The 57,671-nt window shown below is 41.3% G+C and carries 57 protein-coding genes and 1 pseudogene (2 of these 58 cut by a window edge); 26 read left to right on the top strand and 32 right to left on the bottom strand.

Annotation, left to right across the window (positions count from 1 at the left end):
* On the top strand, nt 1–1,110 hold the 3' portion of the coding sequence (locus tag ABLA76_RS07595) for a sulfatase-like hydrolase/transferase (protein ID WP_348987467.1). 540 nt of this gene lie to the left of the window's left edge; only the last 1,110 of its 1,650 coding nucleotides appear in the window; its start codon lies off the left edge, out of view; the stop codon is at nt 1,108–1,110.
* 93 nt (nt 1,111–1,203) lie between these two features.
* Here ABLA76_RS07595 and ABLA76_RS07590 read toward each other — a convergent pair whose 3' ends face one another.
* Nucleotides 1,204–1,863, bottom strand: a complete 660-nt coding sequence (locus tag ABLA76_RS07590; protein ID WP_348987466.1) for a metalloregulator ArsR/SmtB family transcription factor — start codon at nt 1,861–1,863, stop codon at nt 1,204–1,206.
* Between the two features lie 94 nt (nt 1,864–1,957).
* Between ABLA76_RS07590 and ABLA76_RS07585 the strand changes: the two genes are divergently transcribed.
* Both ABLA76_RS07585 and ABLA76_RS07580 read left to right on the top strand, forming a co-directional pair.
* Nucleotides 1,958–3,370 carry an MFS transporter gene (locus ABLA76_RS07585; protein ID WP_348987465.1) on the top strand — a complete coding sequence of 471 codons (1,413 nt, stop codon included), beginning with the start codon at nt 1,958–1,960 and terminating at the stop codon, nt 3,368–3,370.
* Nucleotides 3,371–3,485: 115 nt separating this feature from the next.
* Nucleotides 3,486–4,514: a TPM domain-containing protein gene (locus ABLA76_RS07580; protein WP_348987464.1), complete on the top strand. Its 1,029-nt coding sequence runs from the start codon at nt 3,486–3,488 to the stop codon at nt 4,512–4,514.
* 226 nt (nt 4,515–4,740) lie between these two features.
* On the opposite strand, the gene cml is transcribed toward ABLA76_RS07580, so the two are convergent.
* From cml to ABLA76_RS07505, 15 genes are all read right to left on the bottom strand, one after another.
* On the bottom strand, nt 4,741–5,955 hold the full coding sequence (gene cml, locus ABLA76_RS07575; RefSeq protein ID WP_348987463.1) for a CmlA/FloR family chloramphenicol efflux MFS transporter: 1,215 nt from the start codon (nt 5,953–5,955) through the stop codon (nt 4,741–4,743).
* 348 nt (nt 5,956–6,303) lie between these two features.
* Nucleotides 6,304–7,446, bottom strand: coding sequence for a Fic family protein (locus ABLA76_RS07570; RefSeq protein ID WP_348987462.1), 1,143 nt, complete (start codon nt 7,444–7,446; stop codon nt 6,304–6,306).
* Nucleotides 7,447–7,983: 537 nt separating this feature from the next.
* The gene (locus ABLA76_RS07565) at nt 7,984–8,535 is read right to left on the bottom strand and encodes a hypothetical protein (protein ID WP_348987461.1); all 552 of its coding nucleotides are present in this window, start codon (nt 8,533–8,535) and stop codon (nt 7,984–7,986) included.
* Nucleotides 8,536–8,688: 153 nt separating this feature from the next.
* Nucleotides 8,689–8,910: a type II toxin-antitoxin system prevent-host-death family antitoxin gene (locus ABLA76_RS07560; RefSeq protein ID WP_348987460.1), complete on the bottom strand. Its 222-nt coding sequence runs from the start codon at nt 8,908–8,910 to the stop codon at nt 8,689–8,691.
* A 613-nt stretch (nt 8,911–9,523) separates the two neighbouring features.
* A complete protein-coding gene (locus tag ABLA76_RS07555; protein WP_348987459.1) occupies nt 9,524–9,736 on the bottom strand; it encodes an ogr/Delta-like zinc finger family protein in 213 nt (70 codons plus the stop codon).
* A gap of 291 nt (nt 9,737–10,027) precedes the next feature.
* Complete coding sequence (locus tag ABLA76_RS07550; RefSeq protein ID WP_348987458.1) at nt 10,028–12,742, bottom strand: DUF927 domain-containing protein; 2,715 nt, start codon at nt 12,740–12,742, stop codon at nt 10,028–10,030.
* Entirely contained in the window at nt 12,742–12,960 is a 219-nt protein-coding gene (locus ABLA76_RS07545) for a hypothetical protein (protein ID WP_348987457.1), read from the bottom strand. The genes ABLA76_RS07550 and ABLA76_RS07545 overlap by 1 nt, the downstream gene beginning before the upstream one ends.
* 2 nt (nt 12,961–12,962) lie before the next feature.
* Entirely contained in the window at nt 12,963–13,472 is a 510-nt protein-coding gene (locus ABLA76_RS07540) for a host cell division inhibitor Icd-like protein (RefSeq protein ID WP_348987456.1), read from the bottom strand.
* A gap of 72 nt (nt 13,473–13,544) precedes the next feature.
* The gene (locus ABLA76_RS07535) at nt 13,545–14,066 is read right to left on the bottom strand and encodes a GPO family capsid scaffolding protein (RefSeq protein WP_348987455.1); all 522 of its coding nucleotides are present in this window, start codon (nt 14,064–14,066) and stop codon (nt 13,545–13,547) included.
* Nucleotides 14,063–15,082, bottom strand: coding sequence for a P2 family phage major capsid protein (locus tag ABLA76_RS07530; protein WP_348987454.1), 1,020 nt, complete (start codon nt 15,080–15,082; stop codon nt 14,063–14,065). The genes ABLA76_RS07535 and ABLA76_RS07530 overlap by 4 nt, the downstream gene beginning before the upstream one ends.
* 23 nt (nt 15,083–15,105) lie before the next feature.
* The gene (locus ABLA76_RS07525; protein ID WP_348987453.1) at nt 15,106–15,945 is read right to left on the bottom strand and encodes a hypothetical protein; all 840 of its coding nucleotides are present in this window, start codon (nt 15,943–15,945) and stop codon (nt 15,106–15,108) included.
* A gap of 139 nt (nt 15,946–16,084) precedes the next feature.
* A complete protein-coding gene (locus tag ABLA76_RS07520; RefSeq protein ID WP_348987452.1) occupies nt 16,085–16,321 on the bottom strand; it encodes an AlpA family phage regulatory protein in 237 nt (78 codons plus the stop codon).
* Between the two features lie 504 nt (nt 16,322–16,825).
* Nucleotides 16,826–17,524 (bottom strand): hypothetical protein, encoded by a 699-nt coding sequence (locus ABLA76_RS07515; RefSeq protein WP_348987451.1) that lies wholly within the window; start codon nt 17,522–17,524, stop codon nt 16,826–16,828.
* Nucleotides 17,521–18,792: an integrase arm-type DNA-binding domain-containing protein gene (locus tag ABLA76_RS07510; RefSeq protein WP_348987450.1), complete on the bottom strand. Its 1,272-nt coding sequence runs from the start codon at nt 18,790–18,792 to the stop codon at nt 17,521–17,523. Before ABLA76_RS07510 ends, ABLA76_RS07515 begins: the two co-directional genes overlap by 4 nt.
* A 188-nt stretch (nt 18,793–18,980) precedes the next feature.
* Nucleotides 18,981–19,844: a YicC/YloC family endoribonuclease gene (locus tag ABLA76_RS07505; protein ID WP_285808968.1), complete on the bottom strand. Its 864-nt coding sequence runs from the start codon at nt 19,842–19,844 to the stop codon at nt 18,981–18,983.
* A gap of 124 nt (nt 19,845–19,968) precedes the next feature.
* Here ABLA76_RS07505 and rph point away from each other — a divergent pair, with 124 nt between their 5' ends.
* On the top strand, nt 19,969–20,712 hold the full coding sequence (rph, locus tag ABLA76_RS07500; protein ID WP_285808966.1) for a ribonuclease PH: 744 nt from the start codon (nt 19,969–19,971) through the stop codon (nt 20,710–20,712).
* Nucleotides 20,713–20,830: 118 nt separating this feature from the next.
* A complete protein-coding gene (pyrE, locus tag ABLA76_RS07495; RefSeq protein ID WP_348987449.1) occupies nt 20,831–21,472 on the top strand; it encodes an orotate phosphoribosyltransferase in 642 nt (213 codons plus the stop codon).
* Nucleotides 21,473–21,746: 274 nt separating this feature from the next.
* Here the strand turns inward: pyrE and slmA are convergent, their stop codons facing one another.
* The 3 genes from slmA to coaBC form a co-directional block, all read right to left on the bottom strand.
* Nucleotides 21,747–22,346 carry a nucleoid occlusion factor SlmA gene (gene slmA / locus ABLA76_RS07490; protein WP_348987474.1) on the bottom strand — a complete coding sequence of 200 codons (600 nt, stop codon included), beginning with the start codon at nt 22,344–22,346 and terminating at the stop codon, nt 21,747–21,749.
* Between the two features lie 160 nt (nt 22,347–22,506).
* Nucleotides 22,507–22,965 carry a dUTP diphosphatase gene (dut, locus tag ABLA76_RS07485; RefSeq protein ID WP_047771552.1) on the bottom strand — a complete coding sequence of 153 codons (459 nt, stop codon included), beginning with the start codon at nt 22,963–22,965 and terminating at the stop codon, nt 22,507–22,509.
* Entirely contained in the window at nt 22,943–24,202 is a 1,260-nt protein-coding gene (coaBC, locus tag ABLA76_RS07480) for a bifunctional phosphopantothenoylcysteine decarboxylase/phosphopantothenate--cysteine ligase CoaBC (protein ID WP_348987448.1), read from the bottom strand. Before coaBC ends, dut begins: the two co-directional genes overlap by 23 nt.
* Nucleotides 24,203–24,508: 306 nt before the next feature.
* Between coaBC and radC the strand changes: the two genes are divergently transcribed.
* The 8 genes from radC (at nt 24,509) to mutM (ending at nt 31,584) form a co-directional block, all read left to right on the top strand.
* Entirely contained in the window at nt 24,509–25,201 is a 693-nt protein-coding gene (radC, locus tag ABLA76_RS07475; RefSeq protein ID WP_047771596.1) for a DNA repair protein RadC, read from the top strand.
* 276 nt (nt 25,202–25,477) lie between these two features.
* The gene (gene rpmB, locus ABLA76_RS07470) at nt 25,478–25,714 is read left to right on the top strand and encodes a 50S ribosomal protein L28 (RefSeq protein WP_038239873.1); all 237 of its coding nucleotides are present in this window, start codon (nt 25,478–25,480) and stop codon (nt 25,712–25,714) included.
* Nucleotides 25,715–25,725: 11 nt separating this feature from the next.
* Nucleotides 25,726–25,893, top strand: a complete 168-nt coding sequence (gene rpmG / locus ABLA76_RS07465; protein ID WP_010847629.1) for a 50S ribosomal protein L33 — start codon at nt 25,726–25,728, stop codon at nt 25,891–25,893.
* Nucleotides 25,894–26,053: 160 nt separating this feature from the next.
* Nucleotides 26,054–27,172, top strand: coding sequence for a glycosyltransferase family 4 protein (locus ABLA76_RS07460; RefSeq protein ID WP_348987447.1), 1,119 nt, complete (start codon nt 26,054–26,056; stop codon nt 27,170–27,172).
* A 191-nt stretch (nt 27,173–27,363) separates the two neighbouring features.
* Nucleotides 27,364–28,353 (top strand): glycosyltransferase family 9 protein, encoded by a 990-nt coding sequence (locus ABLA76_RS07455; RefSeq protein WP_285808957.1) that lies wholly within the window; start codon nt 27,364–27,366, stop codon nt 28,351–28,353.
* A gap of 16 nt (nt 28,354–28,369) precedes the next feature.
* Nucleotides 28,370–29,491 (top strand): glycosyltransferase family 4 protein, encoded by a 1,122-nt coding sequence (locus tag ABLA76_RS07450; RefSeq protein ID WP_348987446.1) that lies wholly within the window; start codon nt 28,370–28,372, stop codon nt 29,489–29,491.
* Nucleotides 29,472–30,650, top strand: coding sequence for a glycosyltransferase family 4 protein (locus ABLA76_RS07445; protein WP_047771562.1), 1,179 nt, complete (start codon nt 29,472–29,474; stop codon nt 30,648–30,650). Before ABLA76_RS07450 ends, ABLA76_RS07445 begins: the two co-directional genes overlap by 20 nt.
* 124 nt (nt 30,651–30,774) lie before the next feature.
* Nucleotides 30,775–31,584, top strand: coding sequence for a bifunctional DNA-formamidopyrimidine glycosylase/DNA-(apurinic or apyrimidinic site) lyase (mutM, locus tag ABLA76_RS07440; RefSeq protein ID WP_047771563.1), 810 nt, complete (start codon nt 30,775–30,777; stop codon nt 31,582–31,584).
* Nucleotides 31,585–31,622: 38 nt separating this feature from the next.
* Here the strand turns inward: mutM and coaD are convergent, their stop codons facing one another.
* From coaD to waaA, 3 genes are read right to left on the bottom strand one after another with little or no spacing between them, the layout of a single operon-like run.
* Complete coding sequence (gene coaD, locus ABLA76_RS07435; protein WP_348987445.1) at nt 31,623–32,105, bottom strand: pantetheine-phosphate adenylyltransferase; 483 nt, start codon at nt 32,103–32,105, stop codon at nt 31,623–31,625.
* Complete coding sequence (locus tag ABLA76_RS07430) at nt 32,102–32,881, bottom strand: glycosyltransferase family 2 protein (RefSeq protein ID WP_348987444.1); 780 nt, start codon at nt 32,879–32,881, stop codon at nt 32,102–32,104. The genes coaD and ABLA76_RS07430 overlap by 4 nt, the downstream gene beginning before the upstream one ends.
* Nucleotides 32,881–34,158, bottom strand: a complete 1,278-nt coding sequence (gene waaA, locus ABLA76_RS07425) for a lipid IV(A) 3-deoxy-D-manno-octulosonic acid transferase (RefSeq protein ID WP_348987443.1) — start codon at nt 34,156–34,158, stop codon at nt 32,881–32,883. The genes ABLA76_RS07430 and waaA overlap by 1 nt, the downstream gene beginning before the upstream one ends.
* A gap of 184 nt (nt 34,159–34,342) precedes the next feature.
* Here waaA and rfaQ point away from each other — a divergent pair, with 184 nt between their 5' ends.
* The 7 genes from rfaQ (at nt 34,343) to ABLA76_RS07390 (ending at nt 42,032) form a co-directional block, all read left to right on the top strand.
* A complete protein-coding gene (gene rfaQ / locus ABLA76_RS07420) occupies nt 34,343–35,407 on the top strand; it encodes a putative lipopolysaccharide heptosyltransferase III (protein WP_348987442.1) in 1,065 nt (354 codons plus the stop codon).
* Nucleotides 35,404–36,534 (top strand): glycosyltransferase family 4 protein, encoded by a 1,131-nt coding sequence (locus ABLA76_RS07415; RefSeq protein ID WP_348987441.1) that lies wholly within the window; start codon nt 35,404–35,406, stop codon nt 36,532–36,534. Before rfaQ ends, ABLA76_RS07415 begins: the two co-directional genes overlap by 4 nt.
* Nucleotides 36,531–37,634 carry a glycosyltransferase gene (locus ABLA76_RS07410; protein ID WP_348987440.1) on the top strand — a complete coding sequence of 368 codons (1,104 nt, stop codon included), beginning with the start codon at nt 36,531–36,533 and terminating at the stop codon, nt 37,632–37,634. Before ABLA76_RS07415 ends, ABLA76_RS07410 begins: the two co-directional genes overlap by 4 nt.
* Nucleotides 37,635–37,666: 32 nt before the next feature.
* The gene (locus ABLA76_RS07405; RefSeq protein WP_348987439.1) at nt 37,667–38,767 is read left to right on the top strand and encodes a glycosyltransferase family 9 protein; all 1,101 of its coding nucleotides are present in this window, start codon (nt 37,667–37,669) and stop codon (nt 38,765–38,767) included.
* A complete protein-coding gene (locus ABLA76_RS07400; RefSeq protein ID WP_348987438.1) occupies nt 38,764–39,720 on the top strand; it encodes a polysaccharide deacetylase family protein in 957 nt (318 codons plus the stop codon). Before ABLA76_RS07405 ends, ABLA76_RS07400 begins: the two co-directional genes overlap by 4 nt.
* Before the next feature lie 219 nt (nt 39,721–39,939).
* Nucleotides 39,940–41,022 carry a glycosyltransferase gene (locus tag ABLA76_RS07395; protein ID WP_348987437.1) on the top strand — a complete coding sequence of 361 codons (1,083 nt, stop codon included), beginning with the start codon at nt 39,940–39,942 and terminating at the stop codon, nt 41,020–41,022.
* A gap of 122 nt (nt 41,023–41,144) precedes the next feature.
* On the top strand, nt 41,145–42,032 hold the full coding sequence (locus ABLA76_RS07390) for a GNAT family N-acetyltransferase (protein WP_348987436.1): 888 nt from the start codon (nt 41,145–41,147) through the stop codon (nt 42,030–42,032).
* On the opposite strand, the gene rfaC is transcribed toward ABLA76_RS07390, so the two are convergent.
* From rfaC to rfaD, 3 genes are read right to left on the bottom strand one after another with little or no spacing between them, the layout of a single operon-like run.
* Complete coding sequence (gene rfaC / locus ABLA76_RS07385) at nt 42,012–42,989, bottom strand: lipopolysaccharide heptosyltransferase RfaC (protein ID WP_348987435.1); 978 nt, start codon at nt 42,987–42,989, stop codon at nt 42,012–42,014. The genes ABLA76_RS07390 and rfaC overlap by 21 nt on opposite strands.
* Nucleotides 42,989–44,041: an ADP-heptose--LPS heptosyltransferase RfaF gene (gene rfaF / locus ABLA76_RS07380; RefSeq protein WP_348987434.1), complete on the bottom strand. Its 1,053-nt coding sequence runs from the start codon at nt 44,039–44,041 to the stop codon at nt 42,989–42,991. The genes rfaC and rfaF overlap by 1 nt, the downstream gene beginning before the upstream one ends.
* A gap of 9 nt (nt 44,042–44,050) precedes the next feature.
* On the bottom strand, nt 44,051–44,989 hold the full coding sequence (gene rfaD / locus ABLA76_RS07375; protein ID WP_348987433.1) for an ADP-glyceromanno-heptose 6-epimerase: 939 nt from the start codon (nt 44,987–44,989) through the stop codon (nt 44,051–44,053).
* A gap of 295 nt (nt 44,990–45,284) precedes the next feature.
* Between rfaD and kbl the strand changes: the two genes are divergently transcribed.
* Nucleotides 45,285–46,481, top strand: a complete 1,197-nt coding sequence (kbl, locus tag ABLA76_RS07370) for a glycine C-acetyltransferase (protein ID WP_348987432.1) — start codon at nt 45,285–45,287, stop codon at nt 46,479–46,481.
* A 9-nt stretch (nt 46,482–46,490) separates the two neighbouring features.
* Nucleotides 46,491–47,516: an L-threonine 3-dehydrogenase gene (gene tdh, locus ABLA76_RS07365; protein ID WP_348987431.1), complete on the top strand. Its 1,026-nt coding sequence runs from the start codon at nt 46,491–46,493 to the stop codon at nt 47,514–47,516.
* A gap of 128 nt (nt 47,517–47,644) precedes the next feature.
* Here tdh and ABLA76_RS07360 read toward each other — a convergent pair.
* Both ABLA76_RS07360 and envC read right to left on the bottom strand, forming a co-directional pair.
* Nucleotides 47,645–47,871 (bottom strand): annotated as a pseudogene (locus tag ABLA76_RS07360) (divergent polysaccharide deacetylase family protein); the annotation flags it as partial.
* A gap of 15 nt (nt 47,872–47,886) precedes the next feature.
* The gene (envC, locus tag ABLA76_RS07355) at nt 47,887–49,200 is read right to left on the bottom strand and encodes a murein hydrolase activator EnvC (RefSeq protein WP_348987430.1); all 1,314 of its coding nucleotides are present in this window, start codon (nt 49,198–49,200) and stop codon (nt 47,887–47,889) included.
* Nucleotides 49,201–49,529: 329 nt separating this feature from the next.
* Here envC and ABLA76_RS07350 point away from each other — a divergent pair, with 329 nt between their 5' ends.
* From ABLA76_RS07350 to cysE, 4 genes are all read left to right on the top strand, one after another.
* Nucleotides 49,530–49,967 carry a rhodanese-like domain-containing protein gene (locus tag ABLA76_RS07350; RefSeq protein ID WP_348987429.1) on the top strand — a complete coding sequence of 146 codons (438 nt, stop codon included), beginning with the start codon at nt 49,530–49,532 and terminating at the stop codon, nt 49,965–49,967.
* Nucleotides 49,968–50,040: 73 nt separating this feature from the next.
* Nucleotides 50,041–50,511: a protein-export chaperone SecB gene (gene secB / locus ABLA76_RS07345; RefSeq protein WP_047771586.1), complete on the top strand. Its 471-nt coding sequence runs from the start codon at nt 50,041–50,043 to the stop codon at nt 50,509–50,511.
* A complete protein-coding gene (gene gpsA / locus ABLA76_RS07340) occupies nt 50,511–51,530 on the top strand; it encodes an NAD(P)H-dependent glycerol-3-phosphate dehydrogenase (RefSeq protein ID WP_348987428.1) in 1,020 nt (339 codons plus the stop codon). The genes secB and gpsA overlap by 1 nt, the downstream gene beginning before the upstream one ends.
* 18 nt (nt 51,531–51,548) lie before the next feature.
* The gene (gene cysE, locus ABLA76_RS07335) at nt 51,549–52,370 is read left to right on the top strand and encodes a serine O-acetyltransferase (RefSeq protein ID WP_047771589.1); all 822 of its coding nucleotides are present in this window, start codon (nt 51,549–51,551) and stop codon (nt 52,368–52,370) included.
* Between the two features lie 75 nt (nt 52,371–52,445).
* Here the strand turns inward: cysE and trmL are convergent, their stop codons facing one another.
* The 5 genes from trmL to ABLA76_RS07310 all read right to left on the bottom strand — a co-directional run.
* Nucleotides 52,446–52,949: a tRNA (uridine(34)/cytosine(34)/5-carboxymethylaminomethyluridine(34)-2'-O)-methyltransferase TrmL gene (gene trmL, locus ABLA76_RS07330; protein WP_348987427.1), complete on the bottom strand. Its 504-nt coding sequence runs from the start codon at nt 52,947–52,949 to the stop codon at nt 52,446–52,448.
* A gap of 107 nt (nt 52,950–53,056) precedes the next feature.
* The gene (locus tag ABLA76_RS07325; RefSeq protein WP_348987426.1) at nt 53,057–54,931 is read right to left on the bottom strand and encodes a nucleoside-diphosphate sugar epimerase/dehydratase; all 1,875 of its coding nucleotides are present in this window, start codon (nt 54,929–54,931) and stop codon (nt 53,057–53,059) included.
* Nucleotides 54,932–54,936: 5 nt separating this feature from the next.
* Complete coding sequence (locus ABLA76_RS07320; RefSeq protein WP_348987425.1) at nt 54,937–55,548, bottom strand: sugar transferase; 612 nt, start codon at nt 55,546–55,548, stop codon at nt 54,937–54,939.
* Complete coding sequence (locus ABLA76_RS07315) at nt 55,549–56,706, bottom strand: DegT/DnrJ/EryC1/StrS aminotransferase family protein (RefSeq protein WP_348987424.1); 1,158 nt, start codon at nt 56,704–56,706, stop codon at nt 55,549–55,551. It lies immediately after the preceding gene.
* On the bottom strand, nt 56,703–57,671 hold the 3' portion of the coding sequence (locus ABLA76_RS07310; protein WP_348987423.1) for a glycosyltransferase family 4 protein. Its footprint extends 267 nt past the window's final position; 969 of the gene's 1,236 nt are visible here — the last part of the coding sequence; its start codon lies off the right edge, out of view — the gene reads right to left on this strand; the stop codon is at nt 56,703–56,705. The genes ABLA76_RS07315 and ABLA76_RS07310 overlap by 4 nt, the downstream gene beginning before the upstream one ends.

Here is a 57,671-nt window from a genome sequence, read left to right as displayed (position 1 = left end):
GATGCGCAATATCAGCCACCGAAATTTGGCTCATCTGCTGATTATTTCTTGCAACAGGCGAAACCAGTGATACTGCCTGAACCTCAGTCAGAGGTGAAACCCGATGTGGTCGTATTGCTGCAAGAGTCTACTGTCAATCCCCATATTTACCAATTACCTGCCAATGTGCAGTTGCCCGATCTTTACATGTTCCGGCGTGATGCAGGTGTCAGTGCCCAAAGTCCGCTCAGGGTACAAACCTTTGGTGGCGGAACCTGGTTATCTGAATTCTCCGTTTTAACCGGATTGAATACGGATGATTTTGGTTCACGTAAAAATGCGGTGTTTTATTTTGTCGTTGATCACCTGAAAAACAGCCTGTTCCGTGCAATGAAAGACAACGGCTATTACACTGTTGTTCTGACACCGTTCAATAAGTCTGCTTACCATGCGGGACATGCTTACAAGACACTGGGTGTTGATCGCATTATCCAACCACAGGAGTTAGGTTATCCCGCTGATATGGATGAAAATTTGTGGAAAATCCCGACACAAGATATGTTGTCTTATGTGAAAACCCTCCTGGCTAAGGAAACAGACAAGCCGATTTTTATTTTCTCTCTCACCATGTATGAACATGGTCCTTATGAAGAGAGCCATCATGATGATTATGGCTTGGCTGGCAACGTTGACTCTGCAACAGCGACAGGTAAGTTTAGCCATTACATGGAAAAAATCGTGGCCTCTGATCCTGCCATCAGGGATTTCAGTGAATTCGTTGCCAAGCGCGACAAGCCTACCGTTTTCCTCTATTTTGGTGATCATCAACCAAACATCAATTTTGATCATTATACTTCTCCGCTACCTGATCCAGCACATGTGACTCAGTTTACGTTGCGGGATAACCTGAAACAGGGAGCGTCAATAACAACGGGTAAACTGACGGATATCTCCTTCCTCGGCGGAATCATTCTGGAACGTACCCGTCTGTCAGCGCCCGCGTTTTACCAAGCAAATATGATCATGCGTCATTTATGTCATGGTGCTTTGAATGATTGTCAGGATAGTGCACTGGTAGAGAGTTATAAGCATTATATTTATCAGCAGTTGGAAGCAGCAGGTAAGGAATAATGTTATCCCTTCTGTCGGTGATGTCGCTGACAGAAGGGATGTGTTATCGATATACTGCGACGATATGGGCGCTATTCGTGAAGCCTCCGTTTATTAAGAATGGGCGGCGGTGATGCGATAAGCACAGCGTCGGTGGCCACTAAGGATATATTCGGTTCTTTCCACATTGGCTTGCAGGATCTCCCGAAACAGTTTCAGCTCTGTCCGACAAAAACCCTGACACAACTTGGCAGCGGCACAAATTGGGCAATGGTTTTCAAAAAACAAAATAGCGCCATTTTCTTCAACAGAATAATGAGCCATATAACCTTCTTGGCAGCGAATCGAGACCAGACGCTCAACCTTCTCCTGTAACCCTGTGGCACCCTCCATCGCCTTTTTATAGTTGGAAAAAACCTCTTTTTCACGGGCGCTGATAATCAAATCCATCGCATCTTCACCCAACTGATTACGGATAATCGAGATCAGTTGCGTTGTTAACTCTGCGTGAGCATCAGGAAATTTGGCATGACCTTTCTCTGTGATATGCCAGAGCTGTACTGGACGCCCAACTCCTCTCGTTTCTGATTTTGCTTCAACTAATCCCTCTTTAGCCATTTTCACAAACTGTTGGCGGGCGGCTTCTCCAGTCGTTCCCAATAATTTGCCGGCATCAGAGGCTTGTAAGGCACCTTGAGTTTTTAACAGCATTAATAGCTTATCACTCACGGTTTGCCCTACGATTGTACTATTTTCCAAGTCATCGCTTGACATATTGTTGATCCCGACATTAATTTATTCCAAGATTTATCTTGTTTAATTTAGCGTAAGACATTTCACAACTCAACCTGTGTTCAGGGCAAAAATTATGATAATGACTGAGGAAAACCGCTGGAGAGATCTGTTTTCCAGCAAAAATGCGCCAAGTGCGATAGCACTTTCACTGGGCGTGGTATTGATGGCAATGAATACCTTAATTGCGATTACTATTCTGCCTTCTGTCGTCAATGATATTGGCGGATTGAACCTCTATGCCTGGAATACGACATTGTTTGTCGTGGCATCGATTATTGGTTCCGTTCTTTCTGCGAGATTGTTGAGTATCTTGGGTGCAAGAAATGCTTATCTGGTTGCATCACTGGTTTTTTTTATCGGCAGCTTACTCTGTACTCTTGCACCGACAATGGACGTAATGCTGGTTGGCAGAACTATTCAGGGCCTGGGCGGGGGATTTTTGTTTGCCCTTTCCTATTTGATGATTAATCTTGTATTTGCTCAATCACTTTGGCCGCGAGCTATAGCGTTGGTTTCGGGGATGTGGGGAATTGCGACTTTAATCGGGCCAGCCATTGGCGGTGTTTTTGCTGAAATGGATGCATGGCGTTACGCATTTGGCATTATGCTTCCCATTACTCTATGTTATGCCGTATTTACCTACCTTATTTTACCTAAAACAGAGGTACAGAATAAAACCAAAACAGCATTGCCCATTGTGCAATTGATCCTATTGTCAGCGGCGGTACTGGTGGTTTCTTCAGGCAGTTTGTCACCGGATATTCGGTTCAACATTTTCGGCATTGTTGCGGCTGTAATCTTAATCTTTTTATTGATCATCTATGAGCGCCGAACCTCAGTCAGGTTATTGCCTGAAAATTCCCTAAGTTTACGTTCTCCTCATTTGGTTTTATTCACTACCCTATTTCTATTGATAGTGGGTTTATCGGGGGATGTTTTTATTCCCTATTTTTTGCAAATTCTGCATGGGCAATCCCCTTTGGCTTCTGGTTACATGGTTGCTTCTGCGGCAATGGGTTGGACTATAGGAGAAATGCTCAGTGCTAGCTGGCAAGGGACAAAGATGCGGTTTGCAATTGTCAGTGGTCCAGTCTTTATGTTGGTTGGCATGTTGGTGTTGCTTGTGTTGTTGCCATCTCAGTCGGCAGGGGAGTGGCAGATTATACTACCGATAATCCTGGGATTGGGGGTGTTTGGCTTCGGGGTTGGATTCGGCTGGCCTCATCTTTTGACTCTCATTTTACAGGCTTCCCGTGATGCGGATAAAAACATCGCCGGTTCATCCATTACCACTATACAGTTATTTGCCTCTGCTTTTGGTTCTGCATTGGGAGGAATGACCGTCAATTTATTCGGATTTTATCAGCCCGGTGGTGTGGAGGGCGCTGCTGCTGCTTCCTATTGGTTATTTCTGCTCTTCTCTATCGCACCCGTATTGGCATTATTGACCGCGTATAAATCAGCAAAAATTAAAATCGGGGAATAAATTTATTATCAACGGCATTATCGAAAAAATAATGCCGTTTTTTTCATGATGTGCAATGGAGGATATTCATATAATAGTGATGATTGATTCCATAAATAAGAGCTAAGGATATTTGATGTTAGTTATTTCCCCTATGCCGAAGGATGGTTGTCGTACCCGAATGATAGAGCCGAAACGCAGTTATTCATTGATAATGAAACAATTTTTTATACTGTTTTTATTGCTCATCGGGATGGGCAACGTATCAGCCAGAGAGATAAAACAAGAAACAACAACTGTTGATATTCCTGCATTAAGCAAGCGTGTGACAGATATATCTAAAGTTCTAACGAAAGAAGAGCGTCAGGGCCTGACCCGCCAACTGAAAAAACTGCAATCGGAAGAAAAAGTACAGATGGCAGTCCTGATTATCCCGACGACGGGAAGTGATACTGTTGAGGAATTTACTTCCCGTGTATTTGATAAATGGAAGTTAGGTAGTAAAGAACGCAATGATGGCATCTTGTTTGTGATCGCTTCTGATGACCATAAAATGCGTATTGCAGTTGGCTCGGGTTTAGATCGTAAATTATCCGATGGCAAGGTTACACTCATTTTGTTGCAGAATGTGAAACCGGCTTTCAAAGAAGATGATTATTATCAGTGGATTAGCAAGGCAATTGATTCAATTGGTACATGGCTGAAAAAATCCGAACAAGCGGAAGCACAGAAAGAAACGGCGAAGATTGTTCAGGCTTTTGAAGAAGGCGATGGCGCATTCAACAAGATATCCGGTAAAGACATCTTTATGCTACTGGGTTTTTGGTTGGTGAGTATAATCTTACTGCCACTAAAAGTTTTTCGCACAGGGCATTGGTTTAAGCGTTTTCTCAAGAGTGCCCTGACTATCGCTGTAGGAACCTATGTACTGAACTTTATTGGGTTATTTTCTACCATTCCGGCAGAGTTTTATCTGCTTATTATCCTGTTACCCGTGATTCTGGTATTTTTTCTGATCTCGTCCGTGGTGTCATTATTGAAAAGCCTATTCGGCAGCCTTTTTGGTGGCTTGTTTGGTGGCTGTAGTTCTGATCGTAACGATGATGATAATTTTTCCGGTGGTGGCGGCGGCAGTAGCGGTGGTGGAGCTTCAGGCGATTGGTAATTGTTTTTTAATATCAATAAATTCATTGTTATCAATAATAATGAAATTGAATTATTTTGTATTTTGGGAATATAACTGATTACCCAGAATTAAATATTGCGGGCGGATTAATAAAAATACCAAGTGGAAATTACAGATAGTCTATTTTAGAATAATCCGCGACACGAATCTTCAGAAAGAAGTAATTCGTGTCGCGGTTTTTCAGATATGGCCCCAAACAATAGCGTTAGTCATGCTCTTCACTGCTAATATGGTGTCTGCCGGGATTAAAGCAGGACAGACAAATCACAGCTATTGCCAGGATCAGGCAATAAGCGATAATTGGCCAGGTAGTAGCGTTGGATAAAAGTGTAATAGTGAGCGTTCCAATCCCTCCTAACAGTAAGCCCCCTAAGCAGAAGTAGACTGCTGTAACCGTTCCTGCTATATGATCGAAACCTTGGAGTGCACCATTAGGGGCCACAGAAACCGCAATAGAGATACCAACACCGACAAGCCACATTGGGGCAATGAAGCCCAATACCGAATTAGGTATGAGTATTTCCCCAACAGCCAGCAATAGTGCTCCTGCCATCAGGCAGTACATTCCCGCCCGTAACGTATTTAGGATTCCCCATCGGGTAATCAAACTTCCCACACTTCGCGCAGTCACCATCATTGCGATAGCCACAGTTGCAAATAGCAAGCTGAAAGTAATTTGTGATAATCCTTGTCGGCTCATCATTACCCAAGGGGCCGTTGAAAGAAAGACGAAAAAGCTACCCATCCCTGCGCTGTGGCAGAGCGTGTACAGCCAGAAATGCAGGTGTCTCACAGGAAGAAGTAGCTGCGACCACTGTAAGCTTGCCGTCCCTTGCCGCCGGGTTTCTGGACAGAATTTCCAGGCTGCAATAACAGCAACTACCATTGCACATCCTAATAAACCAAAGATTGCGCGCCACCCCAGCCAAGTGTCAATCAGCGCTCCGAGCAAAGGACCTACTGCCGGAACTATAGCAAGCATAGAACCGAGCAAGCCATAGATGACGTTGATTTCTTTACGGCCCGAATAGATGTCGCGTACAGCCGCAAACATGGCTACGAGACATGCCGAAGCCCCACAGGCTTGAATAACCCGGAAGCCCAAAAAAACTTCTGGTGATGAAGTTATGGCAAGGCCGAATGAAGCAACTGTGTAAGCAATCCCACCGCTGAGTAAAACAGGACGGCGACCGAACCGATCTGACAGTGGGCCAAATAGAAGCTGACCAGCTCCTAACAGAATCAGGTATACAGTCAATGTTAGCTGGATCGTCCCTGTTCCGGCATTAAGTACATCGGCCATGAGAGGAACGACGGGCAGATACATATCCATACCCAGTGATGCCAGTAAATCGAATGGTGATAACAATAATATTGTGGCGGTAAGAGAATATTGCCAGGAAAAATCTTTTGAGTGCACGAATCCATCTCCTAAAGTTAAGGAATTGGCGGCGTGCTCATAGAATTGAGAGGTTCTTGAGGACGCCGCAACAACCGAAAAAAACTATGGTTGCTGCGGCTTATCTCTCTGCTCTGTGCTCGTTGAGAATACTCATATGTAGGTTATCCTGTAGTGAATTCGTACCGTAAACATCTCCATGCTGAGATGCAAGGCGCCTTAAATTACGGATGGTACTTTATAGATAATTGTTCATTTTTTCTAAGACATGGAGCAAATAAGCTACGCTTGCTTTATTAGCTACTCCTTTTAGCCATTCGCGTTGTCCCCGCCCTTTTGCCAAGCTTAATATTGATAGGGTATTGGTAGCTATAAGCTAGGAACGAACCCTTCATTTCTCAATGATTGAATTACACCTCTTATCAGATATGAATGAGATATATCAATTGTGTAGCTTCTGGCGTTATCTGATATTGGCTCTAATAATTTCTGTTCTACTAGTTTAGATATTTGGTATGTTATTTGCGCTGGCTTCAGTTCAGGTAAAACCTCTTTCAAGTCTCCTGCCTTAATGATGCCCGTTGTAACCGCTTTTCTCAGTATTTTTGCTTCAATATCGCTTAGCACACCTTTTTCTAAAGCAAAGGTTATTGCTGGAAATAAAATTTTCTGACTCAAAAATTGTAGATTAGTTAGCTGATCAACCTTTTTTAGCTCGGTAGAAATACCACCTAATACATAAATACACCATTCTTCAAGTCCTTCATTAGTTCCAAGATCTGCTTTCGATAACATTTCATAATATTTGTTTCTATCGTTGCAAAACACTGCTGTAGGGTTGAGAACTCTACCGCCAACTTGAACGTTAAATCCATACTTGATAAGTAATGCGTAAGTTAACAATCTTACCGTCCGACCGTTTCCGTTTCCGAAAGGGTGAATCCAGCCAAAGCGATGATGGGCAAGAGCTATCTTCATTAAATCATATTTAGGGTTGTCTGCACGGTTAATGAAAGAGGTTAATTCATTCATATAGCTAGGCACTTGTATACTATCGGGGGGAAGGTGCTCTGATTGTCCAATGCTCACACCATAATGACGATATTGACCAGGTGTTTTGTCTCCTTCGCGTTGTAAGTTATTAACAGCAAGCGAATGTAACCCTCTTATAAAATGCTCTGTTATATCCTCACCACTTTTAAAATGCCCATCTATAAAACTCATTGCTTTTTCAATATTTTCAATTTCTTTCAACTGGTCATCTTGGCTCTGAGTTCCTGCAATTTTACTTTCAACATAGTCAGCAAGGGTTGTATGGTTGCCTTCAATTCTGGCTGAACCAAGACTTTCAAGCATATGAAAGATCTCTTTTAATTGACTAAAAATTGATGGATGCACATCAGTTACTAGGCGTAAATGTCTCAATAACTCTAGCTCAGTAATGACATCTACAAGAGGAGAGTCAAAACTAGGATTTAATAATTCGAGTTCAAAGTGATTAAATGTAGCCATATCTTAAAGTTATCTCAAAAATCATGTTTTCAATATCTCGAAAATAAAGAAAAAAATTGATTATTTATGGTACGTTATGAACAATAGTGACTCACTATTATCTCAAAAGCAAGGTTATGAAGATCTCAAATATAGCTATGCTGCTATCTCAAAAAATCGGTACACGCTAATACATGCGCTACTGTGATTCACTCTGTAATGCCCTGATAGTAAAAAAACCAGCTATAACATGTACATGCTGGCTTTATGATTTTCTCTAAAATGTTATGAAGCGTTAGAATCTATTCATTGAGTAGAGGGCTTAAACCCGCATGAATGCTGGATTGGTGTTATTCGATATTTTTTAGGGATACACCCTTGTGTACCCGCTAAATCGAGGTGTACCCCCTGAATTGATAAAAATGTGTTCTCTGGTAGATTTGCCATCCAAGAATAATACCAAGTTGTAAGCTATCTACGCTTTTACCCCTGACGGTCAAACTAACCGAGAGCAACCGTAAAATATTTTTCACTTGATAAGCTAACTTCTTAAAGAAGTTAGCTTGGTACTCTCATTTCTTCTAGTTGAGAAAAAAGACGGTAAAATCTAACTGCATCAGACTTGATAGCTATAAACGATTTCTCTTCATTTTCTAGGTTGTTATCTTCAGTATCACGTAAATAATCATAATGATAATAAAAAATATGATTCCAATAGGTTAGCACCTTTTTAAGAATATAATTGTTACTGTCATACCATTGATGGACTAGCTCAGACAAAGTACAACTTTGTGAGTCTGCATCCGTAGCGTTAGCAATACGTAAAAAATCTAGCTTGATTAAACAAAAAAGTGATTGTTCTAGATTTACATCGTCTGAATCAAGTTCTTCACAAAGAAGATTGAAATAGTGCTTTACCTCATGTGATTCAACCTTCTTATCTAATGAGAATGACGCAAGAATATAAGCATTATTACTATCATAGCCTGACACAATTAGAGCTTCTGCCCAATCAATTGTTAATTTGTTGACCTCAATAGTTAAGATATAGTGCTCAACAAGATAGCGGAGGCATTTTACTTCATGTAATGAAAGGCTTTGATATGGCATGTTTCACCGCGTTCTGTTTTTTGCCTTAAAAATGATGTGAGTTTGGTGATTGTGTCCAGTAATTACCGATTCATTATCGCCTCGGTGCTGGATCGGGAAGCCGTTGCAATATACGGTCATGAAAAGCGATAACTTCCTGTGCGCTGATCCATATTATCGGTTTGTTAGCGCCTCTACCGTATGCCAGTGACGTTGCATAATCGAATCGTACTCTGCATCCAGTTTAGCATTTTGCCAAGCATCGAATTCTGCTTTACTGATAACGACTGCTGAGCTGCCATCTCGACGAATAATCTCAACAGGTTCGCCGTGAGCTACTGTATCCAGTACTTCCTCGATATTAGCACCGGCTTGAGTTGAAGTGTATGTACGCATAATTTACCTCCGAATATGTCCATAGTTTGTACATTTCATTCAGTGTAATCAACAAAAGAGATCTCGGTACAGCTCACCTTTAACCGTGGTCTTTTTTACGTCCTCATACAACGCAACCAATCGCACTCTAAGCTACGCAGATATAATTTTGCGGTCTAGATGGGTTCATTTGGATCACTTCACCACATCACGCCCACGCCACGTAATCCCCACGAAATAAACGTAAACCCCACGTAAAACGGACTACACCGCACCCGCCTGCACGTTTTGGATCAAAAAGTTTTTTCAGTTTTAAAATTCTACAAAAGGAATCGCCATACCGCACCCGTACTGGCGTTGTGAGAAAAATATCAAACTGAAATGAGTGAAAAGAATTTCAGAAAATTTCAGTTTCTTATCCAGCTCCACTTTGGGGAGTGGTTTGTATTTATTTGAAATAAAATAATTTTTCTATTTTACGTGAGATTTTTACTTGGTAGGAAACCCAACATAAAAACTAAAAAGTCAGTGTTTATGCGGGGTAGGAGGAAATGTAAACTGAAATTGTGTGAAAAATTTATTTGCACTGTTAGCGTTCTGCTCCAGACAATTATTGATGCTATTTCTCAGGTGACTACAACTTCAATACATGATTACTTGGATCTTGTACCAACTTACTAGGGCGTAAAGAATGTGAAAAACTCAGGGTTAAAACGTATGTATGACCACATTCAACATCATTACAACAACAGTAAATCTCCGGTATGTTATCCAATCCTTCCATTTTAATTTTTTTGATTGTTGCCTGCTCGCTGCACTCTGGGCAATAAACTTTTAATACTCTCATTGTCGATAACCCTCACATCAATTGCCTGCCAGAATAAAGCCAATTTAATACATACCTTTCTATTTTCAGTGGTAACACTGGTAACACTGGTAACAGCGTTGATTTAAAAGAGATTAATGCGTTACCACTCCAAAAAACGCACTGGTAACAAGTGGTAACAGCCTATTTTTGTTACCAGTTGTTGCCACTCCTAAAAATTGACTGGTAACAGCGGTAAGCCTTGGTATAACTGGTTGTTACCAGTGTTACCACTGTTACACATTAAATATAAGACAGTCAGTTTTATCCCGATTATTCGGCAGAGCCTAAGACGTCACTGTTAAATAAATAAACCCTTTTAAGCCCTATTTCTGGTAGGCGAATACTCGTTTGGATCCTGCCGTCTTTACCTGCTTCTAACCAACCCTTTTCAACACACAAACGGGCAACTTTGCGCGAATCAAAGCCCTTGCATATCTCTTTCCATGCGGAGGATAAAACATAAAATTGAACAGTGGGATCTTGACTGCCAGTGCCTTTTTCAACGCGACGAAAGCCCATCATATTGATAGGACGACTATTCTCATCGTACCAATCCGCAAAGCGGCTGAATTGGTTACGTGAGATAAAATCGGTCACTTGCTCCAACGCGGTAATGTCTTCCTGATTTGCGGTGTGTCCGCGTTCTTTCATCCATGCCGCTAAACACTTTTCAGCCGCTGCATACGCTTCCCCATGTTGCCAGCCTGTAATCCCTGCCCTTGTTGCGATTTCTCCTGCCATAGCAACAAGGGCAAAACGAGTAATTGCGCGACCAACTTGGTTACCTGCATTCTCTGGCATCATTTTTGCGGTGTATTCTTTCAATAAAGCCTTAGCCGTTCCTGAAATAAACGTCAGGTCATTAGTGAGGTATTTCAGCCAATCGCGGAACGGCGAGCCATGATATTTGGTCACGGCGTGTTCAAGATACTCAGCCAGTGATTTACCGCTGGTAAACTGGTGCAATTCTTCAAATACACCGTGTTTACCGGAATCACTCGGAATTTGTATCATACGAACTTCAACACCGGCATAAGTGCGTTCACCCGCATTTGCTGCATGTTCAACTAAAGAGAGTTCCCCTGTTGATAAGAAAAGTAAATTCCAGCGGTTGGTTTCTCTGACACTTCCATCAGTTTTCGTTCTGGCTTTACCCTGACCATTTGCCAGCATATAGGCAATGTTACCTGCCTCACGCCCATCAACTTCTCTGATTTCGTCTAGCATTAATGTTGCATCATTACGGCGGCAGGCTGTACCTTCAAGTGCATTGCCGGTTGCTCGCCAGGTATACCAGTAATCTGTTCCGCCACAGACAGACGCCGCCACTTTCATTGTGGTTGTCTTACCATCCGTGGATTCACCTTTTAAGTGATAGCCACCGCCACCTACACCGACTAATTTCAGCAATGATGAGGCAAAGGCTAAACTCACGGAAAAGGCCAGCCTTGCGTTTCCTATGCAATATTTGCCTATATGTTCTCTCCATTCTTCACTTGTGCCTGATACTCTAAAGTCTTTCCCCTGGACACTGGAAGTTTGAAGAATAACGGAATCCGCGCCGGTGCCGACAACTTCATCTTGCAAAACATATACATTACTGTGCCACCCGGTTTTATTGACACAAGTGACCTTTCTCTCTGGACGGCATAGCGAAATATATTCCATCAAGTGCGCCCGCGCCTGTCCTGAGATATTGATATAGGATAGTCCGTTGACCAAAAGCACCCGGCGTAATTCCTCGCCGCTGCCGCTTAACATTTCCATCGGCATAGCCCACTTACGGCAATTACCGTAAGTATCTTCCCATTCTAATAAACGTCCGTAATTGCTACTGTCCGCATCACAGGTAATTGCTGTCACTTTTATCGGGCTACTAATTTTAATGTTCCTGACTTCGGTATCACCATCCGATTTATTGACGAGCTTGTCATACCATAAATATTCTTGAGTCAGTCGGAAACCTTGCGGTAAATAGGTTTTATCTTTTCCGCAGTAGGTCATTTCTTCAAAGAAAGCCTCTTTTACCTTGTTATCACTGTTTTCTTGTCGGTAATCATCCCAATCCGCTTTATAGTGAGTCGGTGGCAATGTGACCCAGCCATCTACCGCCTTAGCCGCTTTTTCTGCCCAGAGCTTGCCCGTATTTTCCTTGCCATCAATAAAATCGTTGTCACCGGCAATAATGATTTTTGCCTGTGGCCACCGTTCTCTCAACTGTTGCGCTACTTTGACCAGATTAGTGGCAGCCACAGCCGCCACGATGAAAGCGTCAATCACTTTTGACAGGCTTAACCCTGTGGCAAAACCCTCTGTAATCACAACCTGTTCAATATTTGTATCCGTCTCATCAGCGACAACAATAAATGAGCCTGAAAGCGCAGAACCGGATAACAGGCTCTTTTCCCCTTTCGGGCTGATTAATTGTCCGCCTTTAATTGAAACTTGGTTATCAACTAATGGCAATAAAAGTGATCCAATTGGAAAAATCATTTCGCCTTGTGTATATTGTTGCTGAGTAATTAAATATTGATGATTGGTTAAGCCTTTATTTGAGAGATATTGGCTTTCCCCTGAAAGACATAAACCTTTCAGTTTTTCAAATAACTCGATACCTTTTTGTGCGCTAGCCTTTTTTATTCTGGCTGGCGTTATTTTTTTAAATTCAGGCAGGAGGAGTATTTTATTGATTTCAAAACATGCTGTTTTAATATCCTGACCTGTCACCAATTTAATTAAATCGAGTCCGTCACCGCTACCACAGTGATTGCAAAACCACGTTCCTTTACCGTTTTTATCATCAAACCGAAAGCGATCTTTGCCCCCACATTTAGGGCAAGCACCGTGCCTATGATTTTCGGGTACAGATACGCCTAAATTGCTTAAAATATAATACCAACGCCCGTTGGCTGCCTTAACGATATCCGTCACAGTAGGTATGCTTGTTGGCATCGTTGATGCGTCTGGATAGTTTTGATTATTCATTATTTAATATCCCTATTCATTAAGCTACTTTCCTCAATAATGAGTTCAACTTTTTCCGATAAACACTCCATGACTGCTGCCATACCTTCGCTTGAAATACACTTACCAGCGCCGTTATTTAATAATTCAGCGAGGCATTCTGTCATTAGCGCCACTCTTAATAGCTGTTTTTCAGCGTTAGCTGAAATGACGGTATTTTTATGGATAGTACTTTTCATGATCAATCCTCTCTCTTTGGTTGCATAGGTATGCGACCTGCAAACGAGAGAACAAAATCATGAATGAGCAGCATTCTTGCGTTGTGTTCATTGAGCGCGGTAGCCTCAATACGGCAGGGTTTAGCGGTAATATCAGAACGTTTTACGCACAGGAATAGAAATTTAAATTGAGTTTGGGTCGGGACTGCCATCATAAAGATGATCTCCGTTAGATGATTGAAACAATCACCGCCAGAGTTTCCACGCTCAATAGGGGCGGTGACGTTATCAGAGGTGGAAATACTGGCTCTAACGGATACCAGCCACCTTTTCAGGTGCTCCGACAACGCCACCATTGAATTCAGATAGGCATAACTCGCCATCAGGTAGGCATTTACGACACAAAAAAAGACGTATTGGGCGTCTACTGTCGCCGCTAGAATATTCAGGTTTCCACGCCTGACGTTAGATTTTGCTAACGTTTTTCCAATATAGCTCAACCGTTCAGACGGATGCAACCTTTTTATTTTCATGATTAAAATCGGCTTAAACTGCGAAGTTGATAGGGATAAGAAAAATAGCCCAGCCTAAACTGGGCAAAAGCGTTAACCTGCGGAGATTGCGGTAAACCAACGATTCTTCGTATTTTTAAGTCCAGCCGAAAGATTAAAGGCTATCGGAGAACTAATCGAAAACTTACTTTTCTTGCGGGAAAAGTGAGAACGGTTAATACTGAATTTTAATCTATCGGTTCCGACACTCGCAGGACTGTCTGTAACAGCAAGACCAAATAAATAAAAGATACCCTTACCTTGAAAATCCTCTTCAACTTCGATAGAGCAAAATAATTTTTGCCCTTGCCTGTTATATTCCATGAGCTTTAGATTCGGTCTTAATCGCACGTAGAGCCGTGCTTTTCCATCAATGACATCTGTCCGAGCGGCGAGCACTTCCCCTAAATTATCAAGGTCGCGGTTATGCTCTTCCCAGATTAACGCGGTGTAATAATTGGTATCGTAGGTTTCTGCAATTTCTGTCAGCCATTGTGCTTCGATAACACGCCTATCGACGGTTTGCCCCTCAGTTGCAACACAAATCCAAGTGGTCATTAAATGCGATTCACTCATAGCGAAAATACTCCCTCTTCAATGTGGATCGCATTTTCATCAACAGCCGCATAAAGGTTGGTATCTCCTAAGCCATAGCCCTCATAACGCAAGTAGCTGTGCTCATAGACTTTTCTGTCATCAACAAATTCAGCGCGGAAACGTCGACTGTTTTTTAACGTATAAATATGCAAATTATCTAGCGTAGTCACAACCAATCGACGACCTGGCATAAACGGAGGAATGAGTGCAAAGCGTCCCGCAATGGTACTGAGTGCCATTTGACTGGCTTGAATATCTGCCGCCTTATCTGAAGCACTAAATAACTTTTCCCGATAGAGCGCCGCCAGTTCTGAACCGACTAATACCACTAAGCGAGGATCTTCGCGGAACTCTTCAGGAATTTTCTTGGTGATAAGATAATTTGCAATAGCATCTAAATTAGGGAAGTTTCCATTTTTTCCTAAGACGATTTTATCAGTGATCACTTGTGAACCCTGATTAAATTCTTTCGCTATTGCGTGCCAACCCCGATTAACATCTTGCCCGCGTTTATATACATCGGGCTGTGTCGGATACGCACAGAATTCACCATTAAAGCCAACTCTAATCATGTCTAACGATACTGTTTTAGAAAACAAATCAGACATTATTTGAGTAAAATGTTCATCATCACCACTGCCACTGTTGGCAATCAGTGACATTTGTTCATAAGAAATTGCAGCGCAGGTATCTGTTTCTTCTAAAGCATAAGGCGTACTTTCCATGTTGGCGCGTTTATGGAATCGTCCGTCAAGGATTCTTCCCGTATGGAGGGTATTATCACCTAAACTAATTGTGTCGCCATTTTCTTGGGTAGCATCCGCTAACGTTAATTTATTTAAAAACCAATTTGAATCTGAAATAGCTACGCGTAATAAATTTTCAGATGTTGGAGAAATATAAAAAGTATCACTATTGCTAGAGGAATACTCAGCCCCACGGGTAAAATTGGCATGAAAAGTTTTAGCCACGTCTGGAATGGCAGTTATATACATGGTTATTTCCTTATATTTTATAATTACATGAAGCTTATTTTATATTGAACTCTTTCTTTAGCATTAACCATAGCATGAACGTATTCATCAGCAGTTAATGCAATCTTTAAGTTATCGTTATCATTGCTATAATAATTTTTATAGTAATCAGCTATATAAGCTGGGGTACGCTTTAATTCATATTTATCTGTTGGGATAGTACATTTCCCAATAACTTTATTAACACAACTCTCTAACTTATCCATCTCTGATATAATTAATTTACATGCCCGACTATGTTCCCAATCTATTCCTGACAATAACGAATTCAAATACACTGATTCTCTGGGAATGGTCTCTAATAGTTCTTTTTTAAATCCCTTTGTATTTTCAGAAAACAACCATTCAATAACCGGATATAACAAACCATAGAGACCATTCATTTTCGCTATTTTGTCTTTATCACTCTTAATAGAGTCTTCTTTTCTTTCTACTTCGCGATGCATGTCAGTAACCCAAACTCGGGTACTGAGATGATAACCAGCAGGTTTGCTTATTTTACCATTTTGAGCGTTATTTAATATATCAATCAACCTTTTCAGTTCAGCTTCCTCTTTTTCGGGAAACTTTGAATAACTCGATACAACACTTCGCCCTCTTTTAATGAGGAGTGTTATTTCCTCTACAGAGGGAATAATATTGTCAAATTCAAATCCGGTTAGCTCAGTGAATTTTTTAATTGAATGTTTCATCTTTGCCAGTTTATATAATTCGATAGTTCGAATCATAAACCCAGTATCCTTGCCGTTCTCTTCAAACGGTATGAACTTGTAATTAAATATATATGATAGATTTTCATCTTTGTAGAATGATACTTCATTCATAACCTGTATCCTTTTTCGGTTATATATAGGCGTATAAATTCAACATCTATTTTATTTAATTGATGTTTTTTGGTTTGTTATTTATTTGAGATGGAATTTAATTTATCATTAAAATAAATCTATAACTAAATTTATATAGCTATATTGATTCTCTGCATGATTTTTTATTTTCTACCCATTTACGTATTTCCGCTGCATCAAAGACAAAGAAACCATCCTCTAACTCAAAAGGCTGCGGTATCTTTTTATCTTTAACCCAACGGTGCAACGTTGAGTCAGATATACCCAGAAAATCAGCCGTATGGCGTTTACGTGCATTGCCAATCTCAGGGTATGGGCTTGTATTTTTCATGCGTGGATTTTTCTGCTTCGTCATGCTGCCTCTAGCCTCCCTATGTTATGCCTATCTCTTCTGTGACGTGTTGAGAGCATTCTAGAGGCTGAGAATCACTATATCCACTAAGAATGTAATCCATTAAAAGAATGATAAAATCCACTAAAACTTTTTTTAATCCATTGAAAAATTAGGCTAATAATTGAATTTCAAAGATCATAGCTAAAATAAAAATAATATATAAATATCAATATGTTATTGAGTTTTTTATAATGATAGTGAGTAGAGTTGGCAAATAATGACAATCCCATGTCATACTTTGGCTAAGACTGCATAAAACCAAATAAAACCAAATAAAACCAAATAAAACCAAATAAAACCAAATAAAACCAAATAAAACTGAGCAATATTTATCGTTATTGCCCGTTATTGCCCGTTATTGCCCATCACTATTCATCATCATTCGTCATTATTGCTTACTTTGTAAGCAATAATATTCTCATGCAGGTTTATGATGATTTAACCGCTTATTGTTTAGTAAGCTAACTATTCATCTTGTCCATTTAAATAGTAATCAGCATCGCTTAGTTTATTAAAGAATGTGGTTCTCCCAACACCCACTAAAAAATCAGGCTTTTTCATATTCTTAACTAACTCTTTGATGTCATTGTAGATGTGTTGTTTAATGGGATCGCCTATTGCGCCGTAATGGTCTGATGGCTGACAGCCGTTTATGCTTTTTTCCTGAAGCAGTAATACAAGCAGCCCGATTAATTTGGAAGTTCCTTTTTGCTCATCATTTTTTCGGTATTGTCCCTGGCCTTTTTTATTCTGTAGTGCAATTTTTTCAACTAATGCTCGTCCACCAAAGATCTTGATGTATTCTTCCCATCCACCATTTTTTTTGTGCTCTTTGTATATATTGTCTACAGCTTGCTCTATTCTTGACGCAATGGCCTCTGGGATATTTTCTATTAAGCTCAGGCATTGATATGCAGCACCAAACACAATATCCGAATCAATGACAGTATTTGTATGAGTTTTTTTTTCTCGGAACAAGCTGAGGGCGTTCAAATTACTTAAGATAGCACCTCTTACATTACGAACATTTTTTAAATACTCCTCTGGTATGTTTGTCATTGATGTATAAGGGTCTAAACCATAGATTGAAAGGGCTACAGCATTAGGGGTAGCAGTTCCTTGTGAGGCAAATAATTTTAATACATCAATTTCAGGTACTGTCATACAAATTTCCTTTTAATTTGTTTTATTGGAGTAATGTTGTAGTCCTCGCCTTTCTCCAGTGCTACCAGAAAATCACACCATTGAGCTAACGCGGCTTTGCGTTCATCAAAGTAATCATGTCTGTTATAGATGCCCTCAACGCCTTTTATTCGATGATTTAGGCAACGTTCAGCCACAAACGGATCAACACCTAACGCGGCTAAGTGGGTTCTGGCGGTTCGTCTAAAGTCGTGAATAGTGAAGTTAGGTATATCAGGTGGCAGTTCTCGTCTTACTTTGGCAAGCGCAACGGGTAGAGTGCTTTCCTGAATATGTGGGATCATGCGATGTTGCATTTTCCTAGCTGGCAGAACGTATTGACTACCACAAGCCATAGCCTTTAATTCCATAAACCAATCGATAACTTGTGGACATAGAGGAATATCTACCGCATCACCGTTTTTACTACGCTCTGCTGGGAAATACCAAACACCATTAGCAAAATCGAATTCCTCCCAACGAGCAGCGCATAGCTCCATTTTGCGCAAACATAGAGCAAGCAGTATTTTAAAACTGATTTCATTCTGGCGGCTGATTGTGGATGTTCTGAACGTTCTGAGCAAAATGATCAATTCTTCTCTGGTTAGCCACCTATCGCGTGATACTTCTTTCCCGCCAGCGTCCGCAACCTCAAATGCTGAACAGGGGTTTACATCAATGAGCTGACGCCTAATACCATAATCAAATATGCGCCTAATCCACCGTAGAACATCTGTTGCTATAGTAGGTGCGCCTCTATCTACAATACTCTTGAGCATTTCATCAATATGACGGGGTTTCACATCCTCGATCTTCATATTGCCGATACGAGGATTAATATCTTTGTCTATTCGTCTGCGGAGTATGTCGGGGTGTTTCCAGCGTGGTAGTATCTGGCGCTCGAAGTATTCTGCTGCTAAGTCTGATACCTTTATAGCGTTCTTTTCGGCATCAATCTTTGCCAGTGCTTCGGCCTTGCGTTCCTGTTTCTCCATAGCAACGTCATAACCCAAAGAAACACGCGCTGATAGCTCTCTGGTTAGCTCCCTTGCTTTTGATAGTGATAGGTCAATGTATGAGCCTATCAGGACGGCACGACGTTTCCCTGCAAATTTATATCTAAATCGCCAAACAGGGTGCTGATAGTTTTCTCTATAGCATAAATATAAGCCGTTACCGTCCGCTTTCCCTTCGAACCGTTCACCTGACTTTATCCATGCTCTTATTTGTTTATCTGTGAGCTTTGGCATTGTGCAATTTCCAATATAAAAATGGGTGGGTACACCTAAAGCACATTCGTAATAGCTAGGTGTACACCTAGGTGTACCCGATAATCATGCGCTATTGTGATTCGTTCTGCAATGCTCTGATAGTAAAAAAGCCAGTCAATACAAGGTATCTTCTGGCTTTGTGATATGTTGTGAATCGTTAAGAAATACTATTCAATATTTTGAATCTGCTCGCGCATCTGTTCAATCAGTACCTTCAGCTCAATCGCTGAATTCGTCACATCTGCATTAATTGATTTTGAAGCCAATGTATTCGATTCGCGGTTAAATTCCTGCATCATAAAATCCAGTCGGCGGCCGACGGCTTCTTTTTTCTTCAGGATATTACGCGTTTCTTTGACATGGGCATCCAGACGATCCAACTCTTCTGCTACATCAGTACGCTGGGCTAATAAAATTAGCTCCTGGTCAAGGCGGTTATTATCTAACTGAATTTGTGCTTCTTCCAGCTTGGACTGTAAGCGCTCGCGCTGCCATTGTAGGATTGCCGGCATTTGTTCTCGAACTTTAGCCACTTCTACAATTACCGCATCTAAACGTTGTTCAATCAGTGTCTTGAGCGCTTGTCCTTCGCTCTCACGGCTCTGGATAAAAGAATCCAGCGTCAGATCTAATTCCGCCAGCAATTGTGTACTGATGGCATCTAAATCCTGCTCTTCGGCAGACATCACGCCCGGCCAGCGCAGGATATCCACCGGATTAATTTCACCTTCATTATTCTGCTGTTTAACCCAGTTTGCTGCTTCAACCAGTTGTTTTGCCAGATTTTCATTCAGAATCAAAGAACCCTGGGTAAGGGTATCCAGCTCAAAACGCAGGTTACATTCCACTTTGCCGCGCGTCAGGCGGGAACGGATGCGCTCACGGATGACAGGTTCAAGGCTTCTGAATTGCTCTGGCAGGCGAATATAGGTTTCTAAGTAACGTTGATTGACAGAACGCAGTTCCCACGCTGCATTACCCCAATCTCCCCTGATATCTCTCCGTGCAAAAGCAGTCATACTACGGATCATAATTCGTTCCCAATTTATAAAATGATGCGCGGATTATAGCGCTCCGTGTAGATGCAGGATAGGCATTCGCCGCTTTAGGCCGTATAATGCGCCCCTAAAATGTACGAACAACGGAGATCACACTATGAGCTTAGTAGGAAAGCGTCCAGCGGGAAGGTCAGCAGGGCAGGTGCGTCCTATTAAAATGACCCGTCATTACACCAAACATGCGGAAGGCTCTGTTCTGGTGGAATTTGGGGATACCAAAGTGTTATGCAATGCCTCCGTTGAAGAAGGAATTCCCCGTTTCCTGAAAGGCCAGGGGCAAGGCTGGATCACCGCTGAATACGGCATGTTGCCACGGGCAACCAATAGCCGTAATGCACGCGAGGCTGCCAAAGGCAAGCAAACAGGCCGCACGATGGAAATCCAACGCCTGATTGCTCGTTCATTACGTGCTGCCATCGACTTAAAAAAACTGGGTGAATTCACGATTACGCTGGATTGTGATGTGATCCAAGCGGATGGCGGTACTCGTACTGCGGCTATTTCTGGCGCTTGTGTGGCACTGGTCGATGCCCTAAATAAGCTGGTTGCGCAGGGCAAACTGAAAGAAAGCCCACTAAAAGCAATGGTTGCGGCAGTGTCTGTTGGTATTGTTGAGGGTGAAGGACGTTGTGATCTGGAATATGTCGAAGACTCTGCGGCTGAAACTGATATGAATATCGTCATGATGGATGATGGCAGAATGATTGAAGTGCAGGGTACGGCAGAAGGTGAACCGTTCAGCCATGATGAATTGCTCTCACTGCTCTCATTGGCCAAAGAGGGATTGGATACGATTTTCAAAGCGCAGCGAGATGTGTTAGAACAAGATCCATTAAAATAATAAATAAATCAGGCGGCTGAAGAGTCGCCTTTTTTATATCTGCAATAAATTTACCTGTAATAAGTTTACCTGTAATAAATAGTAATGAATGACAAGAGATCAAAGAGGAGAAACGCCAATGAAAGCCTATCAGCGCGAATTTATTGAGCTGGCACTGGAAAAACAGGTGCTGAAATTTGGCGAATTTACGCTGAAATCGGGTCGCAAAAGCCCATACTTTTTTAATGCGGGCCTGTTTAATACCGGACGTGACTTGGCGTTGATTGGTCGTTTCTATGCAGCTGCGTTGCTAGATAGCGGAATTCAGTGCGATTTGCTGTTTGGACCGGCTTATAAAGGCATCCCGATTGCAACCACTACCGCAGTGGCATTGGCTGAACATCATGATATTGATATGCCTTATTGCTTTAATCGCAAGGAAGCTAAAGATCATGGCGAAGGTGGATCATTGGTTGGTAGCCCTCTGCAAGGTAATGTTGTGGTGGTGGATGATGTCATTACCGCAGGTACGGCGATTCGTGAGTCGATGGAAATCATTAAACAACATGGCGCAACGTTATCCGGTGTGATTTTGTGTCTGGATCGTCAGGAACGTGGGCGTGAAACGCTTTCGGCGATTCAAGAAGTTGAGCATGACTACCATTGTCAGGTCTTCTCTATTATTACTTTAAGTGATTTGGTGAGTTATTTACGCGAAAATCCAGAGATGCAATCCCATTTGGAAGCGGTGGAAGCTTATCGCAAAGAATACGGTATTTGATGGCTGGAAAATGTGGCTCGTTAGTAACCTATAACCTATGAATTGGGTTGAGCGAAAAAAATCCCTCGCCCAAGGATGGGCGGGGTGAGTAGTAGAAATGGCATCTATCTATATGGTAAGGATTGTGACAATGATGCCATTATTAAGTCACTTAGTAGTGAACTCAATGAGCTGGAACATATTAACACAACCCGATAAAAAATCCGCACGTTATCATTCACTGTATAAGGATATGAACTTACGATACTGCGATAAGCTATTGTAGTGGATTAGATTATTGCAGTTGGGTCAATATCAATGGCCAGCGTACTTCAAATTCAGTTGTCGGGCGATAGCGAAATTCAGAGCGAACAAAACGGGAAAGCATCCCTTCACAAAACGCCAGTAACTGTGATGCCAACACAGATTCTTCATAAGCAAATCCCCGCCCATCACGGATTTTTCTCTCTTTTAAAATTTGGCGAAGTTGCATTTCAATTCGCTCAAATAGCTGGTTGATGCGATTTTGCAATCTGTCTTGTTCGAACATTAGGGCATGACCGGTCATAATACGGGTCAGCCCCGGATTCCTTTCTGCAAAACCCAAAAGCAGGATGAGAATTAACCGAATACGTGTGATGGTGTCCTTTTCGTCTTGCAGGATCAGATTGATACGTGAAATTAAGGAATCTTCAATAAACTCAATCAAGCTGTCAAACATCCGGGTTTTGCTCGGAAAATGACGGTAAAGGGCTGCTTCAGAAACACCAACGTTTGCGGCAAGTTTTGCAGTAGTAATACGTTGGCTGCCATCACTGGATTCCAGCATATGTGCTAATGCCTGCAAAATTTCCTCACGCCTATTTTTCTTTTTTGTACGTTCTTTTTCTGCCATGTCTGGTAAGACCCCTGCTAAAACAGCAAAACAAATCCGGCTATTTTTTGCCACAACGTTATTGCTGTCAAAAGCTATTGCTGTCAAAAACTATTGTTGTCACAAACATTGTGGGCAAAAAATATGAAAATCGATTGACGGTATCAGGCCTTATGGAAAGTTATTGACGACCGGAATGGCCAAATCCACCACTGCCGCGCTGGCTCGTTTCAAAATCTGCAACCAAATTAAATTCGGCCTGTACAACGGGTACAAAAACCATCTGGGCGATGCGTTCACCTGGTTCGATGATGAAAGTTTTATCACCACGGTTCCAAACGGAGACCATCAATTGTCCCTGATAATCTGAATCGATAAGTCCCACTAAATTACCCAGAACAACGCCATGTTTGTGACCCAGACCAGAGCGGGGGAGAATAACTGCCGCCAATTGTTCATCTGCAATATGGATAGCAATCCCCGTTGGCAGAAGTTCGGTTTGGCCAGGAGCCAGTTCCACTGCATTATCCAGACAAGCACGTAAATCTAAACCCGCAGAGCCAGGTGTAGCATAAGTCGGTAAAGGAAATTCTTGCCCGATGCGGGGATCAAGGATTTTAACGTCGATTTTTTTCATCATAGCGTTTGAGTATCTCGTCTAATAAGCGGTGGCTGAGTTGTAATTTACCACTGTGGGGTAAATGAACACTACCATCATGCCAGAATAGATGTAATGCGTTAGTATCACTGTTGAAACCGTGTCCGGCCAGCGATACATCATTCGCGCAAATCAAGTCCAGATTCTTCTGCTTGAGTTTTCCGCGAGCGTATTCTTCCACATTCTGGGTTTCGGCTGCAAATCCAACGACAAATGGACGATTTTTTTCCATGGCCGCAACGCTCGCTACAATGTCAGGATTTTTCACCAGTGTAAATGTGATTTCATCACCCTGCTTTTTGATTTTCTCTGTTGAGATTTGCTTAAAACGATAGTCAGACACGGCCGCGCAACCAATAAAGATATGCTGTGAAGTTACGGCAGCTTGAACCTGTTCATTCATTTCCAGTGCACTACTGACATCAATGCGTTTAACGCCTTGTGGTGTGGGTAAATTAACGGGACCGGTAATTAATGTCACCTCAGCGCCACGCTCTGCCGCAGCTTGTGCAATGGAAAAACCCATTTTACCGGAGCTATGATTGCTGATGAAACGGATGGGGTCCAGGGCTTCACGGGTTGGTCCTGCGGTAATAGCGATGCGTAGACCAGAAAGATTTGGCTCGGTGTTGAAATGTTGTATTGCCCGTTCGACGATAGTCATCGGTTCCAACATTCTCCCTGGCCCTACATCACCACATGCCTGGCTGCCTTCATCGGGTCCCCAAACCAATACATTACGCTCTTTAAGCACGTTCAGGTTATCTTGGGTGGCCTGTGCACGGTACATTTGTTGGTTCATTGCGGGGGCAACAGCAATAGATGCAGCGGAAGCCAGGCAGATTGTGGTGACTAAATCATTCGCCATGCCTGCGGCCAGGCGAGCCAGCAGATCAGCAGTGGCGGGCGCGAGAATAATTAAATCAGCCCATTTTGCCAGTTCGATATGCCCCATAGCGGCTTCGGCTGCGGGGTCTAGAAGATCATCTGAGACGGGATGACCAGATACTGCCTGTAAGGTCAGTGGAGTGATGAAAGCTTCGGCTGCGGGAGTCATGACAACGCGTACCTGGGCACCACGGTCACGTAAACGGCGCACCAATTCGGCAGTTTTGTAAGCGGCGATCCCTCCACTGATTCCAAGGACTATTTGTTTATCAGAAAGTTGTTTACCGGAAAGCGGATTATCAGAAAGTGGTTTGCCGGAAAATCCTGTCATTTTGATTGTCCAGATGTCAGTTGCAATTCCTTAAGATTCTATCACAAGAAAATATTGCGTTGAGAACCTTCCCTATTTAGCCAGCCAAAAATGGCAAGTTTGCGAAGCGCTGCGCAAGCCTCGCAAGTCGAGCTAGCGATGATTTTTTCATCATGGGATAGTAGATGTGTAAATGTAGGCGCATGAATATATAACTGTATAAATATAGTGGAAGAATGGATATAGCCAGCGAGTGAATATTGATTGATAGCACCCATTGTTATGGGGGTTATAGGGCAAAGGATATTGACGGTGGGGGGAAGTATTATGGATTTAACGCTAATGGAAAGAAACGATGAATCGCATTTAAACCTTCTTCCCCGGGAGAAATTACTGGCTTATGGGGCGGTTTCCCTAACGGATGCGGAGTTATTGGCTATCTTTTTGCGCACGGGAACCCGAGGCGTTCCGGTCGTACAAATGGCAGAATATCTGCTGAACTCATTTGGTTCTCTTTATCACCTTCTGTCCGCTGATTACGCAGACTTTTGTGCACATAAGGGCATGGGGCTATGTAAGTATGTTCAATTGCAGGCGATATCTGAATTGGCAAAGCGGTTTTTTTCCAGTCAATTTATCCATGAAGATATCATGAGCAGCCCCACGATAACCCAGAATTATTTGCAGGATTTATTATCCTGGCAAGATCGGGAAATATTTGTGGTGCTGTTTTTAACTAACCAAAATAAAGTTATCTGTCATGATGAAATGTTTAAAGGAACGATAAACAAAGTTGAAGTTCACCCTCGTGAAATTGTGAAACAAGCGGTTAAAGTGAATGCCGCATCAATTATTCTGGCTCATAATCATCCTTCCGGTAATCCAGAACCTAGCTTGGCAGATAAATTGGTGACAGAAAAAATTATTGAGGCTTGTGACTTGGTTGGCGTTAAAGTTTTGGATCATATCGTCATTGGTAAGCAATCTTGTGTCTCATTTATGGAAAGAGGTTGGATTTAATGCCGTTTTTTCGCGATACGATCAGATCTTAGTTGTTCGGGACTTGAGCATCAGCGAATGAGGGCGTATACTACGCCACCTTTGAGGATCTTGGGTTTGACGAGAAGAGCCTATCTCAGTAAGTTTTTTTACTGGGAAAATGTGAGTCTTTTCAGTGACGTTCTTTTCAGTAACCTATTTTCAGTAAAGAAAGTTTGCTGAGATGGGCTCCTAAGCCTGACGAGGCGGTCACACCCAATACAAAGCTCGAGCTGATTTGATTTTTGGAGAATAGACATGTCCCGAGTCTGCCAAGTTACTGGCAAACGTCCGGTGAGTGGTAACAACCGCTCCCACGCATTAAATGCGACTAAGCGTCGTTTTCTGCCTAACCTGCACTCTCACCGTTTCTGGGTTGAGTCTGAGAAACGTTTTGTAACTCTGCGTGTATCTGCTAAAGGTATGCGTGTGATTGACAAAAAAGGCATCGACACAGTTCTGGCCGAACTGCGTGCCCGTGGCGAGAAGTACTAAGGAGCTGAAAAATGGCTAAAGGTATTCGCGATAAAATCAAGCTAGTTTCTTCCGCTGGTACAGGTCACTTCTATACCACTACGAAGAACAAGCGTACTATGCCTGAAAAACTGGAAATGAAAAAATTCGATCCAGTTGTTCGTCAGCATGTTATGTACAAAGAAGCTAAAATTAAATAATTTTAGTGAATGATAAAAAGCCCAGCATAATGCTGGGCTTTTTTATATCTGTTGATAGTGCCACTGTAGCTTATTTTAAATTGGTTATGCGTGTAGACCAATGCATTGTTCAGTTATACTCCCGTTTTTTCAATTATGAACCGTCAGGTGTAGCGCTAAAATGGTTAGAAAGACCTTGAATATCTTACATACAGAATCATCGTGTGGTTGGGGAGGGCAGGAAATTCGTATCCTGACAGAATCTCAGGGCATGATACAGCGTGGACACCATGTGGTTATCGTTTGTTGTCCAACTTCAACCCTTTACCGTGAAGCTCATCATTACGATGTGCCTGTTGTTGCGCTCCCAATTGAAAAAAAACGTCTTTCGTGTCTTCGGGCGATGCGTCATTGGTTAAAAACTGAAGGTCGCCAGTTCGATGTAATCAATACCCATAGTTCTACTGATTCCTGGCTGGTGGCTGCGGTATGTGCCACATTAAAAGGTATGCCTGCGATAGTCCGAACCCGTCATGTTTCGACTCATGTTTCAAAATCCATTGCGACTCGTTGGCTGTATTTGCACGCGGGTCAGCATATTGTGACAACCGGGGAAAAACTGCGCCAATATCTGCATTTACATAATGAGTATCCTCTATCTCATATGACCTCTGTGCCGACGGGGATCGATTTGTCACGTTTTCATCCTGAAAGTCAGTCCTCAAGTCGTCAGCGTATTGGCATCAAAGACAAGCCAACACTGGGCATTGTTGCCACAATGAGAACGTGGAAAGGCCATCGTTACCTGCTTGATAGTTGGAAAATTCTCCATCAACGTTATCCTGATTGGCAATTGCTGTTTGTGGGAGATGGTCCTCAAAGAAAGAATTTGGAGCCGCGAGTTCACCAGGAAGGACTGACAGAGAGTGTCATTTTTCTTGGTAATCGCCAGGATGTTCCTGATTGCTTAAATGCAATGGATATCTTTGCTCTACCTTCGTTTGGTAATGAAGGTGTACCTCAAGGCATCATGCAGGCAATGGCATGTGGATTGCCGGTTGTCTCTACCTCGGTAGGCGCGATTACCGAAGCTGTAATTGATGGCGATACAGGGTATATTATCGAACCTAAAAATGTCGAACAATTAACAGAAAAATTAGATTTATTAATGCATGATGCAGGGCTACGTTTACAAATGGGAGAGGCTTCACTGCGACGGGCAACTCATTTATTTGGCATGGATAATATGTTAGAAAAAATGGAGTCTGTTTTTTATTCCAGTATAGAAAGTAAGCGGTAATATTTTGTTTATATTATTTTTATCTGTATTGGCAGAGTCATTGATGCTTTTTATTAACTATTTGAAATGTCATTGGCTTTATTTTTGTATGCCTGTTGTGCTTATTAACTGTAAATAGAACAGTGACTCACTTTACTGTATAGTACCTAAAGTGATCCAGTCTTTGGATTGATAATTTAATATTCATTATTATGCAACCCCAAAATATTCTAATCATCAATATCGCCCGTTTTGGTGACACCTTGCTAATAACGCCGGTTATTCGCGCCCTGAAAGAAAAATGGCCAGAGGCAAATATTGATATATTTGTGCATAAAAAGACGAAAGAAATCCTTGAAAATATCGATTTAATTAATAAATTGAAAGATTTTTCAAAAGGCAAGGCTAAATGGTGTGGCTGGTTTTCTCATCGGCACTATGATCTGGCATTCGTCTATGGCCAGGATAAACTCTTATTGCAGTATGCCAAACGTGTAGCCAATTTGACCGTTTATTTTTCGGATACCCCTGGTAAAACATCAAATGAGTATGCTATAGCAAGGCCCGGAGAACTTATGCCTGCCCAACAGGAAAGGGCACTGTTAATCGATTCACTTGGGGTTGAAGTAAGTAATTGGCGTTTGCAGTATAGTGTAAGCCTGCATGAAGCGGAGTACGCCCGAGATTTGCTTCAACGGCAAGGGATAGAACGACAATTAAAAATTGGTTTTCAGTTACAGAGTTTCCCGGCAAAAGCCTATCGTGATTGGCCTGTAGAACACTTTTACGAATTAGCTAAACATATTTATCGAGATTATCCGCATGCGCATATATTACTATTAGGCAGTAAAGAGGGTGAGGACAGTGCGCGAATGCTGGCTGAGAAATTGGGCACAAACAGATGCTCATCATTAGCGGGTAAGACTACGATGCGGCAAAACGCGGCAATCATGAGTCAACTTAATTTGTATGTGGGCGTTGATACTGGAACAACTCATCTGGCCGGGGCCTTGGGAATACCAATGGTTGCTCTGTATCACAGCTTTCACCCGGGACGTTTTCTCGCACCTCAGCAACATCCAAAATTAGTGGTAATTGAACATCCTGTAGATTATCGACAGGCAACGCGTCAAGATACAATGTCAGCAATATCGGTCGATCAAGTCTGGCATTCTGTTCAGAATTTGCTGGAAAATGAATGAAAGGATAATTCACCCAATGAAGATAGGATTTATCGATGTTACTGTTACCATGTCGTACGGTGGCATTCAAACGGCTGTTTGGGCGTTAGCTAAGGCGCTGACAGATGCGGGGCATGAAGTCCATATTTTCGGTGGAACTGGCGATATTCGGCCTGCATTAGGCGAAAGAAATATCCCTATTCATATTTTTCCATTTATTCCCAGAGAACGCGTGTTTAACATTGGACGCCGTTTCCAACGTATTGTTGAACGTTATTCTTTTGCCCGTCATGCCCGTGCAACAGTTATTGCTGAAAATTTTGATTGGGTGATTTTGACTAAGCCTTTTGATTTTTTCTGGCCCAGAATGATGCCTGAAACATCCCATACCCAGTTTTGTTATATGAGTGGTGGAACCAGTTTTTTTAAAGGGGATCGGGTATTGGGTAAAAAAATATCTGCATGGGTTGCATGTAGCCATTTTAATGCCTGGCAGATTCAGCATCATTTTAAGCAATTTCCCAGTATCATCTATAATGGGGTAGATATCGATAAATTCAAACCATCTGACTCGGATGTCCGAACTCGATTAGATATCAATGAGAAAACGTTCCTGTTAACGTTTGCTGGCAGGTTGGTTGGTTGGAAAGGCATGAAAGTCGCCATTGATGCAATGGCTTTGTTGCGGAACAAGGATGTAAAATTATTAATTATTGGTGAAGGTGAAGATTTGAAATCGCTTAAAAAGCGGGTTTCTACTTTGCAGCTAGAAAAATCCGTCATTTTTCATCCTTCTGTTGGTCATGATCAATTACCTGAATTTTATGCGGCGGGTGATGCCGGGATTTTCCCCAGTATTGGTGATGAAGCATTTGGTATTACTATTGCTGAAGCGATGGCGTGTGGACGGCCTGTGATTGCCAGCTATATTGGTGGAATACCGGAAGTGGTTGGTAATGAAGGCAGTGCTGGTATTTTGGTGACACCGGGTGATGCTATGGCTATTGCTGAGGCGGTAAATCATCTTTTATCTTTGCCGGATAGAGGCGAAAAGATGGGGAAATCTGCCCGCCAGAGGATTGAATCGATGTACACTTGGGAACATTCTGCTAGCCGTTTATTGAACGCCATAAAAAATAATGAAAATTGCGTATATTGATCCTTATCCTGTACCTGATTATCGGGTTGCATCACTACAAATTTTACAGAATGTAGATGCTTTTGCTCGTCAGGGGCATCGTGTTTTCCTGATTACCCCAAAAGGCCAAAGCCAGGTTGAGGAGATTCTTGGCAGGTCATTGCCACCTTCTGTGGAGCTAATTGCCCTGCACGATATACGCAGAAAATGGTATTTTCCGCTAAATACTCAGAAACTGTTTTATTTGCAAGTTTCGCGCTGGCTTAAAGAGCATCAAGTTGATGCCCTTTTTACCCGCAATATTAAAATGGCGAATTACCTGTTGTGTAATCATCCAGATACTCCTCATTTCTTTGAAAGCCATGAAGTATTTTCTCAGTCTTTTAGGGAATCCCATGATTTGCTCAATCGTAGAAACCAACGTAAGTATCATAAACTGAGAAAAATTGAGCAGCAGGTTTATGCGGATTCTAAGGTTGTTTTTGCCCTTACTTCACTATTACGAGAAGATATTTATAAGCAATACGGTGTCAAAACACCGATTGTTGTGGCTCCCGATGGGGTTGATATGCTGGCAGTTGAATCGGTGAAGCAGACAATTACCGGCAACGATGACAGCAATACTCTTCCTAAAAAAGTACTTTATTTGGGCAGCTTACATCGTTGGAAAGGTATCCCAACGGTAATGAAAGCCATGTCTTACCTGGATAACGTTGAACTGAATATTGCTGGTGGCACTACTGAACAAATTGAGCGATTGCGGCAGACGGCTAAACAGATTGGTGTCAATGATAAAATTAATTTCCTTGGTTTTGTCCAACCCAGAAAACGCTTTCAGGTTATTGCTGGTAGTGATATTTGTGTTCTGCCATTGACGAAAACCAGTATTGGCAGCCGCTATACCTCTCCTCTCAAGCTTTTTGAATATATGGCTATGGGTAAGCCTGTAGTTATTTCTGATTTTCCTTCCATTCGTGATGCCGTTGATGAAAATGCAGTAAATTTTGCTGATAGTGAAGATGCAGCGAGTTTTGCTGAACAAATTCAATGGCTGATTCATCATCCCGCTGAAATGATGGCTAAAGTTGACTATTCCCAACGGCTGGTTGCAGAACGTTTTAACTGGGATCAGCGTGCGAAGTTAATTATGGGCGTGATAGCGGAAAGATTGTCTCAGTGAATATCTTGCCCTGTTATCTCAATTAAATCTGGCTGCAAATGATACATGAAAACGGTATTGTAATCTGCTTAGATGCAATATTCTCAGAAACAATATCGTAGATAACGTATTCAAGGGGGTGGGTATGCCGGAACTACCAGAGGTGGAAACCAGTCGCAGGGGGATTGAACCTCACCTGGTTGGAAATGTGATCCAATATGCTGAGGTCAGAAATTCACGTTTGCGCTGGCCTGTTTCTGCGCAAATCATGGCGCTTTCAGACAGGCCTGTGCTGAGTGTCCAACGGCGGGCAAAATACTTATTGCTTGAGTTGCCGGAGGGCTGGATTATTATCCACTTGGGAATGTCTGGTAGCTTGCGTGTCTTGTTGGATGAACAACCCCCGGCAAAGCATGATCATGTCGATTTGGTTATGGCTGATGGTAAAATTCTCCGGTATACCGATCCCCGACGTTTTGGGGCATGGTTATGGAGCGACACTCTTGATGAGTGCTCTGTACTTGCTCATTTAGGTCCTGAACCTCTTTCTGATCAATTTGATGGTGAATACCTTTACACGGTTTCCCGCAACAAAAAAATGGCTGTCAAACCTTGGTTGATGGATAACAAAGTTGTGGTTGGGGTTGGGAATATCTATGCCAACGAAGCGTTGTTCGTTGCTCATATCCTGCCTGAACGTCCGGTGAATTCATTAACGCAGCAAGAAGCCTATCTCTTGGCCGATATAATCAAACAGATTTTACGTCGTTCCATTGAGCAAGGTGGTACGACCCTGAAGGATTTTCTGCAATCTGATGGCAAACCGGGATATTTTGCTCAGGAGTTGTTTGTCTACGGCAAGAAAGGTGAACTTTGTCCCGTATGTGGTGAGAAAATCGAGTGTGTAAAATTGGGGCAACGCAGTACATTTTTCTGTCGTCAGTGCCAGCATTAAACGGATTGGGGGCAGAGGATAATTGCCCCGCCTGATTGTTATTTGCCTAATTTCTTTAGCATTGCCTGTGCAGCTGGCTCTGACAGGAAAGATGAAACGTCGCCATCATGACGAGCAACATCCTTGATTAAGGATGATGAGACAAAAGACAGCGTTTGGGAAGGCAATAAAAAGACACTTTCCAGCTCAGGCATAAAGTGTCGATTCATATTGGCAAGTTGCCATTCATATTCAAAATCGGAAACAGAACGTACTCCGCGGATTAAGATGTTAGCCTGCTGCTTTTTGGCAAAATTGACCATCAGTTCGCTAAATCCAACCACATCGACATTTTCCAGATGAGCCGTGACTTCTTTTGCCAACGTGACACGCTCTTCCAAACTGAACATGGGACTTTTTCTATCACTATTAGCGATAGCCAATAGAACATGGTCAAACATGTTTGCGGCACGAGTAACAATATCAAGATGACCGTAAGTGATAGGGTCAAAGGTGCCGGGATAAATCGCTTTTCTTTTCATCGTGGTTTTTTACCCTTTGCCTGAATCACTTCCCAAAGTGCAGCGTATTTATTGAATGTATATTGAGCATTTACAATTGCCAATATCAGGCCTTGCTTACCGTCCAAAAAACCTGCCCTTAATAGCCAGGTTTTGAGAAATGCGCCCAGCGTATGGCTGATTATAGAAAAATAACGGATTTTTTTGCCTTGATCGTAGCGGTGCTTCGCCCAATCTCTTGCATAATTTAACTGTTTTTGCTGGAACTCCATCAGGTTACGGCAGGTCAAGTGACGCAGGTCTCCCCTGAGCGTCACGATAGATACGCCTTGAGTATCAAGGGATTCGTGAACCTGATTGTTATTGTATTGGTAACGTTCACGGCAATAAAGGCGGATAACCCTATCAGGATACCAGCCACTGTGTTTCATGAATCGGCCCATAAACAGATTGAGGCGTGCACAGCTATAGACTTTATTGTCATCAGGATTTGCCAGGACTTGTTCAATGGATGCTCTTAGTTCTGGCGTTACGCGTTCATCGGCATCAATCATAAAGATGTAATCACCGCTGGCATAGGATTGTGCGAGCTGCCGTTGCCGCCCGAAGCCGGGCCATTGGGCATTTGAATAGACTTTTGCACCCATTTCGCTGGCTATTCGGCAAGTGGTATCGGTACTGCCGGAATCCAGGATGATGATTTCATCCGCCCAATCCACAGAAAGCAAGCAATCGGCAATCACATCAGCAGCGTTTTTGGTGATCATGACAACGGACAGGCGTTTTTTGGCAATCATCAATGGCTCCTTGGCGGGAGGTAAGGTTCCAGTAATTTTAGCAAGCGTTGAAGTGCCCCTTGGTTTTCATGCAGGACTTCTGCGGCGTGGTGGCCGTAATAGCGTCGGTAATCTTCGTCTGTCAGCAGGCTATTGATAGCTGAACTTAATGATGGGCTATCCGTAACAGTAATCAATCCATCCGCTTTATGCAGCTTGGCACAAATATCTTTAAAGTTGAATGTGTGTGGACCCATGATAACAGGAATGGCGTGGGCCGCCGCTTCCAGTGGGTTATGTCCTCCGCGTTCTATCAGGCTCCCTCCGACAAAAGCCAGATCAGCTATACCATACAGGAGCATCAATTCGCCCATCGTATCGCCAATCACCACTTGCATATTAGTGTCAGGAATAGTGCCAGCACTGCGTAGTATCGCGTTTAATCCCGCTTTTTGGGTTAACTCAGTGGCCTTACCAAAACGTTCAGGATGGCGGGGTACTAGAATCAACAGCAGATCAGGAAATTGTTTAAGCAATTTGCAATGCGCATCCAGAATTATCGTTTCTTCCCCATCATGGGTGCTGGTTGCTATCCATACAGGGCGATGAGGTGCCCATTGGCGGCGCAATGTGACGGCTTTTGCCGCGAGTTCTGGTGTAACAGAGATATCGAACTTAAGGCTACCCGTCACGGAGAGCTGGGAACGTCTCAAACCCAATTCGATAAAGCGGTCACCATCTTCCTGAGTTTGTGCGGCGATCAACGTGATTTTATTTAAAATGGTTTTGATAAAGCTGCTAATTTTCTGATATCCCTCCGCAGAGCGGGCAGATAGCCTTGCGTTGGCGATAACCAGCGGGATTTCCCGTTGACGTAACTGGGTAATCAGGTTCGGCCATAGTTCGGTTTCCATAATGATCACTAACTTGGGATTGACGTGATCCAGAAAACGTTTCATTGAACCTGGCAGGTCATAGGGAAGATAGACATGGTTAACATCATTGCCGAGGGCAGACAGAACCCTTTCAGAACCTGTCGGTGTCATGGTTGTTATCGTAATGGGTAAAAAAGGGTAATGGTGCCGCAAGATCCGTACGAGCGGAATGGCCGCCAATGTCTCTCCAACAGAAACGGAATGCAGTAAGATCCCACCGGGTGCCACCTTTTTAGCGCAGAAGCCATAGCGTTCTCCCCAGCGTTTGCGGTACGCAGGCGACTTACGGCTGCGTAGCAGCAGACGTAACCAGATAATGGGTTGGATAAGGTAGAGAAGTACCTGATATAAGCGAAGCAACATTCTATCAAATTCACTGACATAGACTGCGGATATAGTACCACATTGGCTTGAAGAAAGTGTGTAAAATGCGGATATGTTGTGCACCAATGAATATACTTGATATCTAAAGATGGAAGGCGGGAGTTGCTGTCTTTAGAATATAATTAATAAAATTTCTGAATCAATCGAGAATATTGGAAACACAATGGGTAAACTATCCCCTGGGTTTAAAAAGATTCTGATCATAAAACTAAGACATCATGGTGATACATTGCTTATCACACCAGTTGTGAATACGTTGAAAGAAAATTTTCCTGATGCTGAGATTGATGTCTTACTGTACAAAGCAACAGAGCCAATGTTGATGAATTTCGCTCTCGTATCCCATATTTTTTCCGTTGATAGACAATGGAAAAAGGAAGGTATAAAAGCTTATATCACCCATCATTGGCGTTTACTGAATCAGTTGAGGAGAAGAAAATACGACATCGTCATTAACCTTGCTGATCAGTGGTATAGCGCCCTGGTATCTAAGATTTCTCGTGCCCCAACCCGTATCGCCTTTGATTTTCCCAAGCGACAAAACTGGTTATGGAAAGTCTGTTTTAGTGATTTGGTTTCTACTGAAGGAGAAGAATCTCTACATGTAGTTGAGCAGAATTTATCAGCACTGAAACCGATTAATCTTTCCAGTATCAATTTCGATGTAACAATGAGTTATAGTGAAGACGATTGGCATAAAGTAGCAAATCTTTTACAGATGGGTGGAATTCATCATCATTATATCGTTATCCATCCGGCATCACGTTGGTTTTTCAAGTGTTGGAATGATGAGAAAATGAGTGAAACCATTAATGCTTTGCAAGCAGATGGACATTCAATTGTGGTGACATCAGGAACGGAACCACGGGAAAAAGAGATGGTGGAAAAAATTTTATCTACCTGTAGTCAGAAAAATATTGTCTCTTTAGCAGGCCAGATTACGTTACCTCAGCTTGGGGCACTAGTTGCCCATGCCAAGTTGTTTATTGGTGTTGACTCTGTTCCTATGCATATGGCTGCTGCACTGAAAACGCCTTGTATTGCATTATTTGGACCCTCTAAATTAGCTTTCTGGAGTCCATGGCATGCTAATGGGGAAGTGATTTGGGCGGGGAATTACGGTAAATTACCCGATCCTGATGATATTGATACCAAAACAGATACTCGTTTTTTGGATCTTATCCCTACTGATGTCGTAATTACTGCTGCCCGGAGATATCTATCATGAAACCTATGCGCCTTGCTATTGTCCGGCAAAAATATCGGCCTGATGGAGGAGCGGAACGTTTTATTTCCAGGGCACTTGAGGCATTGGACAATGGCAGTTTGGAATTGAATGTAATTACTCGCTCTTGGGAAGGGAGTCGCAATCCTAATTGGCATGTACATTTAGCAAACCCGTTTAAATGGGGTCGGATTAGTCGCGAGAAGAGATTTGCTGACACTGCCAGATTCATTTGGCAAAAGGAGAAATTCGATATCGTTCAAAGTCATGAACGCATTGCCGGATGTGATGTATACCGAGCAGGGGATGGTGTTCATCAACGTTGGTTGCAGCAAAGATCACGGATCTTGTCATCCTGGAAAAGCAAATTGCTTTTTTCTAGTCGTTATCATCGTTATGTCATGGGAGCTGAAAAAACAATGTATCTCTCCCCTGAATTAAAAAAGGTTATTTGCAACTCTCAGATGGTTAAACGTGAGGTGATGGAAGATTTTGGTCTGCCCGATGAGAAAATTTCTGTTATCTATAATGCCATTGATCAGTCACAATTTTTTCCTGTTGGGGAAGCTGAACGGCTCGCGCTACGGCAAAAATATGCTATTCCTGCACAAGCAAAATGTTTTGTGTATGTTGGTTCTGGTTTTGAAAGAAAAGGATTGAAAGCTGCGATAGAAGCTATCAATATGACGGATGCTTATCTGGTTGTGGTTGGCCAGGATAAAGAAGAAAGTAAATATCAGCAGTTTGCCAACTCGCTTGGTTGTCATGAACGAGTTCGATTTCTGGGGGTACAGAAAAAGACATTACCATTTTATCAAATGGCAGATGGATTATTATTACCAACATTATATGACCCTTTCCCGAATGTTATTTTGGAAGCTATGGCATGTGGCTTACCTGTCATAACGAGTAACACATGCGGGGGCGCTGAATTCATTGTTTCAGGTGAGAATGGTTTTGTGTGTGATGCCCTCGATATTTCGGCTTTGGCGGAATCTATCTCTTTAGTGCCAGCAGACCATTTGACCAGTAGGATCTCAATGTTATCAAAAGAGAAAATAGTGAACCACACTCCTGCTTATTTGTCTCAGCAACTTATGGAACTGTATAATAAGGTGCTTTCCTTATGAAAGGGCATATTTTATTTATCATTGATGGATTACCGGGAGGAGGAGCTGAGAATGTTACAATTCGTTTGTGCCGTGGCTTGCAACAAAAAGGTTTTGGTATTACCTTGTTATCTCTCTCTGACAGATGTGAATATCCGATCCCAGATCATGTTGAATTAATCATTAATGCTGATGAATATAGAGGGCCTTTTAGAAGACAGACCGAAATTGTTCGCAGAGCTAAATCTATGGATAAAGTTTTGGCTAAAGTCTTTCTTCAAAAAGGTACACCTGTATTGGTGATATCTAACTTACATAAAACGGATCGTATTGTTGCAAAATCTAAGATATTGGCCGAGCTAAATGTATGGTTTTGTATTCACGGTGTGTTTTCAAAATCGTATCTTGATAATAAAACAGGGTTATCTCATTGGATTAAAAAATTGAAAATCCAACGTGTTTATCAAGATCGTAACTTAATTTGTGTTTCTGATGCTGTTGGTTTGGATTTGAAAGAAAAATTATCGTTGACCCCTAAAAAAATGGTCACTATTTATAATCCATTTAATCTGATTGAAATTAAAAATCATTCTTTGGAAACAAATCCCTATTCGGATGAGAATTATTTTCTTCATTTAGGGCGTTTCCACAATGTAAAACGTCACGACCGCCTATTGGATGCTTTTGCCAAAGCTGATCTTCCCTGTAAGTTGTTGATTGCGGGTCAGGGGGATGATGGTATGACTAAAGCAATTAAACAAAAAATTGAGGAACTTGGCTTACAATCTAAAGTTTTTCTAATTGGTTTTTTAGTGAATCCATTACCTGTAATACGAGGAGCTAAAGCTGTTGTATTAAGCTCTGATAGTGAAGGGTTAGGTAATGTTTTGATTGAAGCGTTGATTTGTCATACACCTATTGTCAGCACGAATTGTCCTGGTGGTATTAGTGAGATTATGGTGGGTGAGTTGGAACAATACAAATCTGAACTGACTTCTGGGTCATTAGCAGAAAAAATGCGGCTGGTTTATCAAAATCCACCAATCATTACAGAAGATATGTATAAAAAATTCGATTTGGAAATTGCGCTTAATCGTTATTTAAATTTGATACAGCAATAAGTATTACTAGAATTATTCTTTGAGAAGTTTTAATGATTGATAAAAAATTAAAAAAATTACGTTCAATAAACAGAAAGAAAAATTATTTATTTAAACAATTAAAATTTAATCTTGCTAAAGTTTTTATTGACACATGGAAGGTGAATGAATTTCATGTTGATAGTATAAAAAAAGTTCTTTTTTTACGAGATGATAATAAAATTGGTGATATGATCGTTTCTACTCCCATATTCAGAGCATTATCTGAGGGAGGATTTGAGTTACATGTATTATCAGGTTACTCTAATTACTGTGTTATTGAGAAGAATCCATACATAGATAAAGTTTACTTTTATCCAGATAAAACTAAAGAGATAATAAAACTCGGCTTGACATTAAAAAAAGAAAACTATGATCTTGTAATTGATATGGGAGATCAACTCCCTGTTATGTATCTATTGTTTATACGACTTGTTAATGCTAAAAATGTATTAGGGTTCAATAAAGATAAAATAAATATATATAATAAGAGTATAAAGTATTTTCAATACGAATCCCATATTACTGAACGATATAAATTTCTTATGAATAGCATGGGGATTTATGACTTTAATATGCAATATGATATACATATTCCGAACTCTGTTCAGAGTAAGGTTTATGATTTTTATGTAAAACTTCCAGGGAGATTAACGATTGTTATTAATCCTTTTTCCGCTGAAGAAAAAAGAGATCTTTCAAAAGAACAACTGATGGGAATAACGTCTTATATTAGTAAATCATATCCATCAACTAATGTTATATTGGTTGGGAAGACTAATAAACTACTAAACACGCTTTCATATTTAAATAGATGTATAATTAATCCATTTGATGATTTTCTTTCTGCTGTGGAAATTATAAAACATTCTGATTTGGTTATTTCACCAGATACATCAATTGTACATGTGGCTGCAGCATACGAAAAAAATACAGTCGCATTATATGGCAATGACAAGCATGGAAATTTTGTTAACAACAATGTGTGGGGACCAGGAAATAAAAATGCTATTCAGTTAACTCAAAATAAAATTAATAGTAAGATTAGTGAAATACCATTACATATTATTTTTGACACGATAGATTTTTTCTTAACTAGGCTGACTTTATCATGAATAAATCTGCATTTATCATCACAATTGATACTGAAGGTGATAATCTTTGGCAAAATAGTGGTCAGATCTCAACAAAAAACACGCATTATTTGCCAAGGTTTCAGAATCTCTGTGAGCGTTTTGGCTTCAAACCCGTTTGGTTAACTAACTATGAAATGGCAATGGATGGTAGCTATATCGAATTTGCCAAGGATGTGATCGCCAGAAATACGGGTGAAATCGGTATGCATTTGCATGCCTGGAATAGTCCACCTATTGTCCCTCTTACTGATGATGATATGCACTATAAACCATATCTGATTGAGTATCCTAAAGATCAGATTAAAGCAAAAGTTGATTTAATGACCCATCTTTTGGAAGATAAGCTCCAGACTAAAATGTTAAGCCACCGTGCTGGGCGCTGGGCATTTAATGAGTATTACGCACAATTATTAGTGGAATATGGATATCAAGTAGATTGTTCTGTTACACCAAAAGTTAATTGGAACTTTACCAAAGGTGATCCTAATGGAAATGGTGGAACAGATTATAGCCGTTTTCCTGATCATGCTTATTTTATGGATTTGCAGGATATTTCCAAAGAAGGACATTCTCCGTTATTGCAAGTCCCGATGAGTATTCAATATAAGCACTCTGCGGTTATGAACTTTATTAAGCAGAAATATGATCGATTGAGAGGAAAACAGCGTTCTCCATCGGTTAATTGGCTGAGACCAAAAGGTGAGAATTTGGCGCAGATGAAAACCGTTGTCCAACAAACTTTGTCTAATGGCAGTGACTATGTTGAATTTATGTTGCATTCATCTGAGTTTATGCCTGGTGGAAGCCCAACCTTTAAGAGTGAAGAGCAAATTGAACAGCTTTATCAGGATTTGGAAGGATTGTTTGGATTTTTGCGGCCTTTGGTAAAGGGGATGACGTTGGCCGAGTATTATAGATTGAAATGTAAATAATGAATGTTTGTTTTATGTGTCTTGAGCACAAATTTCATTGTGGACTTTTTATACCCATCCAACTTCAAGATGCGTGTTATATTTCCCGCGCAGCGGGGAAATATAAGGCATCGCGTTGTCTTGCGGATTGCAACTTGAAGTTTATTGAGTATAAAGTTAAATTATGAGGTTTTTTATTAAACGAGATGTTTTTTTATAAGTATTAATTTATTGAGGTATATGATGTTTAAAAGAAAAATAATGATAGTTGGTTTTGAACTCGGGGGGTTAGGTGGAACAGAAACAGTATGTAAAAAATTATATAATCTATTAAATGAAGATTCGGATATAAACTTTGTCTTTCTTAAGCAAGATAAGGAGAAAAAGAACCATGATTGGTTAAAAGACGTACCTTTCTCTATATTAGAGTGTTATCAAAAAAACACTCCTTTACGTAGATATATCTTCTCGTATCAATTGGCTAGGATAATAAAAAAACAAAATCCTGATATTATAATTTCAATTGATGCTATTAGTTGTTATATTTCTAATGTTGCTAATAAGTTAGTTTTTAGAAAAGTGAAAATATTCTCGTGGATACATTTATCCCTTTTTACTGCATATAAAGCAAAGTTTGTGTTAAAAGCAGAAAATCATTTATCTATTAGTAATGGTAATACAGAATATCTTATTAAAAATGGAGTTAGTAAAGACAAGATTTTCACTATATTTAATCCATTTTCGAGACAAGAAAAAACTATATTAAGACCCCAAGATGTAACAAAATTCATTTTTATAGGACGAGTTCTTGCAAAAGAAGGAAAGAATCTGCAAGAAATGTTCAATGCATTATCTATGGTAATAGGTAATTGGGAGTTACATATAATTGGTACTGGTGTAGTCGATGATATAAAATATTTAAAAAAACTGTCAGATAACTTGAATATTAACCAGAATATATTTTGGCATGGTTGGATAAAGGAACCTTGGGATTTCGTTCAAAAAAATGTTGTTGAAGTTTCAGCGTTACTCTTAACTTCAAAAAATGAAGGTTTTCCTATGGTTTTAGGAGAGGCTATTTCTTATGGTATTTATTGTATTAGCTCAGATTGTCAAACAGGAACAACTGATATTATAAAGCAATATAAAAATGGTGAATTATACCCAGTTGGGAATGTTAATGAATTATCTTATATATTGCAAAATATAATTTCAAAAAAAGAACTTCCAGAGTATAATGAAATTAAAAATACAGTAAATGACATATATGATGAAAGGTATATTTTGAGAATTAAATCGATATTAAATGTTAATGGTGAATAATTTTTTATTTTTCTATGAAGTGTAATGTTATTTTTTATCTATTTTTTCTGGCGACTCCAATATAAGATAGAATAATTTTTTTTATGATTTGATTTTAATGAAATAGTATTTTATGGGGTATTATGGAAAAGTTAAAAGTACTTCTTTCAGGATGGAAAGAATGCAATTTTGAACAGTATAAAGAAGCGCATGCTCTTTTTGGCGGATGTACATTAACACATCCCAATATTGTATCTTTTTTGGATAAACATCTTGATGGGCAGTTTGGTTTTTATATCAAAAAAACAGCATCTGGCGTTAAGGGTGCCTGTTTTTCTTTTAAAAACAAAAATCTGATTGAAGAAATGCAAACCAGATACCCAGTTTCATATGATGAAATTGTTTTCCCTATCGCAACAGATGTAAAATTATTTTTACCTATAAAATCGAAGAGATTATCACCTATTCATGAAAATAATTTTATCAATACGAGTTATAGGTCTCTTTTCAGTAAGCGCCAAATCTGCCTAATCAAAGACAGTTTTTCTTATAAAACCCGCCGCAATCGTAGCAACGAGATCAATAAATTTAAGCGTGCAGGAGGAGAAATTCGCTCTTCAAGTGAATTCAGCGCAGAAGAGTTGGTGGATATTTATATCGATCTGTACCAAAAGCGCTGGAATTACAGCCACTCGGAAGAACAGAAAAAGCATCTCCTTGAAATATACACTGAGCTTCGTGAGCATATATTTGGCAATGTGCTGCTGATTAACGGCAAGCCTTGTGCTTACGATCTTGTCTTGTGGGCAGAAAGCCCCAAATGGATCTCCTTTGATGCCATTAATGGGGGTTATGAACCTGAGTATGCCCATCTCAGCATTGGCAGTATCTTGATGTGGGTGAATATCCAAGAAGCAAAAGCACTGTGTCAACAGCAAGACAAAACTATGCGTTACTCTTTAGGTAACCCTACGTTTGAATACAAAAATCGTTGGTGTGAAATATTCCCACTAGGCAGAGTGCTTTTTTAATGTATCCTGCAAAAGCAGCATAACTTCCCCTGAAGTAATACCCTGCATCGTATTATCCGCCGATTTCAGGGGATGTTGCTCTTTGCCATATCCACCGATCAAACGAGGATCAGTCGGCCCAAATAGCGTAATATTGGGTCGATCAAGTGCCGCTGTAAGATGGCTTAATCCTGTATCAACGGAAACTACAGCTTGTGCCCCCGCAATAACATGTGCAACTTCGGCCAGCGTTAGTTTTGGCAGAACATCAACATGGGAAAACCCTTCCGCTAGCCGTAATGCCCGCTGATATTCATGTTCAGTGCCCCAAGGGAGTTTAATGCGCATACCCGTTGCCCGGAGATCTGCGATAAGCCGCTTCCAATGATTTTCAGGCCAATGTTTTTCATCGCGCGTTGTTGCATGAAGAAAAACGAGATAGTTATTTTGGCTACTGGTTTGCTGGTGCAAAAAATGGCAGGCGATGGCGTAATCACCTTGCCCTGACGGTTTTTTATAGCCCAGGCTCTCAGCAAATAAAGCTCGGGTGCGTTCAACCGCGTGTTGTTGCTTGCTGACAGCATGACAATGATCGTAGAAAAAACTGGCGATGGGTTCACGAATACTTTTTCGATCGTAACCATGTTTTGGGCCATGTGCCAGTCTGGTTACCAAAAAAGCACTTTTTAACAGACCTTGCGCATCAATGATGGCGTCATATTGGTGTTGTTGTAGTTGTTGCCGGAATCGTGCCCGTTCTTCACGAATATCTTTTCTGAACCAATTTTTTCGCCAACGGCGAATAGCCACAGGGATCACATTTTCGACCGCATTGTGCCAGGTTGGAATTTGGGCAAATCCTTCTTCCACTACCCAATCAAATTGAATGTCAGGAAACTGCTGTTTTGCATCAGTTAATGCTGGCAGAGTATGTAACACATCCCCCATCGAAGATGTTTTTACCAGTAAAACACGCATTAATTTTGCTTCTCCGCCTGTAGCCGTTTTTCTAATGAAGATAGAACCTGTTCAGGTTGAATATCGATCAGGCTTTGGTGATAGCCGCCGTCGCTGTCGCCTTTTCTGATTTTGTGATAGCCCGTAATCAGGCGGAGCACTTCAGCCTTATTTGATAGTGGCGGGGTAAAATCCGGGCTACTTGGTCCATATAATGCTACCAGAGGACGGTTTAAGGCCGCCGCTACATGCATCAAACCTGAGTCATTTGTGACGATGGCGTCACAGCCGGCGATGACATTTACCGCTTGTTCAAGCGAGGTTTTTCCTGCCAGATTGAGACAATCTTCGCGGGCATCATCGCTTAAAAGTGCGCGAATATCTTCACCTGCCGGATGATCTTTGTCAGAACCAAACAGCAAAATTTGATAGCCTTTTTGGGTAATTAACTTTTCGGCAAGAGCGGCATAGTGATAATGTGGCCAGCGTTTGGCTGGGCCGAACTCAGCACCAGGGCAGAAGCCAATAATAGGGCGGTGATCAGAGATATTGAAGGCTGAGGTTGATTCTGCAATATCTTCGTCATTGACACTTAATCGCGGCCATAACAAAGATTGTGGAAGATCATCGGCGCTACGTATATTTTTCCCTTCATACGCGAGAGCGACATAACGTTGAACCATGAGTGGAAACGCACTCTTATTCAGGACTCGGATATCATTTAGCAACCCGTAACGCATCTCGCCGCGCCAGCCTGTACGTAGCGGGATATTGGCGAAGAAAGGAACCAGCGCAGATTTGAATGAGTTGGGCAATACATAAGCACGATCGTATCTATTTTCACGCAATGCCAGACCGAGGCGTCGGCGTTCACCCAAGGCAAGGGCACCATGACCCAGCGGCATAGCCAATGCCTGATGCACTTCTGGCATTTTTGCCAGTAATGGGCGACACCATGCAGGTGCCATCACATCAATTTCCGCACTGGGGTACAACGTTTTCAAAGTACGGTAGAGGCTTTGTGACATCATCATGTCACCCACCCATGATGGGCCGATCACCAATATCTTCATAGAGGTCGATTAATTATCCTGATTGAGCCATTGCATATATTCAGCGACGCCTTCGGCAACCGTCTTGAACGGTTGTTGATAGCCAGCAGCGCGGAGTTTTGTCAGATCTGCTTGAGTAAAACTCTGATAACGGCCTTTTAATTTTTCCGGAAAGTCGATGTATTCCACGGTTGGGGATTTTTCTTTATGGAATGTAATCACAGCATCTGCCACAGCCTGAAAAGATTCAGCGCGGCCTGTTCCACAGTTAAAAATGCCGGAAACGCCATTTTTCCAGAACCACAGATTGACAGCGGCAACATCACCGACATAGATAAAATCGCGGCGGAAATTCTCACTGCCAGTAAATAACTTCGGATTCTGTCCCTGGTGAATCTGGTTATTTAAATGGTAGGCGACACTCGCCATGCTGCCCTTATGCCCTTCGCGCGGCCCGTACACATTGAAATAACGGAAGCCGCAAATTTGGGAATCCGCGTGAGGCAAAATATCACGAACATATTGATCAAACAGGAACTTGGAGTAGCCATAAACATTGAGAGGTTTTTCATATTGGCGCTCTTCAATGAAATTGTCACTGCGGCCGCCATAAGTCGCCGCAGAAGAGGCGTACAGGAAGGGGATTTGGCGCTCAAGGCAGTAATGCAGCACATCTTTAGAGTACTGATAATTATTGTCCATCATATACTTACCATCCCATTCGGTTGTGGATGAGCAAGCCCCTTCATGGAAAATGGCATCAATAGCACCTAAATCGTCACCCGCCACGATGCTGGCGATGAAGTCTTCTTTATCTATATAATCGGTGATATCCAAATCAACCAAATTGACGAATTTTGTGCCATCTTTCAGGTTATCAACAACCAGAATATCCTTATAGCCTTCGTCATTCAGTGCTTTGACAATATTGCTGCCAATAAACCCTGCGCCACCAGTGACAATAATCATTTGGCCCACCTCTAAATAGTCAGTTCACTTTATACCCAATAGATGTCAAATTGCAGCGATAAAGCTGCAATTTGACATCTATTGGGTATATCTTTGCTGCGTATAATAGCACTTAACCCTACTGACGACAGCAGCTTAACCAGGGGAATGTCCTGAAATTTTGCTGTATGCCAGGCTCTGGGCCGTGATCAGCTTTACAAAGTTGATATTATCTTGCTCGTTATGTCGTCACTGGCAGGATCTATCAGTAAAATACACCACGCCTTTCACTTAGTTAGGGATTCAGGAGAGAAACATGTCAGCGTCGTTTTATCAGAAAATGAATGAGCAGTTGGAACAAACCCGCTCCGAAGGGTTATTCAAAAGTGAGCGTATTATCACTTCTGCTCAGCATGCCAATATTGCTGTTGCTGAGGGTCACCAAGTCGTTAATTTTTGTGCCAACAATTACTTAGGTTTGGCCAATCACCCTGACCTGATCGCGGCGGCAAAAGCAGGCATGGATAGCCACGGTTTTGGTATGGCATCCGTGCGTTTTATCTGTGGTACGCAAGATGCCCATAAAGAATTAGAAAATAAACTTGCTGAATTTTTGGGTATGGAAGACGCCATTCTGTACTCCTCGTGCTTTGATGCAAACGGCGGTCTGTTTGAAACCCTGTTTGGACCAGAAGATGCCATTATCTCTGATGCTTTGAACCATGCCTCCATCATTGATGGCATCCGTTTATGTAAAGCGAAACGTTACCGCTATGCCAATAATAACATGCAAGAATTAAGGACTCAGTTGGAAAAGGCAAAAGCGGAAGGTGCGCAAAATATCCTGATCGCAACTGACGGGGTATTTTCCATGGATGGTGTTATTGCTGACCTGAAATCCATCTGTGATTTAGCAGATGAATTTGGTGCATTGATCATGGTGGATGATTCACATGCAGTTGGCTTTGTTGGCAAGCACGGCCGTGGCACACATGAATATTGTGATGTTATGGGACGTATTGACATCATCACCGGTACGCTGGGTAAGGCTCTGGGGGGCGCATCGGGTGGTTATACTGCTGCGCGCAAAGAAGTGGTTGAATGGTTGCGCCAGCGTTCACGCCCCTATCTGTTCTCCAACTCACTGGCTCCAGCCATTGTCGCCGCATCGATCAAAGTGCTGGACATGCTGAAAAATGGTGATGATCTGCGTGAGCGTCTCTGGAAAAATGCGAACTTATTCCGTGAAAAAATGACAGCGGCAGGTTTCATTCTGGCGGGAGCAGACCATGCGATCATCCCTGTTATGTTGGGAGATGCGAAACTGGCGCAGGAATTCGCGGCGGAACTGTTGAAAGAAGGCATTTATGTGATTGGATTCTTTTATCCGGTTGTGCCAAAAGGTCAGGCCCGTATTCGAACCCAGATCTCAGCCGCCCATACTGAAGAGCAAATTGAACGTGTGGTGGCTGCATTTATCCGCATTGGCAAGCAATTGAATGTGATTGCTTAAGGTATCATTATGAAAGCCTTGTCCAAATTAAAGCCAGAAGAAGGTATCTGGATGACAGAAGTGCCCCCGCCAGAAATTGGGCACAACGATGTGATGATTAAAATCCGTAAAACGGCCATTTGTGGGACGGACGTTCACATCTATAACTGGGATGATTGGTCGCAAAAAACTATCCCTGTCCCGATGGTCGTCGGGCACGAATATGTTGGTGAAGTGGTTGCGATTGGTCAGGAAGTCAAAGGGTTCAAGATTGGTGATCGTGTATCCGGTGAAGGCCATATCACTTGCGGTCACTGTCGTAATTGTCGTGGTGGACGTACGCATTTATGTCGCAATACCACGGGTGTTGGTGTGAACCGTGAAGGTGCATTTGCTGAATATCTGGTTATTCCCGCATTTAATGCTTTTAAGATCCCAGACAATATACCCGATGAGCTGGCTGCGATTTTTGATCCATTTGGCAATGCGGTACACACTGCGCTGTCTTTTGATCTGGTGGGGGAAGATGTTCTGGTATCAGGCGCTGGCCCTATCGGGATTATGGCAGCTGCGGTATGTAAGCACGTCGGTGCGCGTCATGTCGTGATAACAGACGTCAATGAATATCGACTTGAGTTAGCTCGCAAAATAGGCGTTACCCGCGCGGTGAATGTCAGCAAAGAAAATCTGACTGATGTTATGGCAGAACTGGGAATGACAGAGGGTTTTGATGTTGGTTTGGAGATGTCAGGCGCTCCACCAGCGTTCCGTACTTTGCTCAATACCATGAACCACGGTGGACGTATTGCGCTGTTGGGTATCCCGCCTTCAGATATGGCAATAGATTGGAATCAGGTCATCTTTAAAGGATTATTTATCAAGGGAATCTATGGGCGTGAGATGTTCGAAACCTGGTACAAGATGGCGGCTTTGATCCAATCTGGTCTGGATTTGTCCCCGATTATCACTCACCAATTCTCGATTGATGATTACCAGAAAGGCTTTGATGTCATGCGCTCAGGGCAATCTGGCAAAGTTCTCTTAAATTGGGATTAAAAATTAGCACAGGCACCTTTGGCTTTTGGGTGCCTGTTTTATCCGCTTTTGGTGGCAATTGTGTTTTATTGGCAGCCTTGTTTTCCGTTGTTTGCTTTACTTCTGGCTTGCCTGAAATATTGGATGTTTTTTCTGCCATACGGGGAGTTGGGGAGGATCGTAATAGAAACCGCAACGGGCATTTGTAAGATCTTATTTTCTTCACTGACACGATACCAACATCATCAATGACGATGGTTAAACGTGCAGCCTGAGCATTTAGAGTCAACAGCAATGATGTGAAGAATAACAGTACCCAAGATAAAAGCGTGAATGCATTAACCTGATTTATCAATCGATACCGCATCTTCACCATTATTGCGTTCCTATCCTATTTCCCTAACCACGGTAATGGATTAACAGCCTGCCCTTGACGGCGGATTTCGAAGTACAGTGACGGCTGTTGTTGCCCGCCGCTGCTGCCAACCAATGCTATTGGCTGACCAGCCCGAACCTGTTGCCCGACACTAACCAATGTGCTCTGGTTGTAACCGTAAATGCTCATATCGCCTTTACCGTGTTCAATCACGACAACCAAGCCATAGCCTTGCAGCCAGTCTGCCAGCAATACACGTCCATCTGAGATTGCCCTGACTTCCGTCCCTTCCGTTGCCGAGATAACAACCCCTTTCCAGCGAAGCTCACCTTGTATCGCTTCGCCAAAGCTATGGATGACACGACCGCGTACTGGCCAGATTGCTTGCCCGGCAGGACGCCCAAGGCCACCCGTTCGTGCCATGAGAGCACGTTCTGCTTCTGTTGGTTTATAACTGGAACCTTTTTGTTGCGCTTGTTTCTGTTTAGCGGCAACCTGGGCACGAACACGAGCCGCTTCACGTGCTTCACGTTCAGCACGCGCTTTGGCTTCCCGTTCAGCTTTGGCAATTTTGTCTCTCAGTCTGGTTTCATTCTGCCGAAGCACAGCCAGGCTTTGTTGAACTTTTTTCAATGAAGATTCAAGAACCGTTAATGTCTTATGCCGCGCAGTGCGGGCAGTTTCCATCTTTTGCTTTTGCTGTTTTTGGCTAACCAGTATCGCTTTTTGTTCACTTTGTTTTTCTAGTTGCAGTTTTTTTTGCTGGTTGAGTTCTTCAGTTGTTTTTTGCAGTCTGGCAATAGTTTCCTGACGTGCCTGATTCAAGTAACTGTAATAGGCGAGAATACGTTCTTTGCGCTGATTTTCCTGCCCATTGAGCAACAATTCTAAACCTTGGTGATTTCCTTGCCGGAATGCGGCATCCAATTGGTTGGCAAGTAATTGTCGTTGCTCCTTTTGTTGCATTCGCAGGTGTTTGATATTGGCATTTAGCGATGACACGTCGTTTTCTAACTTATTCAGACGAGTTTGTGTCGTGTTCAGCGAACGTCCCACTTCTGAGATGGTACTTTCTTGTTCTTTTAATTGGTTAAGCAGATCTGTACGTTGTTTTTGTTGCTGTTTTACGCTTTCCTCTTTCTCGGCAATATTCTGTTGAATATCTTTGAGCTGATTTTTATTCTCTGAAATTGGATTGGCGAAAGTCTTTATACTGAAACTGAGAAAGGTGAACAACAAGGCACAGAGCTGTAACACTCTGATTTTATTTTGCAGTTTGTATTGCCTCTGCCGATTCTTACGGCTCCTGAGATCCTTATTTTCAGCCATCTTATTGGTTACCCTGCTGCTACATAGCGCCTGATTATTTCATGAGGAATTGCACCTGACCAGAGAACAGACTGTTTTTTATCATTAATATAAGTTTTAGTTAATTTAGTCTATTTATTGTCGAAAATCCTGCCTTGGTCCAGTGTTACATGAAATATTTTATTGATGCATTACAATCAAGTTGTTCTCGGTATGTTTTTAAATTTTTCTCGAAACTCTCCGCAAAATCTGCATTGGATTGATGCTAATTGGCTGTAATTGATGCAACACACAGGTATACTCTTCTACCTTAGATATTTGTTATTAACCAACGGGAGTTGTTGCCCTCCATGCTGCAAGAAATCATGCAATTTATTAGCCGGAACACGATCCTGAGCCTTGCCTGGATTGCATTGCTGGTGGCTGTCATTGTGATGACGGTAAAAAGCGTGTTCTCCAAGAGTAAAGATATCACCCGTGCTCAGGCTATCCATTTCATCAACAAGGAAGACGCTATCGTCGTGGATTTACGCTCCCGGGACGATTTCCGCAAAGGGCATATTATTGGTTCCGTTAACCTGACGCCATCTGAAATTAAAGACAATAATTTAGGTGAGTTGGAGAAACATAAAAAACAGCCTGTTATCGTCGTTTCAGCGAATGGGCTGGAATCCAGAACACCAGCGGAAAATCTGGTTCGTTTGGGCTTTGAGCAGGTCTATTCCCTGAAAGAAGGGGTTACTGGTTGGGCGGGGGAAAATTTGCCATTGGCTCGCGGCAAGAAATAACGAACTGAGGTGCAAGTGTCGCTTGCATTGTAGAAAAGTTTAGTAAGGACATCTGAAAAAGGTAAATATTATTATGTCAGAACAAAACAACACAGAAATGGCTTTCCAGATCCAGCGCATTTACACGAAAGATATTTCTTTCGAAGCACCAAAGGCCCCACAGATTTTCCAGCAGGATTGGCAGCCGGAAGTTAAATTGGATCTGGATACCGCTTCCAGTGAATTGGTTCAGGGAGTTTATGAAGTTGTTCTGCGCGTTACTGTCACGGCGACACTGGAAGAAGAAACTGCGTTTCTGTGTGAAGTCCAGCAGGCGGGGATTTTCTCTGTTGATGGTCTTGAAGGAACTCAGTTGGCACATTGCTTAGGTGCATATTGCCCGAACGTCCTGTTCCCATATGCCCGTGAGTGCATCACCAGCCTGGTTAGTCGTGGTACTTTCCCACAACTGAATCTGGCTCCTGTTAACTTCGATGCCCTGTTCATGAATTATCTGCAACAGCAGACTGAATCTCAGTCTAATGAGGCTGCACAGGAAGCCTGATGAATACCGCTTCTATGACAGTAATCGGTGCCGGCTCATACGGCACCGCTTTAGCGATTACGTTGGCTCGCAATGGGCATGATGTTGTGCTTTGGGGGCATAACCCTGCGCACGTCAATGCATTGCAACAAGCGCGCTGTAATCAGGCATTTTTACCGGATGTTTCTTTTCCTGACAGCTTATTGCTCGAATCCGATCTGAAAAGCGCTGTTTCAGCCAGTTGTAATATCCTGGTGGTGGTTCCCAGCCATGTTTTCGGCGATGTCTTACAGCAGATAAAACCATATTTACAACAGGATAACCGCATTGTTTGGGCAACCAAAGGGCTTGAAGCGGAAACCGGGCGTTTATTACAAGATGTCGCTCGTGAGATATTAGGCGATGAAATCCCCCTGGCCGTCGTTTCTGGCCCGACATTTGCGAAAGAGCTAGCAGCAGGTTTACCAACCGCGATTGCGGTTTCGGCCACAACACCTGAATTTGGTGAAGAACTGCAACAGTTTTTCCATTGCGGCAAAAGCTTCCGGGTTTATAAAAACCCAGATTTCATAGGAGTACAGCTCGGCGGGGCAATAAAAAATGTTATTGCAATTGGTGCAGGGATCTCTGATGGTATGGGATTTGGAGCCAATGCCCGCACGGCATTGATCACCCGAGGGTTGGCAGAGATGAGCCGCCTCGGAGTAGCATTGGGTGCTGATCCTTCTACATTTATGGGAATGGCTGGACTGGGTGACTTAGTTCTGACCTGCACTGATAACCAATCCCGCAACCGTCGCTTTGGCATGATGCTGGGAAAAGGTATCGGTGTTGATGAAGCGCAGAGTGAGATCGGGCAAGTGGTTGAAGGGTATCGCAACACTAAAGAAGTTCGTGCCTTGGCAAAACGAGCGGGTGTTGAAATGCCTATCACAGAGCAGATCTACCAGATACTATACTGCAATAAAAATGTGCTTGAGGCTGCCCAAACATTATTGGGAAGAGCGACAAGAGATGAGGGAGAAGGCTCTCACTCTTAAATAAATGAGAACACTGATATGTCGCGAGCAGAACTGAACGAAGTCTGGAAAAATATTAAAAACGAGGCGAGGGCGCTGGCAGACTGTGAACCCATGTTAGCCAGTTTCTTTCACGCGACACTACTCAAGCATGAAAATCTTGGTAGTGCCCTGAGCTACATGCTGGCAAATAAGCTGGCATCACCGATTATGCCCCCCATAGAAGTCAGAGAAGTCGTTGAAAATGCGTATCGCAGTGATCCCAAGATGATTGAATCGGCAGCACGTGATATCAAAGCTGTTCGATTGCGCGATCCGGCAGTAGATAAATATTCGACACCCTTACTCTATCTTAAAGGTTTCCATGCTCTGCAAGCCTACCGTATTGCTCACTGGTTATGGAAAGAAAATCGCAAGGCATTGGCGATTTATCTGCAAAACCAAGTCTCAGTTTCGTTTGGTGTCGATATCCATCCTGCCGCAAAGATTGGCTGCGGCATTATGCTAGATCACGCAACGGGCATTGTGATTGGTGAAACAGCGATTGTTGAAAACGATGTCTCCATCCTGCAATCCGTAACGCTTGGGGGAACAGGTAAAACTAGCGGAGATCGTCATCCGAAAGTACGTGAAGGGGTGATGATTGGCGCGGGTTCCAAAATACTCGGCAATATCGAAATTGGTCGAGGTGCGAAAATTGGGGCAGGGTCGGTTGTATTAAGATCAGTTCCACCTCATACCACAGTGGCAGGCGTACCGGCGAGGATTGTTGGTAAACCGGAAAGTGAGAAGCCATCGTTGGATATGAACCAACATTTTAATGGCATCAATAATGGATTTGAGAATGGGGATGGGATTTGAAATTCTGTTCTTTTCTTATGAGCATTAATAGATAGGACATTCAGCGCGGATTAGACGCTGAATGTCCTATTAATCTTAATCCCGCAATAACGCACCCGGATAACCCAGTTGCCGCCATGCTTCAAACACAACCACCGCAACAGTATTGGACAGATTCATGCTACGGCTATCTGGCAGCATGGGAATTCTGATTTTCTGTTCAGGCGGCATGTTATCTAGCACATAAGGCGGTAACCCACGGGTTTCCGGGCCGAACATCAAGTAATCACCATCACGATAACTCACATTACTGTGCGCCGGCGTACCTTTTGTAGTTAAGGCAAACAGACGCGCTCCAGAAGGGGATTGTGAATTGACGGAACTGAGTCCTTCACTTTCCAGGAACGCATTGTAATCGTGGTGTTGTTTGATATTGGCAAACTCATGGTAATCCAACCCCGCACGACGCAGGCGTTTGTCATCCCATGTGAAACCCAAAGGTTGAATGAGATGAAGCTGACAGCCTGTGTTGGCACACAGGCGGATGATGTTGCCTGTATTAGGCGGAATTTCTGGTTCGAATAGGACGATGTTTAGCATGGTGTTTCAAATGGGAAAATTATGATAGCTGTTTATTCGAGAATAGAAATTTATTTTTTAGTTGGATGCTTCTACTGATGATAGATGGTATTGGGAATAACAATCAATTATTTTAATAAGTCACATATCTCATCTTTAGGTTGGAATTCCAAAGGAGCATTTATCAATATTTCACGAATAGATTCTAAATCGCGTTTACAGCAAGCTGATTGAAGATGTTGAATTAACTCATTAAGTTCAGACCATTCTAGATAGATCTCATTTGCTGTCATGATTCTAGGATGGCTTGTTCCTGAAACATTGTTTCCTACCAGTAATTCTTCGTATAATTTCTCACCTGGACGAAGACCTGTGACTTTTATTTCTATGTCTCCATTTCGGTTATTCTCATCTTTGACTGTTAAACCTGAAAGGTTTACCATTTTAACTGCAAGATCATATATTCTTATTGATTCTCCCATATCCAATACAAAAACATCACCATTTACTCCCATAGCTCCTGCTTGAATAACTAGTTGAGCTGCCTCTGGGATTGTCATGAAATATCGAGTTATCTCTTTATGGGTAAGAGTGATTGGACCTCCGTTAGTTATTTGTTTCTCAAACAGAGGTACTACTGAGCCTGAAGAACCAAGTACATTTCCAAACCTTACCATGGAAAATTGGGTATGTTTATTCTGTTTAGCTAACGCTTGTAATATCAACTCAGCGAATCTTTTTGTTGCTCCCATTATATTTGTGGGACGAACTGCCTTATCTGTTGATATTAGGACGAATTTATCAACTTTTTTAGAAATAGCAGCTTGAGCAATAGCCAATGTACCAAATATGTTGTTTTGAATTCCTTCTATAGTATTTAATTCAACCAGAGGAACATGTTTATATGCTGCAGCATGATAAATGGTGTTAATATAATATTTGCTAATAATTTTATTTATTTTCTCTGAGTTCTTTATATCCCCTAATATAGGGATGATATTAACATTGAGTTTTTTTTCTTTGTTGATTTTTTGTAGTTCTCTTTCTATTGAATAAAGAGCATATTCTGTTAATTCAAATAGAATTAAAAAATTCGGTTTTTGTTTAATAATTTGACGGCACAATTCAGAGCCAATTGAACCACCCGCTCCAGATACAAAAACATTTTTATTTAAAATGTTTTTGGATAATAATTCTGGTAATGGAGATACCTGTTCCCTACCTAAAAGGTCATCTATAGATACTCTTCTTAGAGTATCAATTTGAGCTGTACCATCTACCAATTCATTGAAATTTGGGATTGTTAGTATTTCGCAATGCGTTGGTTGTAGTGTATCTATAATACTTTTTCTTTCAGCAATAGATGCACTGGGGAGGGCAAGTAATATTTTTTTTACTTTATATTTTTCTACTAGATTAATAACTGAGTCAGATGAATAAACAATGATTCCTTGAATACTTAAATTTTTCAGTTTAAGATTGTCATCAATAAAAGCTACTGGCTCTAATTCGCGGTGTTCTCTCAATATGGGTAATAATTGTCTTCCTGATTCCCCTGCTCCATATATAATGACGGGGATTCCCTTGTTCATTATATAATTACGGAGTGTTCTGTAAAAAAATCTAGTTCCACACAAGAAAATAACTAAAAAAGAAAAATAGATAATTGGAACAGTTCTTGGTAAAAAAGCCTGCTGGTATGAAGAAAATGCTATTAAAATTAGAGATGATAAAAATGAACCAATAACAGCATACTTTAAAATACTCATATTAACATATCTTAATATCGCTCGGTAAAATCCTAATCTAATAAATATAAAGAGTGTACATGGTATTGTTAGGCTAATTACAGACCAATGTAATAAACTATTAATGGGAACTTCTCTATCTAAACGTAGCCACATGCTGATCCAATATGAAGAAACTATCATCATAATATCAGCAATCATTAATAAAAGTGTTTTTAGTAACCTTTCTTTGTTGAAAAGAAGTCTCTTGCTCATGAATGTTACCTGAAAATTATTTTATATATAGTTTTAAAAATTATTTTAATATCAAGACAAAATGATTGCTGTTTAACATAATCTAGATAATATTTGGCCTTGAGAGGCATAATTATATCAATGTAAGCTTGATGGGGATTAGGATATTGAGACAATATTTCATTTTCATCTATCATTTCTATAGATGCCAGATCTGTTATACCTGGTTTTACTGACAATATTTTTGATCTCATCTCTAGAGGATATTTACCCATAAATTCAGGTACTTCAGGCCTAGGACCAACTAAACTCATTTTTCCTTGAATAACATCAATAAGTTGGGCTAATTCATCTAGTTTATATTTTCTGATAAATTTTCCAGAGTTGGTTATGCGAGAATCATTACCAATTGTAAGTTGTCCTTTTTGTTCGGAGTTTAATGTCATACTTCTAAATTTATGAATATAAAATGGCTTTTCATATTGCCCAATACGTTTTTGACGAAAAAAAATGGGCCCTTTCGAGTCCATTTTTATCCATATAGCGATACATATTAATATAGGAGATAAAGCAATTATACCTAGAAAAGATGAAATGAAATCGAAAAGCCTTTTAAAATTTATGTATATAGGTTTCATTTATTCTAAAATCTCTTTTATTGCATTTATTACTCTAATTTGATCGTTTTTTGTCATTTTTGTATATAAAGGAATAGAAACTATTCTATGGAAATTCTTTTCTGCGACAGGAAAATTTTCCTCACATAATAAATAAGTATCTTTCCAAACAGGGTGTTTATGGAGGGGAATAAAGTGAACTGAGCAGCCTATATTTTTTTCAGCCATTTTTATAATAAAGTCATCTCTTGATATTTTGACTTCATCTTTTAAGCGGATGGGGTATAAATGCCAAGCATGTTGATTATCTGAGTTGAAAGGTTTAGTAGGTAATATTAATGGTAAATCTTTAAGTTCTTCATCATAAAACTTTGCCATTTGTTCTCTTTTTTTCTGAAAGAGATCAATTTTCTTTAGCTGATGGATTCCAATTGCAGCACAAATATCAGGCATATTATATTTAAATCCTGGTTCTATAACCTCATAGTACCAAGCAGGAGTTTTGGATTGGTATCGATCAAATGCATCTTTGCTGATACCGTGAAGGCGCATAACTTTAGCTCTTTTTATGATTTCTGGATTACGAGAGACTAACATACCACCTTCAGCCGTGGTCATTGTTTTATTGGCATAAAAACTAAAGACAGTAACGTCTGTATCTAATGTACCTATTTTTTTTCCATTGTAGATAGTTGGAAATGCATGAGCAGCATCCTCAACAATTTTTAGGTTAAATTCTTTAGCGATAGAGATGATTTCATCCATATCACAAGATAGGCCTGCAAAATGTACAGGAATAATTGCTTTTGTTTTGGAGGTTATTGCTTTTCTGATAGCTTTAGGATCAATATTAAGAGAATCAGGAAGGGAATCAACAAAAACAGGATTTGCACCTAAATAGCGAACCACTTCGGCAGTCGCTGTAAAGGTATAGGTCGGAACTATAACTTCATCTTCAGGTTTAATGCCTATTGCCTCTAGGGCTAAATGTAGGCCCGCAGTAGCTGAATTAACAGCAATAGCTTCAACATTATCACCTAAATAGCTAGCAAAATCTTGTTCGAATTTTTTTGCTTTAGGGCCAGTTGTAATCCAACCATGCTTTAATGAATCTACAACTTCATTAATTTCTTCTTCACTAATTTCAGGTAATGCGAAAGGAAGGAATTTGTTGTTCATAGTTTTTTCATCACTTGTAAAAATTTATTAGCTAACATGGAATAGGTATGGTGATTTAGAACATAATTTCTACCATTTTTTCCCATTTGTTGTCTTTCTTCCAGAGTATATTCACTTAATTTAATTAAGCCTTCAGCAATAGCTTTAGATGATTCTGCTTCTACAGTTAGCCCACAAGCAGCTTCTGTAATGGGATCATTTCCGGCTTCAATGGAACTTAAAATAACATTTTCAGCCATCATATAATCCATTAGTTTATTGAAAGATATACCAAAACGATAAATAGGTGTTTTATGAGCTCCCATGTAACTGATATCAAATAATGCCAGGAGATCTGGTATTTGCTTTTTAGTTATAGGATCAAAGAAAGTAATATTTTCCAAATTTAATGATCTTGAATATTCTATAAGGTTATTTTTTTCTAAACCTGAACCAACCAGAATAAAGTGGAATGGCTTTTCTCTTAATAAATTAGCTGCTTCTATTAAAAATTCTAGTGCATTAGGTACACCATGGGAACCAGAATAGCCAACTATTGTGTAGCCTTTACTTTTTAAGAGCTGTATTTTCGAACTAATATCATTAGGTATTTTATCGTAGTTACCATTTTCCCAGTCAGAACATACAATGCCATTGGGAATAATGTGTAATTTATTTATATCTAATCCATGCTCTATAACATGTTGGTGAACTTTAGGTAATATAGATATAACAGCATCTGAATAATTATATGCACTATTCTCAGCATATTGACATAAAACCATAAATGGATGCTTTGGAGACATTCCTCCTAATTCTATAGGAGATAAAGGCCACAGGTCATGAATCTCAAATATTAATTTTGCTTTATGTTTTTTTGCCAAATATTTTGCCACCCAAATATCTAGCGGATATGTACTAGAAGCTATTATTATGTCCGGTTTTATTTTATTAATGATTTTTTTATTAGACAGAATAATTTGTAA

The sequence above is a fragment of the Xenorhabdus sp. SGI240 genome (assembly GCF_040081915.1).
Classification (GTDB): domain Bacteria; phylum Pseudomonadota; class Gammaproteobacteria; order Enterobacterales; family Enterobacteriaceae; genus Xenorhabdus; species Xenorhabdus bakwenae.
This window is presented reverse-complemented; position numbering and strand designations above follow the sequence as displayed.

Excerpts from the sequence above, each read along its gene's own strand:
- ABLA76_RS07590 (WP_348987466.1), bottom strand. The coding sequence starts at position 1,863 with ATGTCAAGCGATGACTTGGAAAATAGTACAATCGTAGGGCAAACCGTG.
- ABLA76_RS07585 (WP_348987465.1), top strand. The coding sequence starts at position 1,958 with ATGATAATGACTGAGGAAAACCGCTGGAGAGATCTGTTTTCCAGCAAA.
- ABLA76_RS07580 (WP_348987464.1), top strand. The coding sequence starts at position 3,486 with ATGTTAGTTATTTCCCCTATGCCGAAGGATGGTTGTCGTACCCGAATG.
- ABLA76_RS07570 (WP_348987462.1), bottom strand. The coding sequence starts at position 7,446 with ATGGCTACATTTAATCACTTTGAACTCGAATTATTAAATCCTAGTTTT.
- ABLA76_RS07565 (WP_348987461.1), bottom strand. The coding sequence starts at position 8,535 with ATGCCATATCAAAGCCTTTCATTACATGAAGTAAAATGCCTCCGCTAT.
- ABLA76_RS07560 (WP_348987460.1), bottom strand. The coding sequence starts at position 8,910 with ATGCGTACATACACTTCAACTCAAGCCGGTGCTAATATCGAGGAAGTA.
- ABLA76_RS07555 (WP_348987459.1), bottom strand. The coding sequence starts at position 9,736 with ATGAGAGTATTAAAAGTTTATTGCCCAGAGTGCAGCGAGCAGGCAACA.
- ABLA76_RS07550 (WP_348987458.1), bottom strand. The coding sequence starts at position 12,742 with ATGAATAATCAAAACTATCCAGACGCATCAACGATGCCAACAAGCATA.
- ABLA76_RS07545 (WP_348987457.1), bottom strand. The coding sequence starts at position 12,960 with ATGAAAAGTACTATCCATAAAAATACCGTCATTTCAGCTAACGCTGAA.
- ABLA76_RS07540 (WP_348987456.1), bottom strand. The coding sequence starts at position 13,472 with ATGAAAATAAAAAGGTTGCATCCGTCTGAACGGTTGAGCTATATTGGA.
- ABLA76_RS07535 (WP_348987455.1), bottom strand. The coding sequence starts at position 14,066 with ATGAGTGAATCGCATTTAATGACCACTTGGATTTGTGTTGCAACTGAG.
- ABLA76_RS07530 (WP_348987454.1), bottom strand. The coding sequence starts at position 15,082 with ATGTATATAACTGCCATTCCAGACGTGGCTAAAACTTTTCATGCCAAT.
- ABLA76_RS07525 (WP_348987453.1), bottom strand. The coding sequence starts at position 15,945 with ATGAATGAAGTATCATTCTACAAAGATGAAAATCTATCATATATATTT.
- ABLA76_RS07520 (WP_348987452.1), bottom strand. The coding sequence starts at position 16,321 with ATGACGAAGCAGAAAAATCCACGCATGAAAAATACAAGCCCATACCCT.
- ABLA76_RS07515 (WP_348987451.1), bottom strand. The coding sequence starts at position 17,524 with ATGACAGTACCTGAAATTGATGTATTAAAATTATTTGCCTCACAAGGA.
- ABLA76_RS07510 (WP_348987450.1), bottom strand. The coding sequence starts at position 18,792 with ATGCCAAAGCTCACAGATAAACAAATAAGAGCATGGATAAAGTCAGGT.
- ABLA76_RS07505 (WP_285808968.1), bottom strand. The coding sequence starts at position 19,844 with ATGATCCGTAGTATGACTGCTTTTGCACGGAGAGATATCAGGGGAGAT.
- rph (WP_285808966.1), top strand. The coding sequence starts at position 19,969 with ATGAGCTTAGTAGGAAAGCGTCCAGCGGGAAGGTCAGCAGGGCAGGTG.
- pyrE (WP_348987449.1), top strand. The coding sequence starts at position 20,831 with ATGAAAGCCTATCAGCGCGAATTTATTGAGCTGGCACTGGAAAAACAG.
- slmA (WP_348987474.1), bottom strand. The coding sequence starts at position 22,346 with ATGGCAGAAAAAGAACGTACAAAAAAGAAAAATAGGCGTGAGGAAATT.
- dut (WP_047771552.1), bottom strand. The coding sequence starts at position 22,965 with ATGATGAAAAAAATCGACGTTAAAATCCTTGATCCCCGCATCGGGCAA.
- coaBC (WP_348987448.1), bottom strand. The coding sequence starts at position 24,202 with ATGACAGGATTTTCCGGCAAACCACTTTCTGATAATCCGCTTTCCGGT.
- radC (WP_047771596.1), top strand. The coding sequence starts at position 24,509 with ATGGATTTAACGCTAATGGAAAGAAACGATGAATCGCATTTAAACCTT.
- rpmB (WP_038239873.1), top strand. The coding sequence starts at position 25,478 with ATGTCCCGAGTCTGCCAAGTTACTGGCAAACGTCCGGTGAGTGGTAAC.
- rpmG (WP_010847629.1), top strand. The coding sequence starts at position 25,726 with ATGGCTAAAGGTATTCGCGATAAAATCAAGCTAGTTTCTTCCGCTGGT.
- ABLA76_RS07460 (WP_348987447.1), top strand. The coding sequence starts at position 26,054 with ATGGTTAGAAAGACCTTGAATATCTTACATACAGAATCATCGTGTGGT.
- ABLA76_RS07455 (WP_285808957.1), top strand. The coding sequence starts at position 27,364 with ATGCAACCCCAAAATATTCTAATCATCAATATCGCCCGTTTTGGTGAC.
- ABLA76_RS07450 (WP_348987446.1), top strand. The coding sequence starts at position 28,370 with ATGAAGATAGGATTTATCGATGTTACTGTTACCATGTCGTACGGTGGC.
- ABLA76_RS07445 (WP_047771562.1), top strand. The coding sequence starts at position 29,472 with ATGAAAATTGCGTATATTGATCCTTATCCTGTACCTGATTATCGGGTT.
- mutM (WP_047771563.1), top strand. The coding sequence starts at position 30,775 with ATGCCGGAACTACCAGAGGTGGAAACCAGTCGCAGGGGGATTGAACCT.
- coaD (WP_348987445.1), bottom strand. The coding sequence starts at position 32,105 with ATGAAAAGAAAAGCGATTTATCCCGGCACCTTTGACCCTATCACTTAC.
- ABLA76_RS07430 (WP_348987444.1), bottom strand. The coding sequence starts at position 32,881 with ATGATTGCCAAAAAACGCCTGTCCGTTGTCATGATCACCAAAAACGCT.
- waaA (WP_348987443.1), bottom strand. The coding sequence starts at position 34,158 with ATGTTGCTTCGCTTATATCAGGTACTTCTCTACCTTATCCAACCCATT.
- rfaQ (WP_348987442.1), top strand. The coding sequence starts at position 34,343 with ATGGGTAAACTATCCCCTGGGTTTAAAAAGATTCTGATCATAAAACTA.
- ABLA76_RS07415 (WP_348987441.1), top strand. The coding sequence starts at position 35,404 with ATGAAACCTATGCGCCTTGCTATTGTCCGGCAAAAATATCGGCCTGAT.
- ABLA76_RS07410 (WP_348987440.1), top strand. The coding sequence starts at position 36,531 with ATGAAAGGGCATATTTTATTTATCATTGATGGATTACCGGGAGGAGGA.
- ABLA76_RS07405 (WP_348987439.1), top strand. The coding sequence starts at position 37,667 with ATGATTGATAAAAAATTAAAAAAATTACGTTCAATAAACAGAAAGAAA.
- ABLA76_RS07400 (WP_348987438.1), top strand. The coding sequence starts at position 38,764 with ATGAATAAATCTGCATTTATCATCACAATTGATACTGAAGGTGATAAT.
- ABLA76_RS07395 (WP_348987437.1), top strand. The coding sequence starts at position 39,940 with ATGATGTTTAAAAGAAAAATAATGATAGTTGGTTTTGAACTCGGGGGG.
- ABLA76_RS07390 (WP_348987436.1), top strand. The coding sequence starts at position 41,145 with ATGGAAAAGTTAAAAGTACTTCTTTCAGGATGGAAAGAATGCAATTTT.
- rfaC (WP_348987435.1), bottom strand. The coding sequence starts at position 42,989 with ATGCGTGTTTTACTGGTAAAAACATCTTCGATGGGGGATGTGTTACAT.
- rfaF (WP_348987434.1), bottom strand. The coding sequence starts at position 44,041 with ATGAAGATATTGGTGATCGGCCCATCATGGGTGGGTGACATGATGATG.
- rfaD (WP_348987433.1), bottom strand. The coding sequence starts at position 44,989 with ATGATTATTGTCACTGGTGGCGCAGGGTTTATTGGCAGCAATATTGTC.
- kbl (WP_348987432.1), top strand. The coding sequence starts at position 45,285 with ATGTCAGCGTCGTTTTATCAGAAAATGAATGAGCAGTTGGAACAAACC.
- tdh (WP_348987431.1), top strand. The coding sequence starts at position 46,491 with ATGAAAGCCTTGTCCAAATTAAAGCCAGAAGAAGGTATCTGGATGACA.
- envC (WP_348987430.1), bottom strand. The coding sequence starts at position 49,200 with ATGGCTGAAAATAAGGATCTCAGGAGCCGTAAGAATCGGCAGAGGCAA.
- ABLA76_RS07350 (WP_348987429.1), top strand. The coding sequence starts at position 49,530 with ATGCTGCAAGAAATCATGCAATTTATTAGCCGGAACACGATCCTGAGC.
- secB (WP_047771586.1), top strand. The coding sequence starts at position 50,041 with ATGTCAGAACAAAACAACACAGAAATGGCTTTCCAGATCCAGCGCATT.
- gpsA (WP_348987428.1), top strand. The coding sequence starts at position 50,511 with ATGAATACCGCTTCTATGACAGTAATCGGTGCCGGCTCATACGGCACC.
- cysE (WP_047771589.1), top strand. The coding sequence starts at position 51,549 with ATGTCGCGAGCAGAACTGAACGAAGTCTGGAAAAATATTAAAAACGAG.
- trmL (WP_348987427.1), bottom strand. The coding sequence starts at position 52,949 with ATGCTAAACATCGTCCTATTCGAACCAGAAATTCCGCCTAATACAGGC.
- ABLA76_RS07325 (WP_348987426.1), bottom strand. The coding sequence starts at position 54,931 with ATGAGCAAGAGACTTCTTTTCAACAAAGAAAGGTTACTAAAAACACTT.
- ABLA76_RS07320 (WP_348987425.1), bottom strand. The coding sequence starts at position 55,548 with ATGAAACCTATATACATAAATTTTAAAAGGCTTTTCGATTTCATTTCA.
- ABLA76_RS07315 (WP_348987424.1), bottom strand. The coding sequence starts at position 56,706 with ATGAACAACAAATTCCTTCCTTTCGCATTACCTGAAATTAGTGAAGAA.